This window comes from Xenorhabdus sp. KK7.4 (assembly GCF_963876465.1).
Lineage (GTDB): Bacteria > Pseudomonadota > Gammaproteobacteria > Enterobacterales > Enterobacteriaceae > Xenorhabdus > Xenorhabdus stockiae.
In genome coordinates this window covers 1-57,671 of sequence record NZ_CAWNQF010000089.1, presented here as the reverse complement: position 1 = coordinate 57,671, position 57,671 = coordinate 1, and the positions used below count along the sequence as shown (strand labels likewise).

Annotated in this window: 44 protein-coding genes and 3 tRNA genes (1 of these 47 running past the window's edge); 13 read left to right on the top strand and 34 right to left on the bottom strand. The window is 43.5% G+C overall.

The window, feature by feature from the left end:
• On the top strand, positions 1-3,060 hold the 3' portion of the coding sequence (gene carB / locus AACS90_RS15755; protein ID WP_099120658.1) for a carbamoyl-phosphate synthase large subunit. The gene continues 165 nt to the left of window position 1, outside the view; 3,060 of the gene's 3,225 nt are visible here — the last part of the coding sequence; its start codon lies beyond the left edge, outside the window; its stop codon occupies positions 3,058-3,060.
• 153 nt (positions 3,061-3,213) lie between these two features.
• On the opposite strand, the gene AACS90_RS15750 is transcribed toward carB, so the two are convergent.
• From AACS90_RS15750 to AACS90_RS15640, 23 genes are all read right to left on the bottom strand, one after another.
• Positions 3,214-3,849, bottom strand: a complete 636-nt coding sequence (locus AACS90_RS15750; protein ID WP_099120657.1) for a GNAT family N-acetyltransferase — start codon at positions 3,847-3,849, stop codon at positions 3,214-3,216.
• Positions 3,846-5,576 (bottom strand): MutS-related protein, encoded by a 1,731-nt coding sequence (locus AACS90_RS15745; RefSeq protein WP_339373628.1) that lies wholly within the window; start codon positions 5,574-5,576, stop codon positions 3,846-3,848. Before AACS90_RS15745 ends, AACS90_RS15750 begins: the two co-directional genes overlap by 4 nt.
• A gap of 88 nt (positions 5,577-5,664) precedes the next feature.
• Entirely contained in the window at positions 5,665-6,828 is a 1,164-nt protein-coding gene (locus AACS90_RS15740) for a hypothetical protein (RefSeq protein WP_099120655.1), read from the bottom strand.
• The gene (locus AACS90_RS15735; protein WP_193757136.1) at positions 6,818-8,008 is read right to left on the bottom strand and encodes a GNAT family N-acetyltransferase; all 1,191 of its coding nucleotides are present in this window, start codon (positions 8,006-8,008) and stop codon (positions 6,818-6,820) included. Before AACS90_RS15735 ends, AACS90_RS15740 begins: the two co-directional genes overlap by 11 nt.
• 21 nt (positions 8,009-8,029) lie before the next feature.
• Positions 8,030-9,301, bottom strand: coding sequence for an aminotransferase class I/II-fold pyridoxal phosphate-dependent enzyme (locus AACS90_RS15730; protein WP_193757135.1), 1,272 nt, complete (start codon positions 9,299-9,301; stop codon positions 8,030-8,032).
• A complete protein-coding gene (locus AACS90_RS15725) occupies positions 9,294-10,496 on the bottom strand; it encodes a sterol desaturase family protein (protein WP_099120815.1) in 1,203 nt (400 codons plus the stop codon). The genes AACS90_RS15730 and AACS90_RS15725 overlap by 8 nt, the downstream gene beginning before the upstream one ends.
• 456 nt (positions 10,497-10,952) lie before the next feature.
• Positions 10,953-11,231 carry a helix-turn-helix domain-containing protein gene (locus tag AACS90_RS15720; protein WP_099108832.1) on the bottom strand — a complete coding sequence of 93 codons (279 nt, stop codon included), beginning with the start codon at positions 11,229-11,231 and terminating at the stop codon, positions 10,953-10,955.
• 16 nt (positions 11,232-11,247) lie between these two features.
• Complete coding sequence (locus AACS90_RS15715) at positions 11,248-12,087, bottom strand: MrpH family fimbial adhesin (protein ID WP_099108833.1); 840 nt, start codon at positions 12,085-12,087, stop codon at positions 11,248-11,250.
• Positions 12,088-12,156: 69 nt separating this feature from the next.
• Positions 12,157-12,735, bottom strand: coding sequence for a fimbrial protein (locus tag AACS90_RS15710; protein WP_099108834.1), 579 nt, complete (start codon positions 12,733-12,735; stop codon positions 12,157-12,159).
• A 63-nt stretch (positions 12,736-12,798) separates the two neighbouring features.
• Positions 12,799-13,557, bottom strand: a complete 759-nt coding sequence (locus AACS90_RS15705; protein WP_099120652.1) for a fimbria/pilus periplasmic chaperone — start codon at positions 13,555-13,557, stop codon at positions 12,799-12,801.
• Positions 13,558-13,686: 129 nt separating this feature from the next.
• Positions 13,687-16,359: an outer membrane usher protein gene (locus tag AACS90_RS15700; RefSeq protein WP_241538182.1), complete on the bottom strand. Its 2,673-nt coding sequence runs from the start codon at positions 16,357-16,359 to the stop codon at positions 13,687-13,689.
• 322 nt (positions 16,360-16,681) lie between these two features.
• Complete coding sequence (locus AACS90_RS15695; RefSeq protein WP_099120650.1) at positions 16,682-17,227, bottom strand: fimbrial protein; 546 nt, start codon at positions 17,225-17,227, stop codon at positions 16,682-16,684.
• Positions 17,228-17,952: 725 nt separating this feature from the next.
• Positions 17,953-18,669, bottom strand: coding sequence for a purine-nucleoside phosphorylase (gene deoD / locus AACS90_RS15690; RefSeq protein WP_099108838.1), 717 nt, complete (start codon positions 18,667-18,669; stop codon positions 17,953-17,955).
• Between the two features lie 198 nt (positions 18,670-18,867).
• A complete protein-coding gene (gene deoB, locus AACS90_RS15685) occupies positions 18,868-20,091 on the bottom strand; it encodes a phosphopentomutase (protein ID WP_099120649.1) in 1,224 nt (407 codons plus the stop codon).
• A gap of 77 nt (positions 20,092-20,168) precedes the next feature.
• Entirely contained in the window at positions 20,169-21,536 is a 1,368-nt protein-coding gene (deoA, locus tag AACS90_RS15680; protein ID WP_099120648.1) for a thymidine phosphorylase, read from the bottom strand.
• A 164-nt stretch (positions 21,537-21,700) separates the two neighbouring features.
• Positions 21,701-22,480 carry a deoxyribose-phosphate aldolase gene (deoC, locus tag AACS90_RS15675; RefSeq protein ID WP_099120647.1) on the bottom strand — a complete coding sequence of 260 codons (780 nt, stop codon included), beginning with the start codon at positions 22,478-22,480 and terminating at the stop codon, positions 21,701-21,703.
• A 563-nt stretch (positions 22,481-23,043) separates the two neighbouring features.
• Entirely contained in the window at positions 23,044-24,312 is a 1,269-nt protein-coding gene (locus tag AACS90_RS15670; RefSeq protein WP_193756871.1) for a NupC/NupG family nucleoside CNT transporter, read from the bottom strand.
• A gap of 338 nt (positions 24,313-24,650) precedes the next feature.
• Positions 24,651-25,421 (bottom strand): TatD family hydrolase, encoded by a 771-nt coding sequence (locus tag AACS90_RS15665; RefSeq protein ID WP_099120646.1) that lies wholly within the window; start codon positions 25,419-25,421, stop codon positions 24,651-24,653.
• A 238-nt stretch (positions 25,422-25,659) separates the two neighbouring features.
• Complete coding sequence (locus tag AACS90_RS15660) at positions 25,660-26,811, bottom strand: patatin-like phospholipase family protein (protein ID WP_099120645.1); 1,152 nt, start codon at positions 26,809-26,811, stop codon at positions 25,660-25,662.
• Between the two features lie 306 nt (positions 26,812-27,117).
• Complete coding sequence (locus tag AACS90_RS15655) at positions 27,118-27,540, bottom strand: BON domain-containing protein (RefSeq protein WP_099120644.1); 423 nt, start codon at positions 27,538-27,540, stop codon at positions 27,118-27,120.
• A gap of 195 nt (positions 27,541-27,735) precedes the next feature.
• Positions 27,736-29,325, bottom strand: coding sequence for a peptide chain release factor 3 (prfC, locus tag AACS90_RS15650; RefSeq protein ID WP_099108846.1), 1,590 nt, complete (start codon positions 29,323-29,325; stop codon positions 27,736-27,738).
• Between the two features lie 243 nt (positions 29,326-29,568).
• Entirely contained in the window at positions 29,569-30,015 is a 447-nt protein-coding gene (gene rimI, locus AACS90_RS15645; protein WP_099120643.1) for a ribosomal protein S18-alanine N-acetyltransferase, read from the bottom strand.
• The gene (locus AACS90_RS15640; RefSeq protein WP_099108848.1) at positions 29,984-30,394 is read right to left on the bottom strand and encodes a DNA polymerase III subunit psi; all 411 of its coding nucleotides are present in this window, start codon (positions 30,392-30,394) and stop codon (positions 29,984-29,986) included. The genes rimI and AACS90_RS15640 overlap by 32 nt, the downstream gene beginning before the upstream one ends.
• Before the next feature lie 198 nt (positions 30,395-30,592).
• On the opposite strand from AACS90_RS15640, the gene rsmC reads away from it, so the two are divergent.
• The 4 genes from rsmC to AACS90_RS15620 all read left to right on the top strand — a co-directional run bounded on the left by rsmC (position 30,593) and on the right by AACS90_RS15620 (position 38,040).
• The gene (rsmC, locus tag AACS90_RS15635) at positions 30,593-31,606 is read left to right on the top strand and encodes a 16S rRNA (guanine(1207)-N(2))-methyltransferase RsmC (RefSeq protein WP_099120642.1); all 1,014 of its coding nucleotides are present in this window, start codon (positions 30,593-30,595) and stop codon (positions 31,604-31,606) included.
• A gap of 161 nt (positions 31,607-31,767) precedes the next feature.
• Positions 31,768-31,854: transfer RNA gene (locus tag AACS90_RS15630), tRNA-Leu, on the top strand.
• 45 nt (positions 31,855-31,899) lie between these two features.
• Positions 31,900-31,986, top strand: a tRNA-Leu gene (locus AACS90_RS15625).
• A gap of 951 nt (positions 31,987-32,937) precedes the next feature.
• On the top strand, positions 32,938-38,040 hold the full coding sequence (locus AACS90_RS15620; protein WP_099120640.1) for an RHS repeat domain-containing protein: 5,103 nt from the start codon (positions 32,938-32,940) through the stop codon (positions 38,038-38,040).
• 320 nt (positions 38,041-38,360) lie between these two features.
• Here AACS90_RS15620 and phoA read toward each other — a convergent pair whose 3' ends face one another.
• The 4 genes from phoA to AACS90_RS15600 form a co-directional block, all read right to left on the bottom strand.
• Positions 38,361-39,830, bottom strand: a complete 1,470-nt coding sequence (gene phoA, locus AACS90_RS15615) for an alkaline phosphatase (RefSeq protein ID WP_099120639.1) — start codon at positions 39,828-39,830, stop codon at positions 38,361-38,363.
• Between the two features lie 258 nt (positions 39,831-40,088).
• Positions 40,089-41,582, bottom strand: a complete 1,494-nt coding sequence (locus AACS90_RS15610; RefSeq protein WP_099120638.1) for an aldehyde dehydrogenase family protein — start codon at positions 41,580-41,582, stop codon at positions 40,089-40,091.
• Between the two features lie 14 nt (positions 41,583-41,596).
• Entirely contained in the window at positions 41,597-41,977 is a 381-nt protein-coding gene (locus tag AACS90_RS15605; protein WP_099120637.1) for a cupin domain-containing protein, read from the bottom strand.
• 81 nt (positions 41,978-42,058) lie between these two features.
• The gene (locus AACS90_RS15600) at positions 42,059-43,360 is read right to left on the bottom strand and encodes an NAD(P)/FAD-dependent oxidoreductase (protein ID WP_099120636.1); all 1,302 of its coding nucleotides are present in this window, start codon (positions 43,358-43,360) and stop codon (positions 42,059-42,061) included.
• Between the two features lie 374 nt (positions 43,361-43,734).
• On the opposite strand from AACS90_RS15600, the gene uriH reads away from it, so the two are divergent.
• Complete coding sequence (gene uriH, locus AACS90_RS15595) at positions 43,735-44,688, top strand: uridine-preferring nucleoside hydrolase UriH (protein WP_099120635.1); 954 nt, start codon at positions 43,735-43,737, stop codon at positions 44,686-44,688.
• 109 nt (positions 44,689-44,797) lie between these two features.
• On the opposite strand, the gene AACS90_RS15590 is transcribed toward uriH, so the two are convergent.
• The gene (locus AACS90_RS15590) at positions 44,798-45,037 is read right to left on the bottom strand and encodes a helix-turn-helix domain-containing protein (RefSeq protein ID WP_099108856.1); all 240 of its coding nucleotides are present in this window, start codon (positions 45,035-45,037) and stop codon (positions 44,798-44,800) included.
• A gap of 147 nt (positions 45,038-45,184) precedes the next feature.
• Between AACS90_RS15590 and AACS90_RS15585 the strand changes: the two genes are divergently transcribed.
• Positions 45,185-45,397: a helix-turn-helix domain-containing protein gene (locus AACS90_RS15585; protein WP_099108857.1), complete on the top strand. Its 213-nt coding sequence runs from the start codon at positions 45,185-45,187 to the stop codon at positions 45,395-45,397.
• 63 nt (positions 45,398-45,460) lie between these two features.
• On the opposite strand, the gene sugE is transcribed toward AACS90_RS15585, so the two are convergent.
• Both sugE and efp read right to left on the bottom strand, forming a co-directional pair.
• Positions 45,461-45,775 (bottom strand): quaternary ammonium compound efflux SMR transporter SugE, encoded by a 315-nt coding sequence (gene sugE, locus AACS90_RS15580; RefSeq protein WP_099120634.1) that lies wholly within the window; start codon positions 45,773-45,775, stop codon positions 45,461-45,463.
• Positions 45,776-45,974: 199 nt separating this feature from the next.
• Positions 45,975-46,541, bottom strand: a complete 567-nt coding sequence (gene efp, locus AACS90_RS15575; protein ID WP_099108859.1) for an elongation factor P — start codon at positions 46,539-46,541, stop codon at positions 45,975-45,977.
• 40 nt (positions 46,542-46,581) lie between these two features.
• On the opposite strand from efp, the gene epmB reads away from it, so the two are divergent.
• A complete protein-coding gene (gene epmB, locus AACS90_RS15570) occupies positions 46,582-47,610 on the top strand; it encodes an EF-P beta-lysylation protein EpmB (RefSeq protein WP_099120633.1) in 1,029 nt (342 codons plus the stop codon).
• Positions 47,611-47,737: 127 nt separating this feature from the next.
• On the opposite strand, the gene AACS90_RS15565 is transcribed toward epmB, so the two are convergent.
• From AACS90_RS15565 to AACS90_RS15550, 4 genes are all read right to left on the bottom strand, one after another.
• A complete protein-coding gene (locus AACS90_RS15565; protein WP_099120632.1) occupies positions 47,738-48,079 on the bottom strand; it encodes a DUF4156 domain-containing protein in 342 nt (113 codons plus the stop codon).
• A gap of 220 nt (positions 48,080-48,299) precedes the next feature.
• Positions 48,300-49,946, bottom strand: a complete 1,647-nt coding sequence (groL, locus tag AACS90_RS15560) for a chaperonin GroEL (protein WP_099120631.1) — start codon at positions 49,944-49,946, stop codon at positions 48,300-48,302.
• 55 nt (positions 49,947-50,001) lie between these two features.
• Positions 50,002-50,295, bottom strand: a complete 294-nt coding sequence (locus AACS90_RS15555) for a co-chaperone GroES (protein WP_099108863.1) — start codon at positions 50,293-50,295, stop codon at positions 50,002-50,004.
• A 177-nt stretch (positions 50,296-50,472) separates the two neighbouring features.
• Complete coding sequence (locus AACS90_RS15550) at positions 50,473-50,985, bottom strand: FxsA family protein (protein ID WP_099120630.1); 513 nt, start codon at positions 50,983-50,985, stop codon at positions 50,473-50,475.
• A 525-nt stretch (positions 50,986-51,510) separates the two neighbouring features.
• Here AACS90_RS15550 and aspA point away from each other — a divergent pair.
• The 5 genes from aspA (at position 51,511) to AACS90_RS15525 (ending at position 57,208) form a co-directional block, all read left to right on the top strand.
• On the top strand, positions 51,511-52,935 hold the full coding sequence (gene aspA / locus AACS90_RS15545) for an aspartate ammonia-lyase (protein ID WP_099120628.1): 1,425 nt from the start codon (positions 51,511-51,513) through the stop codon (positions 52,933-52,935).
• Between the two features lie 140 nt (positions 52,936-53,075).
• Positions 53,076-54,377, top strand: coding sequence for an anaerobic C4-dicarboxylate transporter (locus AACS90_RS15540; RefSeq protein ID WP_099120627.1), 1,302 nt, complete (start codon positions 53,076-53,078; stop codon positions 54,375-54,377).
• A 220-nt stretch (positions 54,378-54,597) separates the two neighbouring features.
• Complete coding sequence (locus AACS90_RS15535; protein ID WP_099120626.1) at positions 54,598-56,406, top strand: protein-disulfide reductase DsbD; 1,809 nt, start codon at positions 54,598-54,600, stop codon at positions 56,404-56,406.
• 24 nt (positions 56,407-56,430) lie between these two features.
• Complete coding sequence (gene dicD / locus AACS90_RS15530) at positions 56,431-57,003, top strand: division control transcriptional repressor DicD (RefSeq protein WP_099120625.1); 573 nt, start codon at positions 56,431-56,433, stop codon at positions 57,001-57,003.
• 129 nt (positions 57,004-57,132) lie between these two features.
• A tRNA-Phe gene (locus tag AACS90_RS15525) sits at positions 57,133-57,208 on the top strand.
• Positions 57,209-57,671 lie beyond the last annotated feature (463 nt).

Genomic DNA, 57,671 nt, shown 5'->3' with positions numbered 1-57,671 from the left:
ACCGACCCGGAAATGGCTGATGCTACTTACATCGAGCCGATTCACTGGGAAGTCGTACGCAAAATCATTGAGAAAGAACGTCCGGATGCCGTCCTGCCAACAATGGGCGGGCAAACAGCACTCAACTGCGCACTGGAACTGGAACGTCAGGGTGTATTGCAGGAATTCGGTGTCACCATGATTGGTGCAACCGCTGATGCCATTGATAAAGCAGAAGATCGTCAGCGTTTTGACAAAGCGATGAAGAAAATCGGTCTGGATACCGCACGTTCCGGCATCGCTCATACTATGGAAGAAGCACTGGCAGTCGCTGAAGACGTAGGCTTCCCTTGTATCATCCGCCCTTCTTTCACCATGGGTGGAACAGGCGGTGGTATCGCTTATAACCGCGAAGAATTTGAAGAAATCTGCGAACGCGGTCTGGACCTTTCTCCAACGAATGAACTGCTGATCGATGAATCGCTGATTGGTTGGAAAGAGTATGAAATGGAAGTTGTTCGTGACAAAAGTGACAACTGCATCATCGTCTGCTCCATTGAAAACTTTGACGCGATGGGTATCCATACCGGTGACTCCATCACTGTCGCGCCAGCCCAGACTCTGACGGATAAAGAATATCAAATCATGCGTAATGCCTCGATGGCAGTACTGCGTGAAATTGGTGTAGAGACCGGTGGTTCAAACGTACAGTTTGCAGTAAACCCTAAAAATGGCCGACTGATTGTCATTGAGATGAACCCGCGAGTCTCCCGTTCATCCGCTCTGGCTTCCAAAGCCACTGGCTTCCCTATTGCAAAAATCGCTGCAAAACTGGCGGTTGGTTACACCCTTGACGAGCTGATGAATGATATCACCGGTGGACTGACTCCTGCTTCTTTCGAACCATCGATTGACTATGTCGTCACTAAGATCCCTCGTTTCAACTTCGAAAAATTTGCCGGTAGTAATGACCGCCTGACCACTCAGATGAAGTCCGTTGGTGAAGTCATGGCGATTGGCCGCACTTTCCAGGAGTCTCTGCAAAAAGCATTGCGTGGTCTGGAAGTCGGCGCAACAGGTTTTGACCCGAAAGTTAATCTGGATGATGTACAATCACTGACCAAAATCCGTAGCGAACTGAAAGATGCTGGCGCTGAGCGTATCTGGTTCGTTGCCGATGCCTTCCGCGCGGGTATGTCCGTTGATGGTATCTTCAACCTGACCAACATTGACCGCTGGTTCCTGGTACAGATTGAAGAGCTGGTTCGTCTGGAAGATATGGTTGCAGAGCAAGGTATCAACGGCCTGACTTCCGGCTTCCTGCGTCAGTTGAAACGTAAAGGTTTTGCGGATGCGCGTCTGGCAAAACTGGCTGGCGTATCCGAAAAAGAGATCCGTAAACTGCGCCATGATTATGGCCTGTATCCAGTTTACAAGCGTGTAGATACCTGTGCGGCTGAGTTTTCAACCGATACAGCCTACATGTACTCCACTTATGAAGATGAGTGCGAAGCTAACCCAAATAATGATAAGCCAAAAATCATGGTATTGGGTGGTGGCCCTAACCGTATCGGGCAAGGCATTGAATTCGATTATTGCTGCGTACACGCTGCTCTGGCGCTGCGCGAAGACGGTTACGAAACCATCATGGTTAACTGTAACCCTGAAACAGTTTCAACAGATTACGACACCTCCGACCGCCTTTATTTTGAGCCGGTAACACTGGAAGACGTACTGGAAATTGTCCGCGTTGAACAGCCAAAAGGCGTGATCGTACAGTACGGCGGCCAGACTCCGCTGAAACTGGCACGTGAACTGGAAGCAGCTGGTGTGCCAATTATCGGTACCAGCCCGGATGCCATTGACCGTGCAGAAGACCGTGAACGTTTCCAGCAAGCGGTAAACCGTCTTGGCCTGAAACAGCCGGCAAATGCCACTGTGACAACCATCGAACAGGCGATTGAAAAAGGTAACAACCTCGGTTATCCGCTGGTGGTTCGCCCTTCCTATGTACTGGGTGGCCGGGCAATGGAAATCGTATACGATGAAACTGACCTGCGTCGTTATTTCCAAACCGCAGTCAGTGTTTCTAACGATGCGCCGGTTCTGCTGGATCGCTTCCTTGATGATGCTGTTGAAGTTGATGTGGATGCTATCTGTGACGGCGAACGCGTCCTGATCGGCGGTATCATGGAACATATTGAACAGGCGGGTGTTCACTCTGGTGACTCTGCCTGCTCCTTGCCTGCCTATACCCTGAGCAAGAAAATTCAGGATGTGATGCGTAATCAGGTTGAGAAACTGGCCTTTGAATTACGTGTCCGTGGTTTGATGAACGTTCAGTTTGCTGTGAAAAACAACGAAGTTTATCTGATCGAAGTGAACCCTCGTGCAGCACGTACTGTACCATTCGTTTCTAAAGCAACGGGTATGCCACTGGCGAAAGTCGCTGCACGCGTAATGGCTGGGCAATCCTTGCAATCACAGGGTGTAACTAAGGAAATCATCCCACCTTATTACTCCGTGAAAGAAGTCGTATTGCCATTCAATAAATTCCCGGGAGTTGACCCGATTCTGGGGCCAGAAATGCGCTCTACCGGTGAAGTCATGGGTGTTGGCCGTACCTTTGCTGAAGCTTTCTCCAAAGCAATGCTGGGCAGTAACTCCATCATGGGTAAAAAAGGCCGCGCACTGCTGTCGGTACGTGAAGGCGATAAAGAGCGTGTTGTTGATTTGGCAGCTCAGTTAGTTAAGCAGGGCTTTGAACTGGATGCAACTCATGGTACTGCGGTTGTCTTGGGTGAAGCAGGAATCAACCCACGTCTGGTAAACAAAGTGCATGAAGGTCGCCCGCACATTCAGGACAGAATCAAAAACGGTGAATATGACTACATCGTCAATACCACCGCAGGCCGTCAGGCGATTGAAGATTCTAAACTGCTTCGTCGCAGCGCACTGCAATATAAAGTGCATTATGACACAACCCTGAATGGCGGTTTCGCAACCACCATGGCGCTCAGTGCTGACCCGACTGAACAGGTCATTTCCGTACAGGAAATGCACGCAAAAATTACCAAGTAATTTAAGCGAATAAAAAACAGCTCCCCCAAAGTTGGTTATCCAATCAGTAAGGGAGCTGTTTTTTTTATCTGGTGATATCTTAAATCCAGAAATTGTACTTATCTTCAAGCCGAATACTCACTACTGACATGACATCAGTTAAAACACAATTAATTATTGTAGTTCGAGAAACATCCTTAAGTGACTATTGAAGCAAAAACCGTTAAGAATACGCGGATTATCAATCTGTTGTTTTACTAAAAAACCATGGTGTCGATAGAAACTGATCGCTCGCTGGTTAGTAGTAGCAACGTCCAGCTCAATCATTTTGTATTTTCGGTCACGAGCCCGGAGAATTTCCTGTTCCAATAGTTGGGAACCAATACCTTGACGGGAAAATTCCGGATCGACAGAAAGATTATAGAGAAAACAGGAATTACCTTCCGGCTTGGGCGTAGCTGATGTGGAAGCAAGCAATCTATACAAGCACTTGATGGCTTGGGGGAAAGAATAAAATGAAAAAACAGAACTCAATGTTCCCCAATTTAACCGATTAATTTCACTACGATCATAGGCTGCAATCACCCCAATACATCGATCATCAGATAACATCAAACGATGTTGGGAGTAACCAAAATAACCTTTTTCACCACAAAACTCTTTTATTAGATATCGGGAACGTAACTCCTCAGCTCCATAAATAAAATTCAGGGTATCACTAGATATATTGCCCAACAGATTGATTACCTGAGAAGCATAATCTGGAGTAGCTGGGCAGTGTTGAAGATTTGCGCTATGTAATTTATTCATGTCAGATCCACACCAAGCATACGGAATAGTTTAATGGCATTTGTCTGATGTGATATTCCTTCCTTGAGGCGATAACTGAAGAATATTTTATCTGGTGATTTATCATCGATAGTTTCTTCAAAATAAATATTACGCGAGAGAGGCTGTAAATCCGAATCAGTCGCTAATATGGTACTGTGGGTGGTTATCATTCCCATAGCCTGTTGAGCACAAAGTTTTTTTAATATGGCAATGATTGCCATATTACGCTCCCGTTCATTTGTTCCCTTTAGAAGTTCATCTAATAGATAGATGGGTTGTAACCCGCTTTGTTTGACCCTTGTTATTAATTCTTTAATCTGCAAAACCTCGCTCATAAAATATGACAACCCTTGATGTAGAGAATCAGCGGCTGAGAATATGGTAAATAATTCACAAGGATGAAATATCAGTTCAGAACAGGCTACAGGCCCGCCTGCCATGGCAAGTTTCAGGTTAAGACCAAGTGTACGCATATAAGTGGTTTTCCCCGACATATTAGAACCCGTAATAATGGTCACTTGGCCGGGAATAAGTAAGATATCGTTAGCAATTGCCTGCTGTGCAGGTAATAGAGGGTGAATGGCTTGCTTTGCATGAAGTTTGCGCTCGTCGCTCATTGTTGGAAAGTGCCAACATTGATTTTCATGGCTCAGATTTGCCATGGCACTTAGTGCCTCAAATAATGAGATAGCTTCCAGCCAACGGGGGACATGCTGTGCATACTGCTTATGCCAGCCCTGAAGATTCAGGGTGATATGAAAATCCCAGAGTAACGTGCATTGTAGGACAAGATACGGTAAGGCATTAAAGCGTAAGTGTGAATAATGGATGATGGTTGACAGTTTACGTAATGCCAGCTCTGGTCGTTCAGAAGGGTTTTGTAGTAATTCACTAATATTGCGTAAAGTCTGTGCGTGATACTCACCAGAATTAATATTTCTGACTATCTTCGAAAGACTATTCAGGGCATTAGATTGAAGGTCAACACGGTTAAGTGCTTGCTTAAATTGATCCCCCCGTAACATAAGAAATACGATATTCATAGCCACAGGCGGGATAACAATCCAGCCAGGAGCAAAGCGAATTACAGCACAAGTAATACAAACTAATGAAAGTAGGGTTAGCATTTGCCCCACTCGTTTTAGCCTGACAGTGATATAAGGGAAAGTTGTGCTTGTCGCCCAGTCATGAAATTTCTCCAGATAATATCCTCCCCCTGTACGATCTGGCTTTCTCGCGCAAGCGTACAGTTTCTGACGTAAGTCTAATTGTGGTGCCAGTTCTTTAATAGCTTGTTGATGCTGTGACAGTTGCGATATAGGACACCCGCGCGTTATCCATACGGCAAGCTTGGAATCACCGAGACTTGTCGACAGATTAAATAGCAGTTGCCCTAAAGAGGCTGTTCCATATAAGTTGAGAGCACGATCCTGTTCACTGAAATGATCAGCAACATGTATCGGGCAAGGTGCCAGCGCTGGGAAATTTCGATGAATGCGCTCTAAACTTTCTGTATTTAGTGTAACCAGAGTGAGGTGGTTCTGTAATTGTTCCTGTATGTGATGATGCAAGAAGACTAAGCCAACAAATAACAATATACCACCAGTTACCAATAGCCATGAATAAAATAACAACTCTGGTTGTTGCCATAAATAATAAACTAATACGATCAGACTAATAAATATGATGAACCGACTTAATTCCATGTACTTCAGACGTTTCTGTAACACGAGTACTTTTTGAGATAAATAATCAACTCGTGTTTGCCATGGACATTTTTCGTGAGTATCAGAATTAATGTTTATCGTCATTTTTGAAAACACGTCGTTCCTTTGGTTGAGTAACATCAAATTTTTTGGCAAGAATACGACCAAATAATGCATTAAACAGAGGATTCCTAAACTTCATATAAATATCATTACGTATTAAGCATGCACCGAGATTTTGTTTAACGAAGTAATTGGTAATTCCAAGGTCGATGATTTTAGTCTGAAAATGACTGAATCTCTGGATCAGATCCATATGCAAAATATAGTAGGAATTTACTTCACTTTCTTCTTGATAATTACGGCCAAAAACAAAAGGATTAATAATGCTTTCACTTATACCACTAAAAATAAATGAGCGTACTTGATCCTGTTTATCATAAAGTACGGATACTACGACTTGGCATTTTTTTTGTATCTGCTCAAAAAAGCTCAAAGGTAACGCCTCACGCTTATATTCACTTGCCCGGTGATGAGTATTGAGGTATTGCTCATAAAACGCCTCAAGCGCTATAGGCTGCTCATGATAGTGAACAATACGCCATCCTGATTGGCGAAACTGTGACTTTATGCGGCTAAGCACCTTACGGCAATTGGCTTTCAAATTTTGGCTATGCTGTTCCCATGATCTGCCTTGTAGCTGGACAAACGCCAAAGGGTAATTCATTGCCGGATTGAAGCCCTGTGCTAACAACTGTGAATGTAATGCAGCATAATCCGTCTCTTTATGCTCCACATCACGAATGATCCTGACAAAAGCACGGGGAAAACTTAAAGCTAAAGAATGATTGATTATGTCGATACGTTGCTGAGGAATAATTTCATGAAAAAACCACCAATGGCAGCCACTGGTTTCATAACTGCCAAGCATGGCTGCGGTAATGCAACCAAACTTCGGAAAAAATCGCTGTAATCTCGATCGTAATGCAGAGTGAGAATCAGAAATCAGATCAATGGATTCTTGTGTAGCAAAGAACAAACCCTGAAAGGAATGCCTCAAATCGGAATCGAAGACTTGGAAATATCGATATTCACGATGAGGAAGCGTTTGTTCACAGACGCTCATAAAGCTATGCGTTTTAAATGGATGCCCTTGAGACAAGGTTTCATTCCATATATAGGCATCAATATCTTCGATAGAATTATAAACTTCAATATGAAACTTATGGATACGAAATTCATCAATCAACATGTTTTAGTGCTCCTGAAGATTTTAGGGCATCAATGTAATCTTCATTCAGTTTGAACACTTTTCGCTGTTCTGGGATTTTTGGGGCAGGAAATATCAGTTTTCTGAACCGAGATAAAAGGAAATTATACAAGGCGTTAGAATGTTTTATATAAAAGTACAGCCTGGATGATATGGCACCTACACTAAATTTCGCATCGTAGCTTGTCTGGCCAAGTTCAATATATGGATATTGTTGATTTTGAGCTTCTTCAATAACTCGATATAAACAATTGAAATAGAGTGCACTGGCATCGCGGTAGCTGTAGTCAATACCTAAGTATAACGGGTGTAGGTTTTTGCCCTTGAGGAATAATTCGAAAGCGACAATACAATCATCATCCAGACACAACAATACTTGTGCTTGATCGCCAAGTTCCTCATTAACAGCATGGAAAAATTCAGGTGTTAAACATTCAAACTTGGTATGACTACGTTGCAATACATTACGATATAAGCTACTAAGTTTGTCAACGTAAGCACTAAAGTCATCAACCATAATCCAACGTAGGCCAGTAGCATCAAACTTCCGCTTGCGTCTTCTCAATACATTCCGATAACGTTTTAGCATATTATTGATATATTCTAAGCCTCCAACTTGATCAGTATAAACATAAGTCGTGTCAGGGCTGCGGCAGACGACAAATTTGCTCTGTAAAACTTGCTGCAAGCATTGATGAACATATCCGTCAAACTCTTTGATACACTGCAATTTAATTTGTAGTTCAGATACTTTCCTATCAATCTCCAGTTCCATAGCTTGTAACAATCGGGGGTAATCGGGATGATCCGGTGGTAGAGAAATGCCTAGCATGTGACTGCAAGTTGCAATCGGACTACCGACGACAAAAATCCTTGGTTTCAAAAAGCTGGGAAATATCTTGCGCAAGGTTGCAACCCAATCCTGCCATTTCGGAGAGGCAAGATCAGTTAGGGAATAACACATACTGAAGCAACTAATTATAGCTGTCAGTTTTTCGTTACGATAAAGGCTAAGATAGTAAAAACTTTCGACAAGTTCAGAACGTTCTAATGCGAGTTGCAGTGAATATGAAGTAATCACATTTTCTGGATCATAGCAGTGTTCCCAGTCCTCCCGAGAAAAATGACTGACACTTTCTACCCACTTACAGCTTATTTCCATAACTGCAAATCCCATATAAGGTTATATTAAAGCCAGCTTTTGACCAATTTGGATGAAAGTACGAATGCTATAATCCAACTCCTCGTTGTTCAGGTTTGCGCTCAAATTAATCCGAATGCGTGCCCGTGTCTTACTTACAGCAGGATAAGTCACAGGATTAACGTATATGCCTTTCTCATGAAGCATACGGGCCATAGCGAAACAACAATGTTCATAACCCGTAATCAATGGCACAATGGCCGTTTCGCTGTTCAATATATTAAATCCTGCATCGCGTAATTTTTGACGGAAATACTCAGCCTTGGTTTGTAACTCCAGAGTCAACTGAGGTGAACTCTCAAGAATGTCGATGGCGCTGATGATTGAAGCGAGTACAGCGGGAGGTAACGAAGCAGAGTAAACGTAAGGATTTGCAGCAATACGGATAATATTTCCTGTTTTCTTGTTTGTAGCAATAAATCCACCAACGCCAGGCAAGCCTTTACTCAAACTACCGGTGATAACATCAACCTGATCCGTTATTCCAAAATAAGCACAACTTCCCCGACCGTTCGGACCAATATGCCCAGTACCATGAGCATCATCAACAATGACGAACGCATTATATTTTCGTGCTAAGTCGACAATCCCGGGCAAGGGTGCCAAATCACCATCCATACTGAACACACCGTCAGTGACAATAAATTTACGTGCTTGAAATGAAGTTTGGCTAAGCTTGTTCTCAAGACTTTTCAGAGAAGCATGCTGATAAATCCGAGTCGTTGCACCACTTAGTTTCAGACCATCAACGATAGATTGATGGTTAAGCATATCACTGAAAACTATGTCACCTTCACGACATAGCGTGGAAAGGGCTGCGAGATTCGCCGAAAATCCAGAGCTGAAAGTAATGACTTCTTCCACGCCAAGGAATTTAGCCAACCGTTGTTCCATTTCAAGATGTAGGTCACTAGTACCATTGAGAAGGCGTACACCACTGGATGTAGTTCCGTATTGATGAGTTGCATTGATACTGGATTCGATAATCTTTTGATGACCATTGAGTCCAGAATAGTTATAGGAACCTAAATGCAGAACTTCACGTATATGTGTGCTATCAGCGCTGACAGGGTTGTAGCTAACAGAAACATATTTGCAAGGTATTCTATGAAATACTCTGCCAATCATATCCATTTTGCCATCTGAAACAAAATTATCGTAACGCTCAGCCATGTTTTGTAGATAATCGTTGGATCGCGTGATATCACGATGATGATTGTCTATTTGGGGATCAGTAAGGCGCGATTTATTCATGATGTTTTTTCCTTGCATACGGATAAAAAGTAACAATGAAGATAAGTGTTCCAATATTGATAGCCAGACTTACCCAAAGTAACGGCTGTAAATTGGAATAATTTATTAGCAAATAAACGATGAATATCCCTTCTAAAGCCTTTATGAACAAAGTGACTAACGATAAATGATTGTGCTCAATACGGCTGGAGTACAGGCAATTGGTTAACAAGAAGATCAACGGTACTAGCCATACGTCAATAGTATTAAGTTGATCTGCATTGAAAATGATATAGAAGCTAATGAATGTTGGAGATATCAGCATTAACAATGTAGTAGGCATTGCTGGATTTGGATTTATTGAAGCGATAATTTCATCTTTAAAATTCAGATACTTAGGTGAACCAAATAATACTCTCAAAACAGATTTCAGGTTGGGCTGGTTTATTGCCTGCCGCAAACATGACAAATACATGAAGCTATTCAGATATCCCAGCGAATGAGGCTGGGCTATTGGTGTGGTGATGCCATAACGTATTGGCTCTTCTGATAACTCTCGTTGATAGGTTCCAAATATTCTGTCCCAAATAACTAAAAAGCAGCCGAAATTTTTGTCTATATAGAGCGAATTACTGGCATGATGTACCCGATGCTGAGAAGGTGTGACAAAAATCTTTTCTAGAAATCCCAATTCGCGAATGAACGTTGTGTGTATAAAGAACTGGTAGACCAACTGTGCAGCGATAGCCAGAAGGTAATGTTCCAATTTGATGCCCAGAAATGCCATGGGGAGAAAAAACACCCATACCGTAAAATTTCCGAAAAAGCCTAAGCGCACAGCAGTGCTAAGATTAAAGTGCTGTCCACTATGGTGCACAAGATGATTAGCCCATAGTAGGTTACAACGGTGGTGAGCCCAGTGATTAAGATAGTAGAAAAAATCGTAGAATATGAAAGTCGCCAGTATCTGTAGGAAAGTATTTGGTAATGGGGGTATCAACGCCCAATGTTGTTGCACATAATAATAGATCGATAAATGTAAGCCCGTGAAAAGCACTCCGGCTACTAAATTAGTTGCGCCTAATGAAAGATTCACCAAACTCTCTATGATATTCAATTGAGAACGTCGTCGGAATTGATTCAACACCAGTGCTTCTATCACCATACTAATTAAAAATATAGGCAATAAGATAGTTAGTATATTTTGTCCTGTCATTTTTTACCCTATTTGTAGCAATCTACCTATATCCATCATCAATTCGTAGCTAAAAGATACTTCTATCAGCTAATCCAGAACCAAAGGTATTTGTATAAACCAGATTCTCATATCTTTAGATATGCTGATTAGGATTGAGTGAGAATGTCCTCATGGTTACTGCTTACAACAGTAATACTACAAGATATGGCTATACACTATTCTCTGTGATTTTATATATAGCTTGAAAGCCACACATTTAATTACAATTGAACAACAAAATGACGATAAATAAAATTAATTTTGTTTTCAAAATACAATAATCAATTAATTTTTTGTAACGGGCTAATGGAATTCATATCTACATAGCCTGAAGATTCAGTCTATCTATGAGTGTTCTAATAAAGAAAAAGCCATCCTTTTTTGAGATGGCTTTTATAAAAATTAATAACTGTCTTTCTAATTAATACTTTTTATTCAATATAAATCTAATATTGTTTCAGCCACACAGGTATGTTGGTTTTTCATTTGAGGAGCGGGTTTAATAAAACAATCTTCCAGAAACCAGCTTGCAGGTGTTTTCAGAGTAATAGAGACAACAACCAAATGTTCCAGACTAATTCGATTCGTTCCCCGTTCATAACGTGATAACTGCTGGTGACTGACGCCGATTCTGTCCGCCAGCTCTGCTGCTGTTATCCCAAGCTCTTTTCGCTTCATTTGGATCCGTTTACCTACCAGCATACTGACTCGCATAGTATCTTTATCCTCATTATAAATAGGTTAGTAAGACAACTGCTGTACCTTCATATTTACCGGCTTTCGGTTGTATTAATGTGTGCAGTGTTGAAGTCAGAGTGAAAGTGGAAGGTATATATTTTCCCTCAGCAGTGACATTCACTCCATCTGCTGCATTCTTTCCATCAATCTGTAATGCTGAATAAATTTGTTTATTAGCATCGAGATAAACTTTGGGTTCGTTATTAATAGACTTAACCTGCAACATTATTTTGTTGCTATAAAGTGCACAGCTAAACTGGCCATTAATAGAACGGGTTGCGTTATTAACTTCTGAGGCTTTTAATTCACCATAAGCAATTTCAACGGGAACAATAAGTTCACAACTCTGGTTTGCAGGCGGTAATTTATTGCAGGTTGAATTAGGAAATTTTTGTGCTGTACCATAACCTGATGATATCTGGTTGGTATAAAACAAACCGACACACTGTGCATTCGCAGTAATAATCGGGAATGTGACCCGTTTAGGAATTCCAAGCTGACTTTTATAAGCCCGCATGACATCTGCGGTTGTCCGGTATTTATGGGCGTCAGTCAAACAGACCTTTGCATCAATACAAGAGCCATACATACCCGGCTGTTTACCATTGTTATACTGGACATCCGGGCCAACATAACATTGCGGCTTGTTATAACAAGGGTTCTCAATTCCCTCTTCTTCCGTCCATTCAATCAGCTCCATTGTCGTAATGGTTTGTTTACCCGATGTAGTGGTATTCACGGGCATAACATAAGCTCCACCATAAGAATATGAAGCAGTTAAGAAAAATAATGATGCAGAAAACTTCATTAATGATTTTGTAATATGACGCATAATTTATTTCCCTAAATAGCCCCAAGCCTGGCCCGAATATCATGGAAGCCACTCAAAAGGCTGGCGTAGCTATTCATAACTAAGCTCAAAAGTTGCCATCGCATTGAACTCTCCGACACCAATTTTGTTTTGCAAAAGTGCGTTAGGATCGGCTTTGACATAGGCCTGAAACGGAATGACATGACTACTGTTCGTGCCAGCAAGTGAGAACTGAGCCGTTTTATTAAAAGGAAGTGGTGTACCATCCAGTTTTTCCATACCAATAGCCGCACCAGAAGCATTGCTGCCGTGACTGAACGCCAATAATCCCGGCTGCTCTTTGCTCTCTTGCCCGACAAATTTGATATTCACTTTCTGCGCGACTTTAGGGTCACACTCTTCCAAATGCAGACGGAATGGCTGGCTTGGTGTGCGCTGATATAAATAAAGATCCCGGCTGGTAATGCTGCCAAAATCCACTTCCATCGCTTTATCTTCCGGTTTAATCACACAGGAAGGCGCCAGTACAGTCATCGTAATTCTGACATTTTGACGAAGGTTATCTTGCGCATAAGCACCTTGCAGGCTGCTCATTCCCAACAGGAATAAGGCCGGCAGTACTAATAATTTCCGCGCACAGTCAGAGAACTTTATATTTAACGAATTCATTATTCTTTATCCTAAAATTCATTATGATTGGGTGAAGTCTGTTTTGTGATTCACCAAATCTAATCAGCCCTCTTCATCGAGAATCTTTGTCACCGTACAGTTATTGCCACTACAACTAAAAGCTAACTGCGGGTGTCCGCCATAGTCATTGACATAAGTCAAGATAGGGCTACTACCGAAAGCGCTGGCTGTTCCGCCCAGTGTTTCACTGCTTTTAGGTGCCAGCATGAATGGCTTAAAGCCCTCGACCGGCTTGCCTTTAACTTGACTCTGGCCTTCTGCAATCGTGACGTAATATGGCGTTGGGTTATTCAGCACATACTGGTTTCCCTGACGGGTTAAGGTCAGTTTTTCCTGCCACGGATTTTCCAGATCCACACGACGTGCGATAACTGCTTCCGGGCGGTAGAACAATTTAATTTTCGTCTGTATCGCGAGTTGCAGAACATTTGATTTTTCACTGCGTGGTGGAATTTCACGGACGTTGAAATAGAACAGGCTTTCTCTATCCAGAGGTAATTGCGCTATCGCGGGTAGAGTCTGAATCTTAATCTGACTCTTCATCCCGGCTTCAATACGCTGAACAGGCGGAACAACAACAAGTGGGCTGTTGATTTTATTTCCCTGCTCATCTTCAATCCATGCCTGTGCTAAATAAGGCAAATCAGGGTGTTGATTCTCAATATTCAAGCTGACAGATTTTTCATTCCCATTAAAAATAGCCCGGGTACGATCTAATGCTATCGCCGCCGTTGCCTGATGCACTGACATTAAACTTGTTACCGTCACGGCAGCTATCATTAGAATTTTTTTCAGTTTCATAGTGTCATTAGCTCATGCTTTAAAAACGTATATTTGTATTACTGCGATCAATTAATATCGGCATTACCGCATTAAAAATTAATGTAATACTTCATAAAAAACCTATTCTGTGGTTTTTTTTATTACTTTTTACTTATCATTTACATTTAAAAACTGGCAAGGCAGCAAAAATGCGGTTGAATACTCTGATGAGATATCATCTGGTACAGTCACCTCACACTGAGCATGTCCATCCCAATGAATCTGCAATTTCTCACCCTTTTTCATTCCACTCAGATAGGCATAGCCATCATCACTCACCATGCCAATTTCCCGTTGGCTGGCGTTCATAACAGATGCACCAAAAGGCGGGAACGAACCATTAGGCAAACGGATCACTGTCATGGCTTTAATCCCGGATATCACCTGGAATTTACGATATCCAATGGCACCTTCGGTTAATGTCGCCAGCTGAACCGAACGCATTGCTTCCACGTCATCTGGCAATTTATCCAAGTCAATATTTGCGGTATTACGGTGATAGCTGTTCACATCAGCCAGTACAGCTTTGCCAAAGTAATTGGAATGAATTGAAGAGCCGTATGTCTGGACTGGCACATTCCGAACACCTTCGGTATCTACCATCAGGCGGGTTGCACCAGCTATATTTGTACGGTGTAAAGCGACTCCTTTACCCGTTGCAGTGATCCCACCCTGTAAACCCAGAGTCGCGCTAGTATTACTATCGGATTGATGGCTGGCGCTGGCGGTCACCAATGCTTCATCACCATAATGGGTGTAATAACCGTCTACTGTTGGCCTTCCACGAGTATTCACACCTGTTGAAATGCGATAGTTATTACGATCATCAATTCGATTGAAATAACCGACGGTATGACCATTACCCTGACGATTGACTAATCCGTTATAGCTGACAGTGCCTGTTTCTCCCCAGGGAATGGAAAGACTCAGATACAGACCATCATCTTTTTTATTGTCAAAATTGTTACGATAAGCGGATAAATTGACGTAGATACCTTTATAACGTGCTATATCCAGATGTTTGGATAAAGAGAGGTCATAGCGGTTATTCGTTGGCTTATTCCAGTAGGTCTGGTGGCTATAGCTGAAAGTGGTGCTGAACCCTAATTCATTAAATTGTTTATTTAAATTAACGGTATATAGTTCTTTTCCACTATCAGTGGATATATTTCGGGAACGGTAACGACGGTCAATATATTGCCCCATGCTCATGAAATCACGTTCAGAGAAGCGATATCCGGCAAATGTCAGCTGACTGTTGTATTCTTCAAAACGCTTCGAGTAACTGAGGCGATAAGATCCCCCCGTCAACGTTTTGTTCTCACCCGGCAATTTTGCTCTTGAACCTGTTACATCAAACGCTAATGCCCCAAACATCAGCAAATCACGTCCTATCCCCAGCGATAAGGCGTCATAGTCACCCGCAGCCAAAAGCCCGCCATACAATGACCAGCCGTTATTGATCCCCCAGGAAAATTCTCCCAAACCAAAAGCCGGCCCTTCACGACGATGCTTTTCATTCGTGGATTGTCCGCCAATAAATTTGTACTGCACACGTCCGGGGCGCGTTAGGAAAGGAACGGTTGCCGTATTGACCTGAAATTGCTGGACTCCACCATCCTGCTCTTCAATTCTAACATCCAGTGTCCCTGCTACGGCATCACTGAGATCCTGAATACGGAATGGGCCTGCGGAAACCTGAGTTTCATACAGCACCCTTCCCATCTGGCTGATAGTGACTTTGGCATTAGTTCTCGCTACACCTGTAACCTCAGCGGCATAGCCGCGTAAATTAGGCGGTAGCATATTTTCATCTGTTACCAGACTAATCCCGGTATAACGGAAGCTATCGAAAATATTGGAATTAAGGTAACTCTCTCCCAGTGTCAGCTTAGCTTCCATAGTGGGAAGTGCGCGATACGCGTAGTAACGGGTCCAGTCCCAACTGCGTTTTCTGGAACTGGAGCGATTTGTATCATCCGAACCGTTCTTCCCGGTATTAGTGTGATCGTATCTGCTCTGCCAGTTTGCACGGAAGCGCCACGCGCCGGCATTAATACCTGTCGTACCATTTGCGCTGATTTGCTGGCGAGCATTACCATGATCTGGTTTAGTTGCCTGTGCATAAAGGTTGTAATCAAATAACAATCCGGGTACACCTTCATCCCAGCGGGAAGGAGGGTCCCAATTCGGTGATTCATATTCCAGATAGATTTTAGGAACAACTAAATACAGGGTATAAGTGGCTAAATCCCCTTTAACCAAGGTCCCCGGCAGGCTATTCAGATCAAGGCATTTTTCATTATTCTGCCAGACTAATTTATCGGCCCATTTTGATTGCAGGCCGATTCTTTTCACTAATTCGGGGGAAATACAGGCTTCACTGCCTTTCGGATCATTATCCGGCACGAGAAAGTCAATAGGATACATATCCTGCAATTCAGACTGATTCACCCGAACTGCCATCATATAGTTCCCCGGCATGATATAACCTGCACGGGAAAACTTCTCCAAATCAATATTGGAGCGTTCATTAATATCCAGCGCATCAGTATTGAATTCAATGGGCTTAGAATAAGCAAACTGGATACCGGACAGAGAAAATAGTATCAGGGCAGAAAGTAGCTTAATACCGGGCGTCAGAGGTTTTGTATTTATTTTATTAGCTATTCTTTGTTTATTAAGCACGTGGTTTTTATTAAATATTCTTTTTCTATTACTGCGTGTTTCTTTATTAACAGACGAAAAATCATGATTCATAGAAGCTATAAACCAAGCCATAACATCCTCTAAGCAATGAATCGTTAATAATTCAATTTGAATTTAATTACTGCCTGATAGTGCCAAATCCGTATGTATGGCAGAATGTGTGATTTTCCGAATATAGGTAACTGAGAAAACATCAACTTCAATTAACTCTAAAGAAGCTGTTCAATTCTCAAGCCACTTAAATCGCTTTCTTATCAGTTTTAAACACCGTTATTAAACACAGTGCATGTTTGAAATAGGCTCAATAGTTATGCCAGGAAACCCAAATAAAAAATCAAAATGACATGGGCTTCCTGACATTCAGCAATTAAAAACTAGCCTTTAGTTTTCACTATTACAGGTAGTTCATAGTAAAGTATGCGAATGCATAGAAGTCACCTGTTGTTACAGTCTGACCAGGAATAACTTTCAGGTTTGCATCGAAACGCAGGCGGTTATCAACTGCATCTACACCAGTTGTAGGAGTGCCGAAACGAATCAGTCTTCCGTTCTCACCGTCATTTAAGTCGCCAATTTGGATGCCTACACCTTTAGCTTTACCTTTAATAGCTAAAAGATCGCCATTAGCATCAACCGTATCGCCTGTGAACGTTGTGGAAATTTTCTTTCCTGTGATATCAGAACATTTGTCTAAAATAATATCAAAAGGTATACGTTCGGATTGACCATCTTTGTTGGACTTAAACTTAGAAGTCCGAACTTCGCCAAAATCAACATCAATATGAGAGTTTTTAATTGAACAAGTCGGATTAATAATAGAACCTTTGAAGTGAACAAAACCACGATCATTCATGTTGTCATCACTTCCACCTGCATTTGCAGCGCCTGCAGTTAAAGCGACACCAAGACCTAAAACCATTGCCAATTTATTCAGTTTCATAATCGAATTTATACCTTTTAATTAAAAAGTAGGGATTTATATTCAGGGAATGTCCTAAACCCAGAAATTAATTTCTGGCTCTTAGGATAATTGCTATTTAGTTTTTTGACAGACTGCTTAACTGTTCAACTAAATGAAATCGATATTATGATTCTATACAAAGCACCCTAAGTCAAATTTCAGCGGATAAAACTGGCAATGATCCCTAACTGCGTATCGGATATGAGTTTTTACCAAAAACCACGCATAGACAGCAATATATTTTACTGATAAACATGTAAATTTAGATTATTTTCCTGAATTGCATCTCACAAAGACGAATAGTTTAGAATCTTAGTTTGCGCGTCTTTATTGAGCGATTTTGTCTTTTTTAAAATAAAAAAATACTCAATTAAACTAAGATAATGATAAAAATCAGATTTTAATATCAAAACAAAAGGAGAAGACAAAATATAAGCAAAATATTCATCTATTTTAGAAAATTAACACGCTAATTATAATATTAAATTATTACTTTAGTTGAATGGGTGTTTTTTGTTAAAAATATTCATTTATTATTTTCATAATAAAATCAGCGATTGATAAAATGAAAACAGACAAACAAATAAATGAGATTAATTCTTAATAAAACCATCTAAAAAACATATTATACTGGATAATAAAAAAGCCCTTCTCATTATAGAGAAGGGCTTTTATTTTAATAAAGTAATTAAATTACATTATTTTTAATTGTCACCTAACAAAATAGATTCAAGAGCGATTTCAATCATGTCATTGAAAGTAGTCTGACGCTCTTCAGCAGTAGTCTGTTCACCTGTACGAATATGGTCAGAAACAGTACAAATTGCCAGTGCTTTTGCACCAAATTCAGCCGCAACACCGTAAATGCCAGCCGCTTCCATTTCAACGCCCAAAATGCCGTATTTTTCCATGACATCGAACATTTGTGGGTCTGGAGTATAGAACAGATCCGCGGAGAAAATGTTACCAACGCGCGCATTGATATTTTTCGCTTTAGCTGCATCAACCGCATTACGGATCAAATCAAAGTCAGCGATTGCTGCAAAATCATGATCTTTAAAACGCAGACGGTTGACTTTAGAGTCAGTACAAGCACCCATACCAATCACTACGTCACGAATTTTAACATCTTCGCTTACGGCACCACAGGAGCCAATACGGATAATCTTTTTGACACCAAATTCGGTAATCAATTCTTTGGCATAAATGGAACAGGATGGAATGCCCATACCGTGCCCCATAACTGAAATGCGACGGCCTTTATAAGTACCAGTGAAGCCGAGCATACCGCGCACATCGTTAACCTGACGCACATCTTCCAGAAAAGTTTCTGCAATGTATTTTGCACGCAGTGGATCGCCTGGCATTAAAACAACATCAGCAAAATCGCCCATCTCAGCATTAATATGTGGGGTGGCCATAAATCTATTCCTTGTTTTTATTATACCCGTTGTCTTTCGGGCTGCCTTTTTGGTGGCTGTGCTCGCTCCTCCCGGTCACATAGCTACCTATGCTCCGGAGATTCACTCACTTGCCGCCGCGATGCCGCTCAAAATCCATAGGGTATGGGTAGTAAAAAAATATTAGCGATCGGGGAAGCCAACGGCTCCCCCGGAAAATCAGAACATCACTTTGCCGTAATCCATTGGTGTCAGGTCGAAATATTTCGCCACTGTCTGACCAATGTCAGCAAAGGTTTCACGATGCCCTAATGAGCCCGGTTTTACCTTTGGCCCATAAACCAGTACAGGTATATGCTCACGGGTATGATCCGTACCCGGCCAGGTTGGATCACAACCGTGGTCAGCCGTCAGGATCAGAATGTCATCTTCTTTCACCATCTTCAGCATTTCCGGCAAACGGCGATCAAACAGTTCCAGCGCAGCAGCATAACCGGCTACATCACGGCGATGACCGTAAGATGAGTCAAAATCAACAAAGTTGGTGAATACAATCGTATTGTCACCGGCCTGCTCCATCTCTACCAATGAAGCATCAAACAGCGCATCAATTCCCGTCGCTTTCACTTTTTTAGTGATACCGACATTCGCGTAAATATCAGCAATTTTACCAATGGAAACCACTTCACCCTGTTTCTCATCAACCAGTTTTTTCAGTACAGTTGGCGCTGGCGGCTCAACAGCCAAATCATGGCGATTACCGGTGCGCTGGAAGTTACCTGCTTTATCGCCGACAAACGGACGGGCAATTACACGGCCGATGTTATAACCGCCATCAGTGAGCTCTTCACGGGCGATTTCACATAATTCATATAGTTTATCCAGACCGAATGTTTCTTCATGACAAGCAATCTGGAAAACGGAATCCGCTGAGGTATAGAAAATCGGTTTACCCGTTTTCATGTGCTCTTCTCCCAGCTTATCCAGAATAACAGTACCGGAAGAGTGGCAGTTACCCAGATAACCCGGCAGGTTGGCACGTTCAACCAGTTTATCCAATAATTCCTGTGGGAAGCTGTTTTCTAATTCGTGAAAATAACCCCAGTCGAATAAAACCGGAACACCGGCAATTTCCCAATGACCTGATGGTGTGTCTTTACCAGAAGAAAGTTCACTCGCATAACCATAGGCACCGATAATTTCGGCATCTTTATCCAAACCAACCGGGAAGGTTCCACTGGATTCTTCCGTTGCTTTTCCCAGTCCCAAACGGCTCAGATTCGGTAACTTCAACAATCCCTGACGACCGATATCAGCTTCACCACGAGCGCACTGTTCTGCAATATGCCCTAAAGTGTTAGACCCTTTGTCACCAAATCTTTCTGCATCTGCACTCGCACCGATACCAAAGGAATCCAAGACCATGATGAATGTACGTTTCATAATTTTCTCCTGTGTCAATTCACGCTATCAATGCGGGAACTGCCAGCTGTTAAAATCTATTCAATACTTCTGTTGAATTATCCACCAATACGACGATAAACCATCTGGGTGGCGACTTTCATTCCGGCATCCACTTCTGTTGCCGAAGTATGTGCCTGTTGAAAAACAAGCGATGCACGCACAGCCTCTGCCGCCATATGCCAGTCATCTTCATTATTGGCATGAATCACCATCAGAGGAGTATCTGTGTTTACTTCTGAGCCAAGCGCAATAATATCACTCAGCCCCACACTGTAATTAATCGGATCAGTCGCTTTGCGGCGACCACCGCCTAATGCAACGACTGCCATCCCCAATGCACGGGTATCCATTTCTGTTACAATGCTTTGTTTTTTAATTATATTATTTTCAGCAAATACAGGTCTGCTGAAAGAAGCTGTCGGTAAATAACGGTCATAGTTTTCAATAAAATCAGCAGGCCCTTTCTGGGCTGCCACCATACGCCCGAATATTTCCGCAGCCTTACCATTATCGAGTACTGCCTGTAATTGACGATATGCAGCATCACGATCTTCTGCCAGTTTACCCGATACCAACATTTCAGCAGATAATGCCATCGTCACTTCAAATAACCGGGGATTGCGGTATTCTCCTGTCAGAAACTGCACCGCTTCACGCACTTCCAGCGCATTACCGGCACTGGATGCTAATACCTGGTTCATATCTGTCAACAGCGCCGTTGTTTTACAACCAGCACCATTAGCCACCGCAACAATCGATTCCGCCAGCTGTTCTGACTGCTCATAAGTCGGCATAAATGCGCCAGAACCGACTTTCACATCCATAACTAAAGCGTCTAATCCTTCAGCCAGTTTTTTGCCCAGAATAGAAGCGGTAATCAGCGGAATAGAATCAACAGTAGCAGTAATATCACGTGTTGCATAAAAACGTTTATCCGCGGGTGCCAGTGATTTAGTCTGACCGATAATTGCAACACCAACATCCCGGATAATGTCACGGAATCGGTGATCATCGGGGAAAATATCAAAACCGGGGATGGATTCTAATTTATCCAGCGTCCCTCCGGTATGACCTAATCCACGCCCTGAGATCATCGGAACATAACCTCCACATGCTGCAACCATCGGTCCCAGCATCAGGGATGTCACATCACCTACCCCACCCGTCGAGTGTTTATCCACGACCGGGCCGGGCAGATTCAGCTTTTTCCAGTCAAGGACTGTACCAGAATCACGTACCGCCAATGTTAAGGCAATACGCTCTTCCATCGTCATATCCCGGAAATAAATGGCCATCGCCAGAGCAGCAATTTGCCCTTCTGATACCGTATTATCACGCACAGCGTTAATAAAGAAGCGGATTTCTTCTTCGCTCAGTGAAAAACCATCTCGTTTTTTGCGGATAATTTCCTGTGCCAAAAACAAAGCTACCTCCCATTATCATTGTCTGAGAAGAACAGTAGTCATGAATCAGCTCTATCTTAACGAACATTCAAGGCATTGTTATTGATCTTAAACGACTGTTTTCATAACTACTGCATTCAATAACTTCTATTCCCAATAACTACTGCTCTCAATAATCGCTATTGTTAATAATTACTGTTTTGTTTTTGACCCTGATGACCCAGCGCCGTCAATAAGCTACCCAGCAGACTGGAAGCGCCAAAACGGAAGTGGCGGGAGTCTGCCCATTTGTCGCCCATGATCCGGCCTGCCAGTGCCAGATATTGTGCTGCTTCTTCTGCTGTGCGAACGCCCCCCGCCGGTTTAAACCCGACAGCCTCTCCCACGTCCATATCACGGATGACACTCAGCATGATCTCTGCACTTTCCAGTGTCGCATTAACCGGCACTTTCCCGGTTGATGTCTTAATAAAATCAGCACCCGCTTTAATCGAGATTTCAGAGGCTTTACGGATCAGCGCAGCGTCTTTCAGCTCTCCGGTTTCAATAATGACTTTCAGCCAGACACCTGATTCAGCACAGGCATCTTTACAGGCTTTAACCAGATCAAAACCAATTTGTTCGTTACCCGCCATCAATGCGCGATAAGGGAAAACCACATCCACTTCATCTGCACCATAAGCAATTGCTGCACGGGTTTCTGCCAGCGCGATATCAATATCATCATTGCCATGAGGGAAGTTTGTAACAGTAGCGATCCGGATATCCGGTGTTCCCTGTTCACGTAATACCTTACGAGCGAGGGGAATAAAACGCGGATAGATACAGATGGCCGCAGTATGCCCTGCCGGACTGTTTGCCTGATGGCAAAGTTCTGTCACTTTCTCATCAGTATCATCATCATTGAGTGTAGTTAAATCCATCAAGCTCAGCGCACGCTGAGCAGCTGCGGTTAAATCGGTCATAAAACTCTCCAACGGTATTTTTATCGTAACTGAATCAGTTCACATATTCTTCCGAACATTTATACACTTCGTCTTTCAAGTTGCCTCTTTGTTGGCTGCGCTCGCTCACCCCAGTCACATAGTTATCTATGCTCCTGGGGATTTACTCCCTTTCCGCCGCGATGCATCTTGAAATTCATTGTGTATAATCGCTAACTGTTTCGAATTATTAATGTATTCATATGTTGGTGAGCGGACTTGGTTCCTTGAAGATGTTGCAATGCCCTATCTCGCAGCAACAACAGAGTTCCTTCTCTCCGCACCTTTTTCTTTAGTTTGATTTTTTCAGCTTGTCTTGCCCGGCAGGTATTAGCTTAATCAATGAAATCTTGATTCATCATTATTTGAACATGTAAGTATGTAATAATTCATGCTCAGAATCACACTAATCAAATGAAAATTGCAATTATTATCATTTTATCGTGATTAAAATCACATTGATTAAGCCCGGAAAAAATAAAATGCAGGTAAGATTAACTCACCTGCATTCAATTTAGTCTGTGTTTTCTGGTTAGACTTCCTAATTATGCCAGAGAGAGGAAGAACCCTGCAATTGTGGCACTCATCAGGTTAGAGAGTGAACCAGCCAATACTGCTTTCAGACCAAAACGGGCAATGTCACCACGACGGCTTGGTGCCATACCGCCTAAACCGCCCAGCAAGATAGCAACAGAAGAAAGGTTAGCAAAGCCACACAGTGCGAAAGAAATAATTGCTTTCGTATGTTCAGAAAGAACCTGAAGTCCCGCTGCGCGGACAACATCATCCGGTTTCAGGTATTCACCAAAGTTCATAAATGCAACGAATTCATTAACGACCAGTTTCTGTCCGATGAAAGAACCAGCAACTGTTGCTTCATTCCACGGTACACCAATCAGGTAAGCGATTGGTGAGAATACCCAGCCTAACAGCAGTTCCAGAGATAATTGTGGGTAATTGAACCAGCCACCAATGCCACCCAGAATACCATTCAGTAAAGCAATCAGAGCAATAAATGCCAACAGCATTGCACCCACATTCAGAGCCAGCTGCATACCGGATGCTGCACCAGATGCCGCCGCATCAATAATATTTGCAGGGCGATCTTCTGCTGATACCAGAGACATAGCATCAACATTATCGTGAGTGGTTTCAGTTTCCGGTACCATCAGTTTCGCAAACAGCAGGCCACCCGGCGCTGCCATGAATGACGCTGCAATCAGATATTCCAGTGGAACACCCATTGATGCATAACCCGCCAGTACAGAACCGGCTACCGATGCCAGACCACCACACATCACAGCAAATAGTTCGGATTGTGTCATGCTCGCAATATAAGGACGAACAACCAGAGGCGCTTCAGTCTGGCCAACGAAGATATTCGCTGTTGCTGACAGGGATTCAGTACGTGATGTTCCCAATACTTTTTGCAGGCCGCCACCCAAAATTTTGATGATTAGCTGCATAACACCAATGTAATACAAAACGGCAATCAGAGAAGAGAAGAAAACGATGACTGGCAGAACGCGCAGGGCAAAGACAAAACCGCCGCCGCCGAACAGCTCAAACATTTTGTTGGATACCAGCCCGCCAAAAATGAAATCCATTCCCTGCTGACCATATCCAATTACATTGGAAACACCTTTTGACATTCCACCCAGAATGTCTTTACCTGCTGGTACATAAAGTACAAATGCACCAACAATAACCTGAATCAAGAAGGCACCAAGGACAGTGCGGATTTTAATAGCTTTATAATTACTCGAGAAAAGTACTGCGATAAAAATCAGCACTACCATCCCTATCAGGCTCATAATGAGTTGCATTGGAAGAATCCCTGTTCACTGAATGAATTAAAAATATGTCAGTTATATTGTGAGTTCCTACTGACACTGTGTGTGGAGGCGATTATACCCAGTAGTAAAAAAGAACAAGCAACTGACATCACAAATTAATGCAGCAAAAAGTAATATAAAAACAGGAAATGAGACTTATATCACATATAACCATTCAATTTATCAGGGTTTAGATAATTTTGCGGTAAAAAAGGAAGAAATGAGAAGATAATGCCAGTTAAATATTATTAATGTTTATTTCAACCAGAATAGCCTATTTTGCTCAACCAAAAGTAGACTATTTCCACTGAGATAAATTAGCTGATCGCAAATAATGCCATGCTATTTTGATAAATTTGGCGGGAAATTTCATCCGGAGATTCAGGACGTAATTCACACAATACAGAAAAAATCTGCGCGATTCTTTCGGGTCGGTTTGGCTGCCCCTGAAAACCAGCTAATGGCATATCAGGGGCATCCGTTTCCAATACTAAAGAGGAAAGAGGTAAGCGAGCTATCGTATCACGCGTCTTTTTCGCTCTTTCATACGTAATCGTTCCCCCGACGCCAATGTAAAAACCCAGACGTACAAAGGCCTGCGCCTGAGATAAGCTACCAGCAAAGCCATGAATAACGCCGGTGCGTGGAACATGATGCTTTCGCAACATTGCCGCCAGTTGATCGTGGCTTTTGCGGGAATGGAGCAGAACAGGCAATTCATATTTTTTGGCCAGCTTAAGCTGAACTGCCAGAACGTTTTTCTGCCGCTCAAACTGGGGTTCTGCCATGTACAGATCAAGCCCAATTTCACCCACGGCTACACAATGGGGGAGTTTCTCTTTTAGTTTCTGCTCCAGACAATCCAGATCTGTATCATGATGTTCATTAATATATAAAGGATGCAATCCAAACGCGGCATAGATTGCCTGATACTTAGCCGCCAAATCAGCAACCCTCTGGAAATATACCTGACTGACAGTCGGCACAATAATTTTTTCAACGCCTGCTTGTCTGGCTCGCTCTAAACTTACGGCTTCGTCACCCGAAAAAGGAGGGAAATCAAAATGGCAATGTGTGTCAATAAACATCTATTTATCCATATCATACACTTCTTCTTTCAAGTTGCCTCTTTGTTGGCTGCGCTCGTTCACCCCAGTCACCGTTTTTATAAACATACGGTTATCTATGCTCACGGGGATTACTGAGAGGCTCCTGCCTCTCACCGGAGGCCAGCCTTTGGCTGGGCAAATTCGTTCCCGACGAATTTGTTACTCTCTTGCCACCGCGAGGCATCTTGAAATCCATTGTGCATATTTTTCGTCATCATTATTGTTCGTCATAATCGTTATTGATCATAGCCGTACCAGTCAGTGGCATCTGTTCGCTGTCATTCACGCCGGTTTCCTCCGCTATTCTTGCCGAAGTATCTATTGCGGGGGTATGCTCACTACACAGAAAACTATTGCGACGAAAACAATTACGGTTAGTTCCATCGTGGTTTAAGCCGCTGCGGGAAACACCATAACTTTTACGTTTTTGCGGCCCAAACTTACCACCGACAAAAGTATGTCCGATAGTCGCCAAAAAGTACCGCCCACAACGCCTACCCAGATGATAATCTGTATTCAATGCTTTCGTTTTACTCCCCAGAGCCATAGTTGCCAACGGTGCGGGTGGCCTAATTTCGAAGATTTGTACGTCATCCGGTGGATTTTCAATAAACCGTTGTGTCCGGAAGTAACTTGTAGCGTGCAGCTTCAACATTCTGAGCATTTTTTGCTGACTGCTGGTTTCCAGCCAGCGTTCCACTCGCTTGAACCACTGTGACGTATAATAAAGCTGTGAAGGCACTGTCCTGACCACGACAATAGTATCAGCCCCCCGACGATATGCCTCTTCAACCGGAATCGCATCACTAATGCCACCATCCTGATAAACGATACCATCGAGCGTTACACCATTGCGATAAAATCCGGGGATCGCGCTGGAAGCCTTGATAATTTCCATCCAGTTACTTTCATTAGGTTGAAAATAACTGGCTTCGAAATTATCAGCACGGCAGGTACACATATAAAACTCACGACCATCATCAAAATGGTCCATCGCAATAGGAATGTTTAAGGGAATTTGTTCAGAGATCATATCAATATACCAATCCAAATCGATAAGATGCCCACCCCGGACAAAGCGCAATGGGTTGAAGAAAGTCGGATTGGTTGTGTACTTGTTGATCACCTTGCGGGCATAGCCTTTTTGACCGCAGATATAAGCAGAAAGGTTCTGAGCACCAGCCGAGGTACCAAGAAATAATTCGAACGGATTAAAATCTAACCGGAGAAATTCATCTAACACACCTGCGGTAAAAATCCCACGCTGCCCACCGCCTTCACAGACAAGTGCAATTTTTCCCGGTTTTATCCGCGATGTATAAGCTAAAGGCTCTATATTACCCAACGTAATTGGAATATGTTTCCCCACATTTCCCCCTACAAAGTCAATGTCTGTTCCAAGGTGTCATTTGAATTATGATCATCTTTCAGTAATTAGTAATAATGTTATGCAAACAATTCCTCACTCAAGTGATTTATCATTTGAGCAAAGCATCCGTAAAGCCTGTCTTAAATAATGGAGATTAATTCACCAACAGGCAAGTTATTACCAATAATCTGAATAGATCTTATCCTTTATATTCTTGAAGAGATAATCGCTTAATTAGATTAAGTTTTATTTGGGGAATAAGCCGGTAGAGTGACTTATTATCAGTCACTCTCAACAAAAAATAGATTATTTTTTAGTGGACACGGTGCTGTTTACGGCCTGAACGCCTTCCACTTTATGAGCAAGCCTGATAGCTCGTTTTGCCAGCTCTTCATGTTTGACAAAACCAGAAAGATAAACTACGCCTTTTTCTGTTTTCACTGAAATATTATTATCGTGACTATTAAGCCCGGTATCTTCCAGAAAACTTTCTTTTATTCGGGCAGTAATAGCACTATCGTCAGAATTATTATCTGCTTTTTTAAGGGAATTCTCGCTTTTTTTCCCGCTATGATTTCTTGAATCATTAATTTTCTGGTCTGTATTTTCCTGTGCTTTACCTTCTGACAGATAAGTTGAAGATGTTCCTGCTGCCAGTGCGTTACCACCTATTAGTACCGAGCCTAAAACAACAGCCAGGAATGAGTTTGTGAACTTTAAATTTTTCATCCTACTACCTTCCTTTTATCTGAGTCAGAATGTCAAAGGATGATATATCAATAAATTAAGCAAATGGTATGAGCTTTACAATAACTCACGTATATTTTCTTATACCTAGAAATGATGCTTTTAAATAAAACAGAAAGTATTAATTATGGTAGGAAAAATAAAAAAGGCCAACGAGGTGTTGGCCCATAAAAAATATCAATGTTCCCGTGTTTTACGGAAAACTACCTCAGGATAGCGTTCGCTGGTCAGGTTTAAATTAACCATGGTTGGAGCAATGTAGCTCAGGTTATCACCACCATCAAAGGCCAAATTTTGTTCATTCTTACGTTTGAACTCTTCCAGCTTTTTGACATCGCTACATTCTACCCAACGAGCGGTAGAAACATTGACAGGCTCATAGAGTGCTTCTACGTTATATTCACTCTTCAGCCGGGCAACAACAACATCAAACTGAAGCACACCCACGGCACCAACAATCAAATCATTATTGGTTAATGGACGGAATACCTGCACAGCTCCCTCTTCCGACAACTGAACCAGACCTTTCAGCAATTGTTTCTGTTTCAGAGGATCACGCAGACGAATGCGGCGGAACAATTCAGGAGCAAAGTTAGGAATACCGGTAAATTTCAGCTCTTCACCCTGAGTGAAAGTATCACCAATCTGGATAGTACCGTGGTTATGCAGACCAATAATATCGCCCGGATACGCATCTTCAACATGAGAACGATCACCAGCCATGAAAGTCAGTGCATCTGAGATAACCACATCTTTTTTGATACGAACCTGACGCAGTTTCATGCCTTTTTCATATTTACCGGAAACAATACGCAAAAATGCTACACGGTCGCGGTGTTTCGGGTCCATATTGGCCTGAATTTTGAACACAAATCCGGAGAATTTTTCTTCTTGTGCTGTCACTTCGCGCGCATCAGTCTGACGCGGCATTGGCGTTGGGGCCCACTTAACCAGACCATCCAGCATATGATCGACACCAAAGTTACCTAACGCAGTACCAAAGAATACCGGCGTCAGTTCACCCTGCAAAAAGGCATCCAGATCAAATTCATGTGATGCGCCTTTAACTAACTCCAGCTCTTCACGCAACTGCTCGGCCAACTCTTCTCCGACAGCAGTATCCAGTTCAGGATTATCCAGGCCTTTAATAACCCGGACTTCCTGAATAGTATGCCCCTGACCGGATTGATACAGATAAATTTCATCCTGATAGAGATGGTAAACCCCTTTGAAAGACTTACCACAACCGATAGGCCATGTGATCGGACAACAAGCGATCTTCAGCTCATTTTCGACTTCATCCATCAGCTCCATCGGATCACGAATATCACGGTCGAGCTTATTCATGAATGTCAGGATTGGCGTGTCACGCAGGCGGGTAACTTCCATCAGCTTACGGGTACGATCTTCAACACCTTTTGCCGCATCAATAACCATCAGACAGCAGTCAACCGCTGTCAGAGTACGGTAAGTATCTTCAGAGAAGTCTTCATGCCCCGGCGTATCCAGCAGGTTAACCAGACAATCGCCATAAGGAAACTGCATCACTGAGGTGGTAATGGAAATACCACGTTGTTTTTCCATTTCCATCCAGTCTGATTTAGCATGCTGATTGGAACCCCGGCCTTTTACCGTTCCCGCTTTCTGAATTGCCTGTCCGAATAACAGGACTTTTTCAGTAATTGTTGTTTTACCCGCATCAGGATGCGAAATTATTGCAAATGTGCGCCGTTTCGCAACTTCTTGCAGAAATGGAGAATTTGACATCTATTGAAATCTTCTATTCTGTACGCGGATCGATACCATATTGAGGTGCCATCAGAGACCCTTAATCCATCCAATCCGGTATGTTAATTGGAATTAGCGTTTATTTTCGCTGAACTTGGCGTTATAAACAACTAATGATACGCAAGATGATGATGCAGAAAATCATCATGACTTCATCAGATTCAATCTACATTCCCTTTCTCCTGAATCGCAAAAGTTCATATACGGGTATGTCACTCATACTCACCCAAACAGCGGTAACGCCATAATAATGGCATCTTCCTTACCTGTCGCGGTCGGGTAATAATTTTTGCGGATGGAAACTTCGTTGAAGCCCAGATCTTCATATAACCGAATTGCAGACTGGTTGGAACACCGGACTTCAAGCCATAACGTATTTATCTGTTTTTCAGGTAATGTGTCAATCAGATAATTTAATAGCGTTCTTCCATGCCCTTGTGATTGATATTCCGGATGGATAGCGATATTAAATAGCGTTGCTTCATCCAAAATATACTGGGTTATTGCAAAACCAATTATCTGGTTATTAAGCTCGATCTTATAATTGAGATAACGCTCTCCCTGATTAGAGTAGAATGTTGTCTCACTCCACGGAAAGGGGTGGCTGGCCTGTTCTATCTGGAAGGCCGCGGGAAGATCAGCGGGAGTTAATAGAGAAATATTCTTCATAATGGTAAATTTGTTGCCAAAGAGAACGTTTTGCATCCCCATCAAGGGATAAGTCATTTAATGCCGGGCTTCTCAAAGAAATCCCTTGTATTGATAAGGTAATATCAACCCCCAGCAGCCAGCATGGGCAGCGGATTGATTCCGAAAGCAGCTCAACATCTTTTGTTGTGATGCAATAAACTAATGAGGCATCAATCCCCATGGCTGTGAAAATATCAGCAAGTAATGAATGGCTTAAGTCAATGTGATCATGGGTAATGATCAACAGACGGGTTGAGTCAGGGATGAGGACAGATAATTCACCCCGCAGGGCCGCAGGGTTACGCAGAACCCATTGGGTGATACCCAACCGGGTTAGTGATCTGTCACGCTTCGTCATCGTGTTTTATTCCATCTGCCATAAAAAATAACAGGTAATATATACCCAGTAGATTTCAGGCTATCAGCAGTAAAACTGTCACCTGAAAGATGAGCGGTATAGTATCAGAGGGCTTATCTCTGCGCCAACAACATGGCATCCCAGCTTTGCCCAAAGATAATTATGACCGGATAAAGACCTATAAGGAGCTATACATAGATGTCAGCATTAACACCGGCCAGTGAAGTTATCCTGCGCCATCAAGAGCAATTCCACTCCCATCATCTGCTCTTCGCAGGCGATCTTCAGGATACACTGGCAACGGAAATCGAAGCCGCAAGTGTACGGGTACACACTAGTCAATATCATCACTGGCAATCCCTGATCCGTACATTAGGTGATAATGCTCAGTTTGGCCTGACGGCTGATAAAGCGTTTGTCAAAGATTGCGATACGCTGATTTATTACTGGCCAAAAAGCAAGCAGGAAGCCCGTTTCCAACTCCGCAGCCTGTTTTCAATCCTGCCTGTCGGAACAAATATTTTTATTGTCGGCGAAAACCGCAGTGGTGTGCGTAGCGTTGATAAGTTGATGGAAGGTATTGTTACTTTCCGCAAAGTCGATACTGCCCGCCGTTGCAGCCTTTTTTATGGTCAGCTTGAACAACAGGTTCAGTTTGATCAGAACAACTGGTGGCATAGCTATCAGGTTGGGGATACCATCGTCAATACACTGCCCGGCGTATTCAGTCAGGATGATCTGGATGTCGGCAGCCGTCTTCTGCTTTCCACTTTTGATAAACCGATTTCCGGCAACTTGCTGGATATTGCCTGTGGCTCTGGTGTGCTGGCCGCAGTGTTGGGTAAAAATAATCCCGATTTGTCACTGACTCTCAGCGATGTCAATGCAGCCGCCATAACATCCAGTAAAGCAACATTGAAAGCCAATAAACTGGAAGGAAATGTTATCACCAGCAACGTCTATTCTGCTATTGAAGAGAAATTCAACTGGATAGTCTCTAATCCGCCATTCCATGATGGTCTGAAAACCAGTATGGCAGCCGCTGATGACATGATACGTATGGCACCAAATTATCTGAAATCCGGTGGTAAATTCCGCATCGTAGCAAACTCGTTTTTGCCTTATGCTGATTTACTGGATAGCGCTTTCGGCAGTCACGAAGTCCTTGCCCAGACAGGTAAATTCAAAATTTACCAAGCCACCAAGAAGTAACAGACAAAAGACCGCTATTGCCCATCTCCCCGGAAGGGCAATAGCAACATGTCGATTTTTACATCAGTCATGCTTTCTTGCGATAAATAATGATTGACGCCAGCCGTAAAATCTCTAGAATGCGCCCCCATGCTATCTGTTTAAAGATGGTATCTGAATTTGCGAGGGTGGCGGAATTGGTAGACGCGCTAGCTTCAGGTGTTAGTGTTCTAACGGACGTGGGGGTTCAAGTCCCCCCCTTCGCACCAAATCAGATAGTTATCATTAAACAAATCAGATAAATAACAGTACCTGCGAGGGTGGCGGAATTGGTAGACGCGCTAGCTTCAGGTGTTAGTGTCCTAACGGACGTGGGGGTTCAAGTCCCCCCCTTCGCACCACTGTTACTATTTATCTGATTTTCCTCTTGTTACTTTTATTTTCCCCTCCCTATGTTATTAACATATCCAGTTTCTTAATCCTATTTCACCATCGCATCCCTGAACTCAAATTCCCTCTATTATCTGTTATATCTCCTCAAAACTATCACTATTCCCTGAGAAATCTAAAAAATCAATTTTTATAAATTAATATTATTAAATTTATTTATACATAATAAATCCATAAATAATAACAAGTTATTACTTATACTTTAATTTAAAAAAACAGACATTAAATCATTTAATTAATACGGTAATTATTTTATTATTTTTTCTGGCGTAATTTAAATATTGAAACTAACATTAATGTATATTTACTGAGAATGCCATGCTGATTATTAATATTCGAGACATGATTAATTATCATGAAATATCAAAAAACACACCTATTTCATTAAAAGGTAATAAACCTATTCTTTATCATTCAGAGAATATGCTATTCATAAAATAATCAAGCGCTGCCCATGGTACATATGAATGTAAAGAGACATCAACAACCCATTAAATATACAACAAACGATACGGATCCTAATCAAGTTAATTACCAAAGATTTACCCATCGCACACAAAATAAAGGAGATCTTTACCTTTGGTTTCTTTGGGGTAAATATAGCGCGCAGAGAATCGCTGGTGCTAATTATACAATAAAAAAATATATGATGAGAAGAGCCGCTCCAGTATTCAAAGGGAAGCTACTCCACAAGAAAATATATTTACGACACCACGCACCGATGCTATTAGCGTGAGCCTACTTTTTTTCGAAAGTCCAGCGATTAATTTTTGGGATCATGAATCTGATCAAATTCCACAATTCAAATTTCACGATATTTATGGCAATGAATCAGTCTGGCTAAATGGATGCAGAAATTTCCGGCTTCCATCATATCCTTTCCTCAAAAATAGGTGATAACTATGAGCGATAATTTTTTCTCTCAGGCGACAAATTTCCAGAGTTCCGCCACAGGCAGTGTAGATCCGCGCACCGGGTTATTTAATTGTACGATGCCGCTGGCACATCTGATTGGAAATACCCTACTGGGGCCGGAGCTGACGCTGGCGCTGTCCTACAGTCCGCTGAACCCGATGAATATCGGGTTTGGTGTGGGTTTTTCGCTCGGGCTGACACACTATGATAGAGAAAACCAGCTGTTGATGCTCTCTACCGGCGAACGGTATAAAGTCTATGAAACGGATGATTCGGTTTCTTTAAAGCAGTATAAGCAGGATGTAGTGCGGTTTGAAAAGGATGTCACGAAGAATGTTTACCGGGTTATCCATAAATCGGGGCTGATGGAAATCCTCAGTGGTCCCTTGAATGTCTATAATCTTAAAATACCAATGCGCATTATCAACCCGTTGGGGCACTCCCTGAAACTAGCGTGGAATTACGAGATAGTCGGCCTTCCCCGCCTTGCCACGATATCAGATGATAATCAGACGCTACTCAACATCGATTATCAAACCGATATTTATACTGACATGACAGTCTGGCCCGAATCAACGGAATCGTATACCATCCGCCTCATCTTTGAGAATGATCGGGTCACTCAAATTCGTAATAATGTCGATCAGCAGACATTAAGCTGGGGATTGGAATATAAATCAGACAGCGGTTTTCTGACCCGGATTGCTTCGCCGACAGGATTCGTTGAATTTGTCGATTACAACTCGGATGGTCACCAGTTTCCCGACGAGGCCGGCCTGCCGCCTTTACCCTATGTTACCCAATACACACAACAGACAAAAAATTCCCCTGATGTCATCAGGTACTATAAATATACCGAATCTAATTTTCTGGGTTACGGAAATCAGGAGAGCTGGAAAGAGGACGAAGATTACCTCCTCTACGGCAAGATGACCTATTACCTCTACGGCTCCACCGAGTACTGGAACAACGGCAGCGAACAGCGCCACATTATCCGGCGTTACAATAGCTACCACCTGCTGGTTACTGAAAACGTGCAGCAAAACAGTTGCCAGCGCCAGCATGAAACGCACTATTATGCTCAAATCGGGCAGGAATTTGCTCAGCAGCCCCCGCAGTTTCAGTTGCCAAAATCCGCTACCGTCCGGTTTATCACTCAGGCGGATCAACCGGACGATGCCCCGCTGACGAGAGAGGAAACCACGCAGACAGAATTTGATACAGCAGGCAACCCCACCGTACAGATTGCTCCGGACGGTACCCGAACCGAATGGGTGTACTACCCGGCTGAAGGCGAAACATCCACCAAGGATAACACGGTATACTGCCCGGCAGATCCGCACGGGTTTGTGCGTTACTTAAAATCGAAAAAAATCATTCCCCCGCCGGTCACCGGCTATGACGATGTGCCCGTCCATCAGGAGATCTACCGCTATGCTTCCCTGCCCACACGCCCCGATAGCCTGACAGATCATGCGGTGGTGTGTACCCGTCAGGAAGTATACAGCGATGAGACCTTGCTGCATACCCGCCAGACCGAGTACCGGGATCAGCCGGAGGATCCGCATCATGGGCGAGTGGACTCGGTGGTAGAAACCGTGTATAGCCTGCAGGATCCCGCTTCCGCGCAACCCAGCTCCCCGTGGAACAGTCAAAAAACCTTCGTCTATGCCCTGAACGCGGGTCAGCTCCGGTGTACCACACAATGGTGCGGGCATGACGGATTAACGCTCAGTAGCGTACAGGAAAAATCCTGTCTCAGCGGTAAAATCGGCTATCAACAAAATCCGCAGGGCTGCACGACACACTACCTCTATGATGCGCTGGGCCGTTTGTTGACGCAGAAGGATAATGCCAACACCGATTATGCCCGTGAGAAGGGGTACACATATGCCCTTGAAGCGCCGGGTGTCGTTACCACAACGCAGACCGATGTCTGGGGAAATCAGGCCCGTTGCCAGGCTGATGGGCGCGGGCAGGTTTATCAACTGGACATTCTGGCGAAAAAACTGGACATTCTGGCGAAAGAACAAGCGACTACAGACTGGTACCTCCTCTCAAAGAACGGGCGGGATAGCTGGGGGCGGGTGGTGACGCAGTCTCACCATGACACACTACCGACCGGCCCTGATCCTGCGCAGCCCGATACCGTGAAGACGTGCTCGATCTCCCTTAACCAGCAGATCACCTACGATGACTGGGGACAACCCAGCCTGATTACCTCGGATACAGGCCAGCGTAGCCGGCAGGTGTTTAATCCGGTGACCCAGATCACCCGCTGCACTACTGAGGTGGATGGCCTGACATTCGGTTATACGGAAACGGCCTACAATCTGCGACATCAGCCTCTGACGGTAACGCTGTATGACAGCCAGGGCCAATTCGTCAGCCAGCAACAGAACGAGTATGACGGGCTGGGGAGGTTGCGGGCCACGGTGGATGCACTGGCACAGAAAACGCAATACACCTATGACGCTTTTCATCGCGTTGCGACGATAACGTACAGCGATGGTACCGTGGTGCAGAAAAGGTATGCGTCGTTCAGTACGGATAATTTAGTGACGCAAATTGTGGCGGACGGGAAAGTGCTGGGTCAGCGGGTGTTCGACAGCCTGCATCGGGTCACCTCGGTCACGGTAGGCGGTCGGACACATCAGGCAACCTATACCTGTAGTAATCCGGCGCCTGAGACAGTCACTGACCCGCTCAAACAGACGGTTCACCAACAGTATGAACCCCGTCTGGGAAATGCCTTGCTTCAGCGAACCACCGCGGGGATCACCCAAACCTTTAGCTATGACGCCAAAACCGGCGCGATGATAAACGCGGTGACAGAAAAACAGGTATCACAGCAGTGCGAGTATACCCCCGACGGCTTATTGCGGCAGGAAACGACCACGTTTAACGATACCGGTGTGGCCAGGCATACTCAATACACGTATTCCCCGGGCGGCCAGCTGACGGCCTGTCAGGATGTGACTGGCACCCGCCGCCAGCGGTATTTTGATACACAGGGCCGTCCTGTAATGATAACAGACAGCGCGATAAACGTGACGATGTCCTATGATACTGCCAGCCGGTTAAACTGCTGGACGGTACACGATAACGCCCAGTCGCAATCACTGACCACTACACTGACCTGGGATGACCTCGGCCGGGAAACGGAACGCCGGATTGACAGTGGAACGGACGTACTGACCCTGAAGCAGACCTATACGGTGCTCGGTCAGCTCGCCAGCCGGGAAACCCGTTCACAGCAGGCCGGGTTGTTGCGTCAGGAAAGTTATACCTATGATGTCGCCCGCCGCTGGCTGACAGATTACCAGTGTTCGGGCACGGAATGCCCTCAGGATGCGTATGGCATGAACCTGCGCCGCCAGCAGTTTACCTATGACCGGTTGGGCAATATGCTGACCTGTGTGACTACATTGGCGGATAATAGCCGCGACACCGCCACCTTTACCTACAGCCCGTCCGATCCCTGCCAGTTATACCGCATTACCCATACGCACCCGGCCTACCCGGCGAAGATCACGCTGACCTACGATGCAGACGGCCGGTTGATTCAGGATGAGAGCGGGAACCAGCTGACCTACGATGCGCTGGGGCGGCTGATCTCAGTGACGCTGAAAGAGAAAATCAGCACGTACGGGTATGATGCCGCAAACCGACTGGTTCTGCACCGGCTGGACAATACCGGGACACAGGAGCTGTACTATCAAGGTAATGCTCGCGTCGCAGAAGTGCAGCGTGAAAGCGGCACGACAACCCGTCTGGTGCATGCGAACGGCACACCGGCCGCAGTAATCACCGGTGATAAGACCCATTTACTGGGCACCGATGGGCAGGGCAGTCTGCTGATAGACCAACCGGGCAGCGGCACACCGACCCGTTATCGTTACACCCCCTATGGCCAGCAGGCAGCCGATGAGCAGAACACGGCACTGCCCGGTTATACCGGAGAACGTGCCGACCCGACAGGAGGGGGTTATCATCTGGGCAATGGCTACCGCACCTATAGCCCGGTGCTGATGCGGTTTACCGCACCGGACAGCTTAAGTCCATTCGGGGCTGGAGGCCTCAATCCGTATGCTTACTGTTTGGGTGATCCGGTCAACCACAGCGATCCGAGCGGACATATGAGCTGGAGCAGTATTTTCGGCATCGTGCTTGGTACGGTTGGCCTGTTAGCGGGGCTGGCCATGGCCATTCCGACCGGCGGTGCCTCGTTGAGTATAGACGGTGCGATTATAGCGGGTATCGGCTTTTTGGGAGATGCGACCGGCATTGCCAGTGCGGCCACCGAAGAGAGTAACCCGCAGGCCTCCGCCATACTGGGTTGGGCCTCGCTCGGGCTGGGGGCATTGAGTCTGGGCAGTGGATTGCTGGGCGGGCTGACTCGCGGGATGCGGCAGGTGGGTGAGCAGCTGTCCGACAGTTTTGCCCATGGGCTGAGTGGCAGAGGCGCGGCTCAGGCAGGAAGCAGTAGCCACTACGCAGTGACAACAGCTGAAACCGAGTATACTCGTAATTTTAGGAAATTGATGAACTTAGGTGGTTCTGAACTTATTGATAATCAAATGAATACTATTCAGATTGATTGGAATGCCGCTCGACCTCTAATTCCAGAAGGTGAGTATGGGGCAAGTTACAATACACTTTTAAAACTAGGGCTTGATGAATCTCCATCTGGAAGTAATGTATGGAAATTAAAAACGGATGCGTCGGGGTTAGATCGTATTATGGGTGGTAGTCATCATGTAAATATCACAAGAAACACTTACGAAAAATTATATTTGCCATTTATTAATGATGCAACATTAGTTACTCATGCTTCAAATACTAATAATATACGAGCTATAATTGATCACCATATATTAAATAGAATTCCGTTTGATGCAAACATCATGGATTCAATAAGGATATATTGGTCTGCAAGTCATTATAGTGGGACATTTAAAGATTGGCTTGTCGCTGAAATGGTATTAAGATACCCTAATAATGAACAAAGAATAAGAAATATGTCAAATAATATTGTTATTGATGATTCAGAGACTTTTTCTATGTTTTATAACCATTACTCTAGTTAACAGTTCATTTATGAACTTGTTATTAAATGTTCTTATATTATTTAATAATTAGTTTTTTATCTGCATATTATCCATGACACGAAATTAACCTGAAGATAAATCCGGCAAAACCATTATCTCCCCATAAGAGGTAGATAATGGTTTACCATGAAAAATAAAAGATAACTTTATCTATGATCTTATTTCAATTTTATGAGGTACTAATTTTACTTCATTTCAGCTTATATTATCGAATTTATCCTAATCCGATCATTCGTACTGATTATACGTTATTAAACCATTCAGAATTGAACGATGATATTGATCGGGTACATCTTGTCTTATTGTTTCAACCCCATCGCATCACGTATGGTAAAGAACAAATCTGTCTGATCAGTCAAGCCAACGACATTAGCCGCATGTGGGCCATAAGCAGCGACACGTAACTGCGTTCCCGTATGATGTTGCTTACCTTCCTCTGAGTTACCATAATTTACCGTAATAACCGCACCATCTTTGGTAATCAATGAACGAGTCAGGCCGGGTGATTTAACATCATTAGCAACAATCTGGCTGGAATGGGCATGATCAGCGGTAACGATAACTAACGTATCTTCATGCTGTCTGGCATATTTCAGCGCAGCCTGAACAGCTTCATCCAGTGCCACCGTTTCCCCTATTTGGGCGCAAGGGTTAGCTTCATGGTCTTGCTTATCAATCGAAGCACTTTCTACCTGCAAGAAAAACCCATTTTTGTTAGTCTTGAGCAAATCAATCGCTTTCTCTGTTAGCTGTACCAATGTCGGTTCATCAGAGCTACGCTTTGCATTAACCTGGCACTTCACCGGTGCTTCATTAAGATTACCGTGATAAACCGCTTTTGGCCCCTCCCAAATCACATCCATATTTCCATTGCTAAATATGCCTAATAACGGCTTTTTCTGACTGGCTTCTTTAATATTGCCCAGTGATTTTATATCCGTTACCCATTGATAGCCTTGGTTTAATGCCTGTTGCTTTAGGGTATTTCCTTTATTAGCTCCGGCTGTTGATTGTTGATCAAAATATTTAGCCCCTCCTCCCAGAGTGACATCAGCACGCGCTGTCAAAAGTTGTTCCGTGATAGAACCTTTGCCACCTTTATCCAACACTTCCGTCGGGCATTTTTCTAAAGTTTCCTGTGGATCCCGGCATTTACGATTGGTGATATGCGCATATAACGCGGCAGGGGTTGCGTCCTGAATTTCAGCTGTCGTCACATTTCCTGTGGCTTTTCCATTCTGCTTTGCCAATTCCAGTAATGACTGATGTGGCTTGCCGAAAACATCAATGCCCAGCGCACCATTATAGGTTTTCACTCCTGATGCCCATGCGGTAGCTGAAGCAGCGGAATCCGTGACATAATCTGGTTTCTTAGTTTCTTTATCCAGCGAGTAGTGCGTATATTGCCCCGTGAAAGGAAGAGCATCGATTCCCTCGAAAAAACCACCAGCACCTTGCGCGTAGTTGCGGGCCAGCGTAATTTCAGAATCCCCCATGCCATCACCAATAAACAAAATGACATTCTTCGCTTTTGTATTATTTAAGGCTGCTTTGAGTGCATCAGTTTGATCCTGAGTCAGGCGACGGGCACCACCAAACTGAGTAAGATCACCATGAGCGGAACGTTTTTCTGCCATGATATTATCCGCACTATTTTTAGCTTGCGCAGATAAACATACACCTGACGCTAATATAGCGACAGCCATAGCAAGAATATTTTTTGTACGATTATGAAATGTAGAGCGATGGGACAGGTCATTACAGGACATAGGTGATTCCTTATGATCGGGAGAATTAAAAAACACCTTCTACCCAAATAGTAAACACCCAATATGGCATTATTGTGAAACAGAAATGACACATTTATGACAATGCTTATACAGTATTATGGAAATATTTTTTTGGATCAATGACTTTGGAAACATCAGCCTAAAACCATTTTTCAACATTGATAAATGATTAAGTTGCCTCGTTTTGACTGACACGAAGCAACTTTAAATTTCTTAAGCATCAATACACTGCAACTATCAATACCGTATCATGACTGATTTCAGTTCTGTGTAATACTCGATGAATGCCTTGCCAAACTCCCGACCGAATCCTGATGATTTTATCCCTCCGAATGGAAGAGCAGGATCAAGATGAGTATGCATGTTAACCCACAAAACACCGGCCTGAATACGCGGGATCATTCGCATCGCCTTGCTGAGATCATTCGTCCATAAGCTGGCGGATAAACCGAATGGCGTTGCATTCATCATAGCAATCAGCTCCTCCTCGTCATCATAACTGAGGAAAGTCCCTATCGGCCCGAATGTCTCTTCTTTCATCAACGTATCATCTGCACTTTTGGCTCGGATCACGGTGGGCATTACAAAAAAGCCTTTCCCTTCCAGTGCATGGCCGCCATAGACAATTTCATTCCCTTCCTGACGCGCTTTTTCAAACAGGGACAGAATTTTTTCATAGTGCTCTTTATTTGCCAAAGGCCCCATTTCCGTCGTTTCATCAAGGGGAGAACCAATTTTCATCGCTGACAGACGTTCAGAGAGTAACTTCAAAACCGCATCCATATGAACAGAAGGAATATAGAAACATTCTGCTGCTGCACAGATTTGCCCCTGATTCAGATATCCGGCTTCCAATATTCCATCAACCATCTTCTCGACGGGTACATCTGACAGGAAAGCCGCTGCGTTTTTGCCACCCAGCTCCAGCGTTGCACGGAACTGCCCCTGTTCCATAACAGATTTACCTATAAGTTTCCCTGTAGGTACTGATCCGGTAAAAGATACTTTGGAACACAACGGATGAGTCAACAGCGTAGTTCCTACACCGGCTCCGGAGCCATTAACGATATTAATCACGCCATCAGGAATTCCGGCTTCTTTTGCCAGTTCCGCCACGCGCAGCATTGTTAACGGGGTATATTCGCTTGGTTTCAGAACAATCGTACAACCGCAGGCCAAAGCAGCCCCCAGTTTCCAGATGGCAATCATAATCGAGAAATTCCAGGGAATAATCCCGACAACCACGCCGACAGGTTCACGGCGGGTAAAGGCGGTATATTCTTCACCCTTAAAAGATGGCAAAGAAACATTCAATGTTTCACCACTTATTTTACTCGACCAGCCAGCAAAATAGCGCAAGTATTGGGCGGAGGCTTCAACCTCCAGCATACGTGATAACTGAATGGTTTTTCCTGAACATAGAGTTTCCAACTGGGCAAGTTCTTCGCTATGTTTTTGCAGCAAATCCGCCAGCCGTATCAGGCAATTTCCACGTTCCATCGGTGAAGTCCGAGCCCATGAACCATGAAAAGCATCAGATGCAGCCTGCATAGCAGCATTGGCTTCGACCTCACTTCCCTGATTAACGGTAGCGATCATCTCATCAGACGCGGGGTTGACGACTGAAAAGGTTTTATCTCCCTGACCACGAACGGATTGCCCATTGATGTAATGGCCATGAGAACGCTGCAAAAAAGCCGTAACGGACGCCAGCAAAGTGATGTCACTCATGATGTTATCCTCCGTCAGCCTGAAATCTGAGAATTGATACACGCCATATAATGTTTCACGAAGCGTTCACTGGTAATTTCCCACAAAACTTCCGTACCTTTGGCTGCAAACCATGAATCACCTTTGTGATATTCGACCACAACACCGGTTTTAACATCCGTCAGTTTCACAGAACCTTCATGCACCGTTGCCATTTCATCAAAGGGATAAACCATCTTAAATTTCCCTCTGGTACAGGCAAAAATACCACAGGTCAGATTATCATTTGGTTCCCCGTGAACCATGGCAACACTTGCCTGTGGATCACCTTCTACGACAACAGAACCAAGATTAGTTACACTGCCAATCGGCATTAATTCAGGAAGTGATTTCTCTAACAATAACGGCTTTATCATGACTTTTACCTTTCAGAATTTATTGTGCAAAAAAAGAAATTTATTGTGCAAAAAACCGTGAAAACCCAAAAATCAGTAAAACTAACGACGCCCTTTCCAGTAACCTGAAAGCTGATGCCAGCTCTTTCCGAGGGAAAGATAGACATGCCTCAGTTGCTCTTTACCAATAACATTCATATGCGGGATAGAGCTCAGCAAAGAATAACGATCGGAACCCTCACTCATACCTTCTGCCAGCACTTTACAGATAATATGACTTGGTGTTACTCCAAACCCTGAATACCCCTGAACGTAAAAGACATTGTTATGCTGTGGCAAAGAACCTATTTGCGGGAACAGGCTAACGCTACAGCACATCGGGCCTCCCCATGCCAGTTCAATCTTCACGTCTTTCAGGTAGGGATAAACATCCAGCATGCGATTCCGGTTCCATGCTTTTAAATCAGAAGGGATATATTCGAGATACTGCGTTGCGCTACCAAACAATAGCCGGTTCTCTTTAGTCACCCGCCAGTAATTGATGATGGGACTGATATCGCTATAGGCTCCGTGGATAGGGCTGACTCTTTCAATCATTTCGTCTGACAGCTCTTCTGTCATTAACTGAAATGCGTAAGTATTGATTGTTTTTTTATAAATTGTTGGTTCAAGACCATTCAGAAACGCATTACATGCCCACAACATTTTATTTGCCCGTACCGAACCCATTGCAGTACGGACGGTAACTCTTGGGCCATATTCAACATTCAAAACCTGACTGTTTTCGAAAATTTTGACGCCGTACTCTGTAACGGCCTTAGCTTCCCCTAACAACAGATTCAGAGAGTGAACATGCCCACCTCCCATATGTTTCAATGCAGAGGTGTACAGATCTGAACCGATGACTTTTTTAACATCTGAACCGGTATAAAGCTCAATTTCATCATCAGGACAGGCTGCCTGAAACTCTTTCAGCCAACCTTGCAACGTCTTATCCTGCCTGGAGTTATAACCTAAATAGCCATAACCCGGGCAAAAATCCGCATTGATATTATATTTGGCAATCCGCTCCCGGATTATTCCTGCGCCCATATTGCTGATTTTAAATATGGTCTCCAGACCTTTCTCACCGACATGGCGTTTAATCCGATCCAAATCATGACCAATGCCAGCCATAACCTGCCCGCCATTACGCCCTGTTCCTCCATATCCAAGCGTTCTTCCTTCCAGAATCGCTATATTGGTAATGCCTTTTTCTGCCAGCTCCAATGCTGTATTTACACCAGAAAACCCACCACCAATGATAACGACATCAACATCCAGATCTTCTGTCAATGTTGGAAAGCGAAGATCATATTTTTTAGTTGCTGCATAGTATGTTAATGAATCGATCTGATTATTCATATTACACCCCGTGAGCATCAGTCTATACCCTGATATGTTCAGGGATACCTGTGCATTGACTGAATGTTATTTATTCAATTAACGTTTTTTATTCAAGCGATATGATAAATCGAGATCAAAAAACATTAATAAATTAATAAACACACGAATTTGCCATCTGCGATTTCTTATCATTTATATATGAATCACACGCAATTAAAATGCTCAAACCCTTTGTTGTTTATATGTTAATTAAATCACAATAATCAGAATAATTATTAACAAGATTACATTTTTTATCATGTCGTTTTGTGATGGTCAGCGGAGGAATTTTTATTGATGGTGAATTATTCTTGGTGAGTATATTTACTTTAGGCACCATAAAAGGAATGAATATGTCTCCCAAGAAAATTATTCTCGATTGCGACCCTGGTCATGATGATGCCATTGCTATGCTGCTTGCTCATGGCAACCCTGATATCGAACTCTTAGCTGTGACAACTGTTGTGGGCAACCAAACTTTAGATAAAGTTACCCATAATGCGCTTTCCATTGCCCGTATCGCTAATATCCGTGATATTCCTTTTGCTGCCGGCTGCTATCGGCCGCTGGTCAGGGAGATCAAAACGGCTCCTGACATTCATGGAGAAACGGGACTGGATGGCCCTATTTTGCCTGAGCCGGAAATAAAACTAGACGCTCGCCATGCCGTAGATTTAATCATTGATATCATCATGGAACATCCGCCCAAAAGCGTCACATTAGTCCCAACCGCAGGCTTGACGAATATTGCTCTGGCTGTGCGTAAGGCACCACAAATTGTGGAGAGAGTAAAAGAAATTGTATTAATGGGAGGGGGTTACCATGAAGGTAACAGAAGTGCTGTTGCCGAATTCAATATATTAATCGACCCGGAAGCGGCACATATTGTTTTCAATGAAAAATGGCCGCTGACAATGGTCGGATTAGATCTCACCCATCAGGCACTGGCAACACCGGACGTTACTGAAGAGATAGCCAAAATAAATACACGCCCTGCTCAGTTTGTGTTGGATTTACTCCAATTTTATGGAAAAAGTTATCGGATGACACAACGGGGTTTCGACTACCCTCCTGTTCATGACCCTTGTGCTGTCGCTTATGTTATTGATCCCAGTGTCATGAGCACACAAAAAGTTCCTGTTAATATCGAAATGTCTGGAACCTTAACCACAGGCATGACTGTCGCTGATTTTCGCTTTCCGCCTTCAGAGGACTGCCATACCCAGGTTGCGGTAAAACTGGATCAGGCCAAATTTTGGCGACTGGTCATTGATGCCCTAAAAAACATTGGTGAGACCGATCACTGAGAAAGCTACCTGACAAACAGACCAAAATCACCTTTGAGTTAGTTGTATAAGCTCAAAGGTGATAAAATTTCACTTTCAGAATGATATAAGAAACAGAACAACGAATTATTTAACCGGAAGAGATAGAAGCTTTAAAATCGAACAATTCATTCAGCTCAATCTGCAACCCATTCGCAATCACATAAATAATTTCTAAGGTAGGATTTCTGACACCGCGCTCAATACCGCTGACGTAGGTTCGATCCAAACCACACTTATCGGCAAAAGCCTCCTGCGACATCCCGGCTTCTTTCCTGAGATATCTGATCCTTTGCCCGAAAAGGGATTTGATGTTGTTAGGTGTTTTCATCCGATAAGTATCGATTCGTGTTACTTATCCGACCACGGACTATAAGTCACATTTAAATCTAAGTTATGTTATTATGTGTGACTCATAGTCTACTGATAAATTATTTCTTTTTAATTGAAAAATGACAGGTAACCGGAGAAATTAAAAATGGAAAATAAAGATTGGCACTCCGCCGATATCATTGCTGAATTGAAAAAACGTGGCACAACATTGTCAGAAGTCTCACGTACGGCGGGGCTGGCATCATCAACACTTGCGAATGCTCTACAACGCCACTGGCCGAAAGGAGAGCGTTTAATCGCAACCGCGCTGGGACTTACGCCAGAAGAGATATGGCCTTCTCGTTATGAAAAAAAGTAAGCAAAATAAAACCCAGCATAATGCTGGGTTTTATTTTAATGTTAATCAATGAATTACAGGAAATCAGCTGGCAAGTTTCAAGCCAATAATGCCAACCACAATCAGGCCAAGACTTAATATTCTGGCAATATTTGCAGACTCACCCAATACCATAATCCCAAAAATCGCTGTACCTACCGCCCCAACACCTGTCCAAATCGCATAGGCTGTTCCTGCCGGAAGACTTTTCATAGCATAAGCCAGTAACCCTACGCTGATAGTCATCGCACTGGCAGTGATCAAACTCGGCACTAAACGGGAAAAACCCTGTGTATACTTCAGGCCCACAGCCCATACGACTTCAAATAAACCCGCAATGAGAAGTATCAACCAAGACATGTTTTAACCTTATATCTAATGGAAGCGGGGCCGTCCCCAATGAGATGACGTTTATCCGGGTCGTCCCAGATAACGATAGGAAATGAAAAGGGATTATAACGATCAACCCAAACCGCTGCAATGGTCGTAAAAATGACCATAAAAAAACCGCAACCTCTGGACGAAGAGGCTGCGGTTTTTCTAAAATAACAAAGCGAGATTATTTCACGCGAGAAACGTATTCGTTAGAACGGGTATCAACTTTGATGACTTCACCGATCTGGACAAACAAAGGTACTTTTACTACCGCGCCAGTGCTGAGAGTAGCTGGTTTACCACCAGTACCTGCGGTATCACCTTTCAGGCCTGGATCAGTATCAACAATTTCCAGCTCAACGAAGTTTGGTGGAGTCACAGCGATAGGACGGCCATCCCACAGAGTCAGAACACATTCTGCCTGATCGATCAGCCATTTAGCATTGTCACCAACGGCTTTCACATCTGCAGCTAACTGCTCGAAAGTTTCGTTGTTCATGAAATGCCAGAATTCACCGTCGTTGTACAGGTAAGTCAAATTGACATCCATAACATCTGCACTTTCAACAGAATCGGTTGATTTAAAAGTTTTTTCTAGCAGTTTGCCAGAAATCAGCTTACGAATACGAACACGGGCAAATGCCTGCCCTTTACCCGGTTTAACAAATTCACTGTCAAGAATAGCGCACGGCTCGCCATCTAACATGATTTTAAGACCTGAACGGAATTCATTGGTACTATAAGTAGCCATGGAGATCCTCTAATTTTTAACGAAATGGCTTAGCCAAAAAATGGCACACATTATAACCCATATTCACCCTGCCAGAGAAGTCTGGCTACAACAACTTACTGATGTTATCACTGATCCCAGTGAGTTGTTGCAATTGTTATCCCTGAACACGCACGCCTTATTGAAAGAAGGTAATGAGGCGCGACGCCTGTTTCCCTTGCGTGTGCCAAGAGCATTTGTATCACGAATGAAAAAGGGCGATCCGCAGGATCCCTTATTACTACAGGTTTTAACTGCACGAGAAGAGTTTGATACTCCAGCCGGATTTTCCACTGATCCATTAGATGAACAGCATCCGGTCGTTCCCGGCTTGTTACATAAATATCGCAACCGGGCGTTATTAATGGTTAAAGGAGGTTGTGCGGTCAACTGCCGTTACTGCTTCCGACGCCATTTCCCTTATGAAGATAACAAGGGCAATAAAAGTAACTGGCAATCAGCACTAGAGTATATTGAACAACATACTGAGCTTAATGAGATCATTTTCTCTGGCGGTGATCCTCTGATGGCAAAGGATCACGAACTGGATTGGCTGATTACTCAACTTGAGTCTATTCCTCATATTAAACGACTACGTATTCACACCCGTTTACCCGTTGTTATTCCCGACAGAGTGACGCTTTCATTATGTAATCGTCTGGCACAATCCAATTTGCAGGTCATTATGGTCACTCATATTAACCATGCAAACGAAATTGATGAGGCATTCCGGGAGAGTATGGCGCGGCTGAAACAAGCCGGAGTCACCCTGCTGAACCAGAGTGTCCTGTTACGAGGCGTAAATGATGACGCTGATATACTGGCTGATTTAAGTAATTCGTTATTTGATGCTGGTATTTTGCCTTACTACATCCATGTGTTGGATAAAGTACAGGGTGCAGCACACTTTCTTGTCAGTGATGAAGAAGCAAAAGCCATTATGCGGGAGCTATTAACCAAAGTCTCTGGCTATCTGGTGCCGTGTCTGACAAGAGAAATCGGTGGTGAACCAAGCAAAACTCCATTGGATTTAGGGTTAAAAAATAATTAACCAGCGAGGCTTTTTAATATTTTCGCGATAACAGGCAGTGCACAGAAATTCAGACAGCTGGCTCACAATGTTGCAGGCTGTTTTTCTGGGCATTGCCCGAATTCAATATGCTGCTTATCACTTACACTCAAGGACATTTATAGACTTGACCAACCATCTTGCTGTCGAGGGGAATAAAGCTATTTAACAGCCCCTCTGACGGACTATTTACGCCATATATTACATTCCCACCCATTTCAGCTGCTTTATTACGCAAATCATTAGCCGCACCACGCATAGAACTGCTTTCACTGCCGACGCCATTAAGCCAATTACTTTGAGTTCCCGTCACTTCACCTAACCGCTGGCATTCACTACCCGGCTGAGTATCCACAAAACGCACACCGGAACCTGCTGAAGTTAATTGATTATTTGTCGTGCATCCCGCTAACAGCAACACCGATGCGCCGAGCAAAAATTTTATTCGCATGTCTTCCCTCGTTGATTACGCTAACTTCATACACTTCGTCTTTCAAATTGCCTCTTTGTTGGCCGCGACACATCTTGAAATCCATTGTGTATATTACGATGATAAATTTAATCTTTTGTATGCTATTAATAGAAGAAAGTAAAAAGGCGAGCAGAAAAATCTGCTCGCCTTCAAAGTTTTACCCTAATAGACGGGAGATCCCATCATCAGGATGAGCGCATTACATCATGCCGCCCATTCCACCCATACCGCCCATGCCGCCAGCTGCGCCTAAGTCAGCTTTGTCATCTTTTGGCAGTTCAGTGATCATCGCTTCAGTTGTGATCATCAGACCAGCGATAGATGCTGCGAATTGCAGTGCAGAACGAGTTACTTTGGTTGGATCCAGGATACCCATTTCGATCATGTCGCCGTACTGTTCAGTTGCAGCGTTATAACCGTGGTTGCCCTGACCTGCTTTAATGTTGTTCACAACAACAGATGGCTCTTCACCTGCGTTCTCAACGATCTGACGCATTGGTGCTTCCATTGCGCGCAGTGCAACACGGATACCCACGTTCTGATCTTCGTTGTCACCAGTCAGGCTTGTGATAGCCCCTGCAACGCGAACCAGCGCCACACCACCACCAGCAACAACACCTTCTTCTACTGCTGCACGGGTTGCATGCAGTGCATCGTCAACACGTGCACGTTTTTCTTTCATTTCAACTTCAGTCGCTGCACCAACTTTGATTACAGCAACACCGCCTGCCAGTTTCGCTACGCGCTCCTGCAGTTTTTCACGGTCATAGTCAGAAGTGGATTCTTCGATTTGCTGACGAATTTGACCAACACGCGCTTCAATCGCGCTTGCTTCGCCTACGCCATCAATGATAGTAGTGGTGTCTTTGTTGATAACAACACGTTTTGCCTGACCCAGATCTTCCAGAGTTGCTTTTTCCAGCTCCAGACCAATCTCTTCAGAAATAACAGTACCGTTAGTCAGGATAGCAATATCCTGCAGCATTGCTTTACGGCGATCACCGAAACCTGGTGCTTTAACCGCAGCAACTTTCACGATACCACGCATGTTGTTCACAACCAGAGTAGCCAGTGCTTCGCCTTCAACATCTTCAGCGATGATGAGCAGAGGTTTGCTTGCTTTAGCTACACCTTCCAGAACTGGCAACAGTTCACGGATGTTGGAAACTTTTTTGTCTACCAACAGAATGTATGGGTTTTCCAGTTCAACAGAACCTGATTCTGGTTTGTTGATGAAATAAGGAGACAGGTAACCACGGTCGAACTGCATACCTTCAACAACATCCAGTTCGTCTTCCAGACCAGTACCTTCTTCAACGGTGATTACACCTTCTTTACCGACTTTATCCATCGCTTCTGCGATCAGTTTACCTACAGTTTCGTCGGAGTTTGCAGAGATTGTACCAACCTGTGCAATTGCAGTGGAATCAGAGCAAGGTACGGACAGTTTTTTCAGTTCTTCAACAGCGGAGATAACTGCTTTATCAATACCACGCTTCAGATCCATTGGGTTCATGCCAGCAGCAACGGCTTTCAGACCTTCGGTGACGATTGCTTGAGCCAGAACGGTTGCAGTAGTTGTACCATCACCAGCCGCATCGTTAGCTTTAGAAGCAACTTCTTTAACCATCTGTGCACCCATGTTTTCGAATTTGTCTTCTAATTCGATTTCACGTGCTACAGAAACACCATCTTTAGTAATTACAGGTGCACCAAAAGATTTATCCAAAACAACGTTACGACCTTTAGGACCCAGAGTCACTTTAACTGCATCAGCCAGTACATTCACACCACGCAACATTTTGCTGCGAGCATCATTACCAAATTTTACGTCTTTAGCTGCCATTGTATCTTTCCTTTAAATTCGTTCAATTAAGAAGATCTGAGCGTAAGATTTTCAATTACGCTTCAACAATTGCCAGAATATCGCTTTCAGACATGATCAACACTTCTTCGTTATCGATCTTCTCTGCTTTAACACCGTAACCTTCATTAAAAATGACGATATCACCCACTTTAACATCCAGAGCTTTAACATCACCGCTTTCCAGGATGCGACCATGGCCAACAGCAAGAACTTCACCACGGGTAGATTTGCCCGCAGCTGAACCGGTCAGAACGATTCCACCAGCAGATTTAGATTCAACTTCTTGACGTTTGACGATAACACGGTCGTGTAATGGACGAATTTTCATTGATAGATCTCCTATAAATAAAGTCCATATCAGGTAAGAGGATTGATACCAGAACCCAACAGAACCAGTACCATGAAGCTACAAGTTGGGGCTTATAGGCAGTACTTCAAGGGGGGATAGCAAAAAATATTTCACTTTTTTATTACCCGTGACAATCTCAGACAGTATGAGCTGAAGTTATTTCTTATTGTGGTCATTATCATACTCATTATGATTTTTTTGATCATCGCGAGTAATCTTATTCGATGCGTCATCCTGCCTGCGCTCATACTCTCCTTCAAATGTCTGACCATGATTACTATCCTGACCATATCCACCACGAACATTCGGACGGTAAAAAGTCAGATGTGGCAGTAATTTTGCTGTCAGCAATTTTTGCACAGGCGACAACAATAATAATAGCCCGAGAAAATCGGTAAAAAAGCCGGGAATAATTAACAGGAAACCCGCAATGACCAAAGAAACACTTTTGATTGCTTCTTCCGCAGGGCTTTCTCCAGCAGCCATTTTCTGCTGCATCGACATAAAGTTCTTTATGCCCTGATTACGAACCAGAGAAACCCCAACACAGGAAGTCAGAACAACCAGTAACAGCGTTAACAGGACGCCGACCTCAGAAGCGATGCGGACAAACAGTACTGATTCGATATAAATCAGCAGACATATCAGGATAAGAGGAAACCAGCGCACGTTGTTCTCCTGTAGTTGAAGAAAATGAGTTGAATAAAATGAAATTGGAGCAATTTAAGTTAAAGCAAATTAAGTTGAAGCAACTTAAAATGAGGCAGCCCAAAATGAGGCACCTGAAAGATGAAGGATATAAGCCGGTATTCTCATCCGCTTTAGGTGCTGTGTATACTACCAAAGCGTTTTTATTACCACGAATCTCGTTTATAACCCAGCTCATTGATAGCAACATCTATAGATGACTAGTTTGTATGGATAACATATGTGGGGATAACAATAACGGTTTTCAATACTTAGGACATTTGACTTTTTACCTGAGTAACCGTGACCTCAATCACACATATGTCATTTCATTAGTAAAATCGTACTATAAAGTGATCCAGGTTCAAGGCATTTCTGACAAATCCACATATGATCGCGCCTGCAATTTTGTGGTAATCACCTAATATCACAGCGATTGCTGTCGGCAACATTATCTCAACAAACATATAACAAACAGTAAAACGTATCCAATTTAAGAAGGTTCTCATGTCAAACAACATTCGTATCGAAGAAGACCTGTTAGGTAAACGTGAAGTCCCTGCTGAAGCCTATTACGGTATTCACACTCTACGTGCGATTGAAAACTTCTATATTAGTGACCGCTCCATCAACGATGTCCCTGAATTCATTCGCGGCATGGTCATGGTAAAAAAAGCGGCAGCACTGGCAAACAAAGAACTCCATACCATTCCCGGCAAAGTTGCAGATATCATTGTCAAAGCGTGTGATGAACTGCTCAACACAGGCAAATGTATGGATCAGTTCCCTGTTGATGTTTTTCAGGGTGGCGCAGGTACCTCGCTGAACATGAATACGAATGAGGTGCTGGCAAATATCGGTCTTGAATTGATGGGGCATCAGAAAGGTGAATATGAGTACCTGAACCCCAATGATCATCTGAACAGAAGCCAGTCAACTAACGATGCCTATCCTACCGGTTTCCGTATTGCTGTTTACAATGCAATCATGCAGTTGGTTGATTCAATCGAATTATTAAAAGCGGGCTTCGACAAAAAAGGTATTGAGTTCGACGATATCCTGAAGATGGGTCGTACTCAATTACAAGATGCGGTACCAATGACTCTGGGTCAGGAATTCCGCGCTTTTTCCATGTTATTAAAAGAAGAAATTAAAAATATTACTCGTACCGCCGAGCTGCTGCTGGAAGTGAACCTTGGGGCAACCGCTATCGGTACTGGTCTGAACACAGCACCTGGCTATCAGAAACTAGCTGTAGAAAAGCTGGCAGAAGTGACCGGCTTGCCTTGTGTACCTGCAGAAGATTTGATTGAAGCGACTTCTGACTGTGGTGCTTATGTTATGGTTCATAGTGCCCTGAAACGTCTGGCTGTTAAGATGTCTAAAATCTGTAACGACCTGCGTCTGCTGTCTTCCGGCCCACGTGCTGGTCTGAACGAAATCAACCTGCCAGAATTGCAGGCAGGCTCTTCCATCATGCCAGCAAAAGTAAACCCAGTTGTTCCAGAAGTTGTTAATCAGGTTTGCTTTAAAGTTATCGGTAACGATACCTGTATCACTATGGCAGCAGAAGCTGGTCAGTTGCAGCTGAACGTCATGGAACCAGCTATTGGTCAGGCTATGTTTGAATCTATGACTATCCTGAGCAACGCTTGCCGTAATCTGGTTGAGAAGTGCGTTAACGGTATTACTGCCAACAAAGAAGTCTGTGAAAGCTTTGTCTTTAACTCTATTGGTATCGTGACCTACCTGAACCCATTCATCGGTCACCATAATGGCGATATCGTAGGTAAAATCTGTGCAGAAACAGGTAAAAGCGTCCGAGAAGTTGTTTTGGAGCGTGGTCTGCTGACAGAAGCGGAATTAGATGATATTTTCTCTGTTGAGAACCTAAAAAATCCGACTTACAAAGCAAAACGTTTTGATGACTAATTAAATGATTATAATAACGAGTTCGTCTTAATTTTTAAGGCACGCTATTCCAACCGGAAGCGTGCCTTTTTAATTGGCAGCAAACACAAATTATTAACCATAGATTTTCATAAAACTAAATAAATGAAGGAGTATGTAACATGTTAGCCGTAGAATTGGTTATTGTTCTGCTGGCCATTTTTCTGGGGGCAAGATTAGGGGGAATCGGAATTGGCTTTGCGGGTGGAATTGGCGTTTTAATCCTCGCCATTCTAGGTGTAAAACCAGGCAGTATTCCATTTGATGTTATCTCAATTATTATGGCTGTGATTGCTGCAATATCAGCAATGCAAATAGCAGGCGGGTTAGACTACCTTGTCCAGCAAACTGAAAAATTACTGCGTAAGAACCCAAAATACATCACAATCCTCGCACCTATAGTCACTTACTTTCTGACTCTATTCGCAGGTACAGGGAACATCTCACTGGCAACACTGCCTGTTATTGCCGAAGTTGCTAAAGAGCAAGGCATCAAACCATGTCGTCCACTTTCGACTGCTGTCGTCTCCGCTCAAATCGGGATCACCGCCTCCCCTATCTCTGCGGCAGTTGTTTATATGGCTTCAGTTATGGAAGGGCAAGGTATCAGCTATATTCATTTGCTGATGATACTGCTGCCATCCACATTTTGTGCCATCGTGTTAATGTCATTCATCATTTCATGGCTTTTCGATTCCAAGTTGGCAAATGATCCTATCTATCAGAAACGTCTGGCTGACGGCCTGATAGAAATGCGCGGTGCATCTCAGATTGAAATCAAACCGAAGGCAAAACTCTCTGTTCTGCTATTTTTGCTGGGTGTTATCGGCGTTGTTATCTATGCGGTTATCAATAGCCCGAGTGTCGGGTTAGTGGAAAAACCACTGATGAATACCACCAACGCGATTCTGATTATTATGCTGAGTGTTGCGACGCTCACCACGGTTATTTGTTCCGTCAATACAGATGCTATTCTGAATTCGAGTACTTTTAAGGCTGGCATGAGTGCCTGTATTTGTATTCTGGGTGTTGCCTGGTTAGGTGATACTTTTGTTCAGGCCAATCTCGACTGGATTAAGGAAACTGCCGGTAACCTGATTCATTCTCGACCTTGGTTACTCGCGGTTATTTTCTTCTTCTGTTCAGCCTTATTGTATTCACAGGCAGCAACAGCGAAGGCATTAATGCCAATGGCATTAGCGCTGCATGTCACGCCATTGACTGCAATTGCCTCTTTCTCTGCTGTTTCCGGGCTGTTCATTCTGCCAACTTATCCAACTTTAGTTGCCGCAGTACAGATGGATGATACCGGCACAACCCGTATCGGACGTTTTGTTTTTAACCATCCGTTCTTTATTCCGGGTACGATTGCTGTTGGGCTGGCAGTCTCATTCGGCTTTCTGTTCGGTGGTATGATTCTGTAGCCTTCAGGCTTTATGTTTGATTTTCAGGGGGGTTAAACCCCCTGAAATATTTTCTTTCTTTTATCTTCTTCCCTGAAAAAAACACCTCTTTGCATTAATATTAATCAATCAGCTTTTTGTCACAGATTCCATCGGTTATAGTGCTCATTTTAGTCGTAGTGCCGATTCTGGTAAATTTAACCCATTGACTCCCTATAACTGGCAGGTAAAAAAATATCCTATGATGAAACGTATTCTCATATTGTTTCTACTGTTCGGTGCAATCAGTGCGTTCCCTCTTAAATCCAGTGCGCTATTTGAGCAACCCGGACAATTGGGGCAGAATCGGTATCTTCCCGCTGAACAGGCATTTATGTTTGATTTTCAGCAAAAAGGGGAACAATTGACACTAAGTTGGGATATTAAGCCCGGTTATTACCTCTATAGAAAACAGTTCGTTATCACCCCCGATCAGCAAACTTCTTTAGGCCATATTGATTTTTCCAAAGCAACAGCACATGAAGATGAATTTTTTGGCAAAACGAAGGTTTATTTTCAGTCAGCACACATCAATATCCCGATTATTGCTGCAACAAATGATTCAACACTTCAGGTGACATATCAGGGCTGCGCGGAAGCAGGCTACTGTTATCCTCCAGAAACAATCAGCGTGCCACTATACGCCGTAACCACGCCCATAAAACCATCAGCTAATGAAACACCAAAACAGCCAGAATCTAAACCTGCTGAAATAAAAACACCTCAAAGTGAATCACAGCCGCAGGAAAAAACGTTACTGAAAACGGATCAAATGCCATTTTCGCCTTTATGGGCATTATTGATTGGTATAGGTATCGCATTTACTCCATGTATCCTGCCAATGTATCCGTTAATCTCCGCTATTATTCTGGGACAGAAACGCCCTGAAAGCCTGAAACGTATCTTCTGGCTGGCAATGAGCTATGTGCAGGGAATGGCCATCACTTATACGGCCTTAGGGTTAATTGTCGCCGCAGCAGGTTTACAGTTTCAGGCCGCATTACAAAGCCCTTATATTCTGATAGGGCTTTCCGTCCTGTTTATTCTGTTAGCACTATCCATGTTCGGTATGTATTCACTCCAGCTCCCTTCTTCCGTTCAGACCCGTTTGGTGAACTGGAGTAATCAGCAAAAAAGTGGTTCCTATTTTGGTGTATTCGTCATGGGGATGCTGGCGGGCCTGATTGCATCCCCCTGCACAACCGCCCCGCTCAGCGCCATTTTACTGTACATTGCCCAAAGTGGTAACGCTGTGCTCGGTGGCCTGACACTTTATCTGTATGCACTGGGAATGGGTTTACCACTTATAGCCGTGACTTTATTCGGCCACAAATTCTTACCCCGCAGTGGCCCGTGGATGCAATATGTGAAAGAAGCATTCGGCTTTATTATCCTTGCGCTGCCAATATTTTTGCTGGAAAGAGTTCTGGGAGATGTATGGGGAATAAGGTTATGGAGCATATTAGCGGTTGCCTTCTGTGGCTGGGCTTTTTCATTGACGCTAAACCACAAAAACGGCTGGTTACGCACCCTACAGCTCATCTTACTGGCACTGGCTTTAATCGCCTCACGCCCTTTACAGGACTGGGTATGGGGCAATCCTGTTACAGAACAACAAAAAACATCTTTAGAATTCCAGCAAATCAGTGACTGGCAGGAATTGAGTCAGATTCTGGCTGAAAATCGCCATAAACCGATCATGCTGGATCTCTATGCAGAGTGGTGTGTCGCTTGTAAGGAATTTGAAAAATATACTTTCCGCGATCCACAAGTCCAAAAGCAGCTAAGTCACTTTCTCATATTGCAGGCCAATGTTACAAATAATGGCCCTGACCAGAAAGAGTTGCTGAAAAAACTGGAAGTGTTGGGGCTTCCGACTATCTTGTTTTTTGACACCCAAGGCAAGGAAATACCCGACTCGCGAGTCAACGGATTTATGGATGCAGAACGTTTTAATCGCCATTTACAGCATTTATACCCAATAGCTTCAGAACAGATAAAAGATCAATAAAAATCATTTAAAAGGAGAGCAACAGTGCAGCGTGAATACGTACTTAATCATGTACTCAATTTACTTGAGCAACAGGGTCTGTCAGTAACACTGGAGGCACTATTGACTCCCCTGAACATTGATATCGACCAAATAAAACATTTCTGGCCAGACCGCGAAGCCCTACTTTATGACTGCCTGCGTTTCCACAGCCAGCAAATAGAAGCCTGGCAGCGTCATATCCTGCTGGATGAAACATTGTCCCCGGAACAAAAGCTATTGGTCCGTTACGATACTCTCAAAGAAAAAGTAGAGGAAAATCGCTGCCCCGGTTGCCTGTTTATTGCAGCCTGTAGTGCTTTTCCTGATACCGATCACCCTATCCATCAATTAGCTGCATTACAAAAACAAAGCTCTTTTCAATATACAAATGGGCTATTACAGCAAATTGGCATTGAGAATAGTGAGCAAGTTGCCAAACAGATGGAACTTATCCTTGAAGGATGCCTCAGTAAACTATTAGTGAAAAAAGATATGGAAGATGTGGTCACCGCAAAACTGCTGGCTCAGGATATTCTGACCATAGCTAATTGCCGAAAAGAGGGTGCCTTAAGTTAAAAAAAGCTGGTAACGCTGAATAATTGCGCTTGATTAGTATAAAAATTCCGCCAACGACCATTTTTCATGTTTTTTTCGCAAAAAGTCGTTGACGGATTGGAGTGAATACTGTTTAATGCGTCCCCGTTAGCCCGGATAGCTCAGTCGGTAGAGCAGGGGATTGAAAATCCCCGTGTCGGTGGTTCGATTCCGCCTCCGGGCACCAAATTTCCATGCGGGTTTGTCCTAGGTTGTTAAATTTCCTGACAAAAGTGCAAAAAAGATTCAATCGTTAATTAAATGTTAACTCCTAATCAGCTCAATTTGTACTGTTTAGTTGAAAAGAACATTTAAGACAAGATATCAGGGTAGCTGTTTTAACAGTTACCCTTTTCTCGTTTAAGGTAATGATTTCAGTAATTGATTCTGATGTCAAGTAAGGGAAAAACTTTACGGGACAGGGGATCGATATTAGCCGTTTTCCATACCATCGATATTGATGCAGGGCAGTTCACTCACACCTCCACCTCAATCCTGTCTGAGACCTGCCCTGTCTTTTTTACGCCGTTTTATTCATTCTCATCGGCATGCTCATCAACAAAATCAGTATACAACCCCAGTTCCCGCTCCAGCGCTTTGCCCGTCACTTCCATATCAAGATCAATGTATTCCATCGTGGTCGCCACATT

Excerpts from the sequence above, each read along its gene's own strand:
- AACS90_RS15750 (WP_099120657.1), bottom strand. The coding sequence starts at position 3,849 with ATGAATAAATTACATAGCGCAAATCTTCAACACTGCCCAGCTACTCCA.
- AACS90_RS15745 (WP_339373628.1), bottom strand. The coding sequence starts at position 5,576 with ATGGAATTAAGTCGGTTCATCATATTTATTAGTCTGATCGTATTAGTT.
- AACS90_RS15740 (WP_099120655.1), bottom strand. The coding sequence starts at position 6,828 with ATGTTGATTGATGAATTTCGTATCCATAAGTTTCATATTGAAGTTTAT.
- AACS90_RS15735 (WP_193757136.1), bottom strand. The coding sequence starts at position 8,008 with ATGGAAATAAGCTGTAAGTGGGTAGAAAGTGTCAGTCATTTTTCTCGG.
- AACS90_RS15730 (WP_193757135.1), bottom strand. The coding sequence starts at position 9,301 with ATGAATAAATCGCGCCTTACTGATCCCCAAATAGACAATCATCATCGT.
- AACS90_RS15725 (WP_099120815.1), bottom strand. The coding sequence starts at position 10,496 with ATGACAGGACAAAATATACTAACTATCTTATTGCCTATATTTTTAATT.
- AACS90_RS15720 (WP_099108832.1), bottom strand. The coding sequence starts at position 11,231 with ATGCGAGTCAGTATGCTGGTAGGTAAACGGATCCAAATGAAGCGAAAA.
- AACS90_RS15715 (WP_099108833.1), bottom strand. The coding sequence starts at position 12,087 with ATGCGTCATATTACAAAATCATTAATGAAGTTTTCTGCATCATTATTT.
- AACS90_RS15710 (WP_099108834.1), bottom strand. The coding sequence starts at position 12,735 with ATGAATTCGTTAAATATAAAGTTCTCTGACTGTGCGCGGAAATTATTA.
- AACS90_RS15705 (WP_099120652.1), bottom strand. The coding sequence starts at position 13,557 with ATGAAACTGAAAAAAATTCTAATGATAGCTGCCGTGACGGTAACAAGT.
- AACS90_RS15700 (WP_241538182.1), bottom strand. The coding sequence starts at position 16,359 with ATGGCTTGGTTTATAGCTTCTATGAATCATGATTTTTCGTCTGTTAAT.
- AACS90_RS15695 (WP_099120650.1), bottom strand. The coding sequence starts at position 17,227 with ATGAAACTGAATAAATTGGCAATGGTTTTAGGTCTTGGTGTCGCTTTA.
- deoD (WP_099108838.1), bottom strand. The coding sequence starts at position 18,669 with ATGGCCACCCCACATATTAATGCTGAGATGGGCGATTTTGCTGATGTT.
- deoB (WP_099120649.1), bottom strand. The coding sequence starts at position 20,091 with ATGAAACGTACATTCATCATGGTCTTGGATTCCTTTGGTATCGGTGCG.
- deoC (WP_099120647.1), bottom strand. The coding sequence starts at position 22,480 with ATGACCGATTTAACCGCAGCTGCTCAGCGTGCGCTGAGCTTGATGGAT.
- AACS90_RS15670 (WP_193756871.1), bottom strand. The coding sequence starts at position 24,312 with ATGAGCCTGATAGGGATGGTAGTGCTGATTTTTATCGCAGTACTTTTC.
- AACS90_RS15665 (WP_099120646.1), bottom strand. The coding sequence starts at position 25,421 with ATGTTTATTGACACACATTGCCATTTTGATTTCCCTCCTTTTTCGGGT.
- AACS90_RS15655 (WP_099120644.1), bottom strand. The coding sequence starts at position 27,540 with ATGAAAAATTTAAAGTTCACAAACTCATTCCTGGCTGTTGTTTTAGGC.
- prfC (WP_099108846.1), bottom strand. The coding sequence starts at position 29,325 with ATGTCAAATTCTCCATTTCTGCAAGAAGTTGCGAAACGGCGCACATTT.
- rimI (WP_099120643.1), bottom strand. The coding sequence starts at position 30,015 with ATGAAGAATATTTCTCTATTAACTCCCGCTGATCTTCCCGCGGCCTTC.
- AACS90_RS15640 (WP_099108848.1), bottom strand. The coding sequence starts at position 30,394 with ATGACGAAGCGTGACAGATCACTAACCCGGTTGGGTATCACCCAATGG.
- rsmC (WP_099120642.1), top strand. The coding sequence starts at position 30,593 with ATGTCAGCATTAACACCGGCCAGTGAAGTTATCCTGCGCCATCAAGAG.
- AACS90_RS15620 (WP_099120640.1), top strand. The coding sequence starts at position 32,938 with ATGAGCGATAATTTTTTCTCTCAGGCGACAAATTTCCAGAGTTCCGCC.
- phoA (WP_099120639.1), bottom strand. The coding sequence starts at position 39,830 with ATGTCCTGTAATGACCTGTCCCATCGCTCTACATTTCATAATCGTACA.
- AACS90_RS15610 (WP_099120638.1), bottom strand. The coding sequence starts at position 41,582 with ATGAGTGACATCACTTTGCTGGCGTCCGTTACGGCTTTTTTGCAGCGT.
- AACS90_RS15605 (WP_099120637.1), bottom strand. The coding sequence starts at position 41,977 with ATGATAAAGCCGTTATTGTTAGAGAAATCACTTCCTGAATTAATGCCG.
- AACS90_RS15600 (WP_099120636.1), bottom strand. The coding sequence starts at position 43,360 with ATGAATAATCAGATCGATTCATTAACATACTATGCAGCAACTAAAAAA.
- uriH (WP_099120635.1), top strand. The coding sequence starts at position 43,735 with ATGTCTCCCAAGAAAATTATTCTCGATTGCGACCCTGGTCATGATGAT.
- AACS90_RS15590 (WP_099108856.1), bottom strand. The coding sequence starts at position 45,037 with ATGAAAACACCTAACAACATCAAATCCCTTTTCGGGCAAAGGATCAGA.
- AACS90_RS15585 (WP_099108857.1), top strand. The coding sequence starts at position 45,185 with ATGGAAAATAAAGATTGGCACTCCGCCGATATCATTGCTGAATTGAAA.
- sugE (WP_099120634.1), bottom strand. The coding sequence starts at position 45,775 with ATGTCTTGGTTGATACTTCTCATTGCGGGTTTATTTGAAGTCGTATGG.
- efp (WP_099108859.1), bottom strand. The coding sequence starts at position 46,541 with ATGGCTACTTATAGTACCAATGAATTCCGTTCAGGTCTTAAAATCATG.
- epmB (WP_099120633.1), top strand. The coding sequence starts at position 46,582 with ATGGCACACATTATAACCCATATTCACCCTGCCAGAGAAGTCTGGCTA.
- AACS90_RS15565 (WP_099120632.1), bottom strand. The coding sequence starts at position 48,079 with ATGCGAATAAAATTTTTGCTCGGCGCATCGGTGTTGCTGTTAGCGGGA.
- groL (WP_099120631.1), bottom strand. The coding sequence starts at position 49,946 with ATGGCAGCTAAAGACGTAAAATTTGGTAATGATGCTCGCAGCAAAATG.
- AACS90_RS15555 (WP_099108863.1), bottom strand. The coding sequence starts at position 50,295 with ATGAAAATTCGTCCATTACACGACCGTGTTATCGTCAAACGTCAAGAA.
- aspA (WP_099120628.1), top strand. The coding sequence starts at position 51,511 with ATGTCAAACAACATTCGTATCGAAGAAGACCTGTTAGGTAAACGTGAA.
- AACS90_RS15540 (WP_099120627.1), top strand. The coding sequence starts at position 53,076 with ATGTTAGCCGTAGAATTGGTTATTGTTCTGCTGGCCATTTTTCTGGGG.
- AACS90_RS15535 (WP_099120626.1), top strand. The coding sequence starts at position 54,598 with ATGATGAAACGTATTCTCATATTGTTTCTACTGTTCGGTGCAATCAGT.